Here is a 56,446-nt window from a genome sequence, read left to right as displayed (position 1 = left end):
TCGCCGGTGCCGGCTCGGGCAAGACCCGCGTGCTCACCCGCAGGATCGCGCACCTGCTGCGCACCGGTGAGGCGATGCCCGGGGAGATCCTCGCGATCACCTTCACCAACAAGGCGGCGGCCGAGATGCGCGAACGCGTGGGAGAGCTGGTGGGTCCGGTGGCCCGCAGCATGTGGGTCGCCACCTTCCACAGCGCCTGCGTGCGCATCCTGCGTCGGGACGCCCAGGCGGCTGGGCTCAAGAGCTCCTTCACCATCTACGACAGCGCGGACTCGCTGCGGCTGATCACCACGATCGCCAAGGACCTGCAGCTGGACACCAAGAAGCACGCGCCCCGGGCACTGGCCTCGCGCATCTCGAGCCTGAAGAACGACCTGGTCGAGCCGGCGGACTTCGCCGCCCAGGCGGAGAGTGCGAAGAATCCCTTCGAGCGGACCCTGGCCCGGATCTTCACGAACTACACCGAGCGGCTGCGCCAGGCCAATGCCGTGGACTTCGATGACCTGATCGGGCTGACGGTGACCCTGCTGCGGGACAACCCGGCGATCCGGGAGGGCTATCGCCGGCGTTTCCGACACCTGCTGGTGGACGAGTACCAGGACACCAACACCGCCCAGTACCAGCTGGTGCGAGAGCTCGTGGGGGAGGACCCTCGCGCTGACCTCACCGTCGTGGGCGACTCGGACCAGTCGATCTACGCCTTCCGCGGTGCGACGATCCGCAACATCGTCGAGTTCGAGCAGGACTTCCCCTCAGCCCGCACCATCGTGCTCGAGCAGAACTACCGCTCCACCCAGAACATCCTGTCCGCGGCGAACTCCGTGATCGAGGAGAACGCCGGGCGGCGCAAGAAGAACCTGTGGACCGATCAGGGGCAGGGCGAGAAGATCACCCTCTACGTCGCCGACGACGAGCGGGAGGAGGCCCGGTACATCGGCCGCCAGATCGACGCCCTGGTGGACGACGGCCGCCGTGCCGGCGAGATCGCGATCTTCTACCGTGCCAACGCCCAGTCCCGGGCGCTCGAGGATCAGCTGATCCGGGTCGGGCTGCCCTATCGGGTGGTCGGTGGCACGCGCTTCTACGAGCGCCGTGAGATCAAGGACGCGATCGCCTACCTGCAGGTGCTCGCCAACCCGGCCGACGAGATCAACCTGCGCCGCATCCTCAACGTCCCCAAACGCGGCATCGGCGACCGGGCCGAAGCAACGATTGCGATGCTCGCCGAACGAGACCGGATCGGGTTCGGCGAGGCACTGCGCCGTGCCGAGGAGGCGCCCGGAATCGCCACGCGCTCGCTGAACGCCGTGCGCGTCTTCGTGGCGATGCTCGAGGATCTGCAGGAGATGGCCGAGGTCGGGCACGGCCCCGCCGCGCTGCTCGAGGCGATCCTGCAGCGCTCGGGCTATTACGCCGAGCTGCAGGGCAGCGATGATCCGCAGGACGAGTCCCGTCTGGAGAACCTCGCCGAGCTGATCAGCGTCGCCGCCGAGTTCGAGGCGCAGACCGAAGAGGCCGACGCGGTGGCCAGCGAGTACGAGGACGAGATGGCGGAGGCAGGCGACGCTCCGGCAGCGGTCGATGTGAGCTCCGCCACCGTCACCACCACCACCACCGCCACTGACGCCACCCCCGCAGCGGATGCTCCCGGCGCCGACGTCGCGCCCGATGCCGCACTGACTGCTCCGGATGATCCCGAGGCGAGCCTTGTGGACCGCTTCCTGGAGAAGGTCTCCCTGGTCGCCGATGCGGACCAGATCCCCGGGGAGGAGGACCAGTTCGTCACCTTGATGACCCTCCACACCGCCAAGGGCCTCGAGTTCCCGGTCGTCTTCCTCACCGGGATGGAGGACGGCACCTTCCCCCACAACCGCACGCTCGGCGACCCGGAGGAGCTCGAGGAGGAGCGGCGCCTCGCGTATGTGGGCATCACTCGCGCCCGAGAGAAGCTCTACCTGACCCGCGCGCAGATGCGCTCCACCTGGGGGCAGTCGCAGTTCATGCCCGCCAGTCGCTTCCTCGACGAGGTCCCTGAAGAGGTGCTCGACGTCGCCCGTGCGGGGTCCACCCTCAGCGGTGCCGGATTCGGCGGGAGCTACAGCGGCTCGGGCGGCTACGGCGGAGGCCGCAGCACCGGCTCCCAGCGCGGGCCCTCCTTCAGCGGCGGCATCGGCGGCGGGCGCAGCGACATCAAGCGGCCCAGCCTCGGTTCGGGCCGAACGGCGATCCCTGCGGAGAAGCTGCCGCAGCTCGTGGCAGGTGATCGGATCACCCATGACTCCTTCGGGATGGGGACGGTCACCGAGGTCGCCGGGCAGGGGGACAAGACCCAGATCGAGGTGCAGTTCAAGCCTCCGCACGGCACCAAGCGCCTGGTGCTGCGCTACGCCGCGGTCACCAAGCTCTGAGCACACCAAGCTCTGAGCACACCTGGACCGCGAGGCCCCGCTCTTGCGGGACTCGCGGGGCCGGGCTCTGGCGGGGTCGAGGGCCTGACTCCGGCGGAGCCCAGGGGCCTGGCTCGTGCGTGGCCCGTCGGACCGAACTCCGGCGCGGCCTGCTCAGCCGGGCTCAGGGAGCGAGGACCAGCTCCACCTCGATGCCCTCGGCGTCCTCGCCGTACCAGGCTGTGTGGTCCTGCCCGCCGGCGTGTGGGTAGCGCTCGGCGAACAGCTCGCGCCAGCCGTGCTCCGGGGCGGCGCTCCTGATCGCGTCGAGGACGGCACGGTCGGTCACCCGCAGGGCGAGATGGTTCATGCCCGGGGAGCGACGCTCCGAGCGCGTGCCGAGCACGTCCGGGGACTGCTCGAGCACCAGGTAGCCGCCATCTGCCGAGCGCCAGATGCGGCCCCGCTCCCAGCCCTCCAACCGTTCGGCCGCCCAGCCGAGGGTCGTCATCAGCCAGTGCCAGGCTGGCTCTGCGGCGGCGAGATCTGCGGTCCACAGCTCAAGATGATGGAGGCCTGAACGAGGCGGCGGTGAGGTCATGGGCTGACGGTACCCCCGCAGCGGACTCTCAGCCGGTCACCCGGATCAGTGCTCGCGCCCCGCGCTCCATCTCCACGAAGGAGTGGTTCACCGCGGTATAGGTGCCCGGCTCGTCGAAGACCAGCTCGACGAACCCGCCCTGCGCGGCAGCGAGGTCCAGCGCCTGCGACCCGCCACGGTTCTCGTTGTCCGGGCGCAGCAGATACTCACCCTCCTTGAACACGGTGTCGAACACCCCGCCCACCACATGGAAGGAGATCCCCCGCGACGGGCCGGCGGCGAGCACCCACAGGCGCACCCGTTCACCCACTCGAGCCTCGAGCGGGGCGTGGACGTACTGGTTGGCATGCCCGTTGAACACGGTGGCGTCCGGCTGCTCGGCTGCGATCTTCGCAGGGCTGACGGGATGGGCGCCCTCGTGCATCGCCGCGTCATATCCGGCGGCACCCTCGGGCACCAGGTAGTGCTCGGACTGGACCAGCACGTACTCGCGGTCCACCTCCGCCAGGACCGCTGGCGGGACGATCAGCGCCCCGACCATCCCGGCCGCCAGGTGGACGCTCATCGGCATGGTCGAGCAGTGATAGAGCCAGATCCCGGCATAGTCGGTGGTGATCGAGTATTCGAGGCTCTCGCCGGGCGGGATGGTGCGCATCGACTGGTCCGGGGAGATGCGTCCGGCGTGCAGGTCCAGCGAGTGCCCCATCGAGCCGTGGTTCACCAGATCGACGGTGAGCCGTGCCCCGAGCTCAGAGCGCAGCACCGGGCCGACCACCGTGCCGCCGAAGGTCATGGCGTCCATCCGCACCCCCGGGGCGATCTCGGCGTCGACCTCCGTGATCTCGAGGGGGAGGCGCTGCTGCGGTCCTGCGCTCGGCGGCAGGAGCGCCGGGCGGGGGCGGTGGGCGGTGCCCGGAGCGGCCTGCAGATCCAGGGGGATCCGAGCGAGCTCCTGCCCGGTCGCACCAGCGGAAGGATGCTCGGGCCCGGGTGCGGCGCCTGCTCCGCCGGCAGTGATCTGGAGGGTCATCCCCATCGCGCGGTGGCCGACGATCGAGCACCAGCCTTCCAGGTCGTGGCCGATCACCCCGGCATCCACCGTGGTGCTCTCCCCGGGCTGCAGCCGACCGGAGGAGACACCGCTGGCCAGCACGAGGTCGTGCACGTCATAGGGGTCGTCATTGCTCAGCTCGATCACCAGCGCGTTCCCGGCGGGCACGTCGAGAGTGGAGGGGGAGAAGCGCATCTCCGCCATGCTCACCGCGATGGTGGTGGTCGCTCCGGTGGGGGCGACCGCGCTGCCGACGCCGGCCCCGTGCAGAGCGCCGTGGTCGGGGACCGAACCCTGTGCACGGTCCAGCGAGGTGCCCAGCGCTGTCGCTCCCAGCACCGAACCGATCCCCAGCAGCGCACCGGTCAGCGCCCGACGGTCCATCCCCTCGGAGCGGGACGCCGAAGCGGCCGCTGCCCGGGGCGGGGCCGACGGGGAGGGCGTTGCCTCCGCGCTGGCGGGGGCCGGAGCGGAAGGCGATGCCGCTGCGTCGGCGGTGGCTGGAACGGAGGCCGGTGCCGCCGCGCTGACGGGAGTCGACGGGACCGGCAGGGCCGAGGCGGTCCCGGTCGCGGCGCCGGGCGCCGTGTCAGGGGCCCGGACCGGCATCGGCAGGCCGACGCCTCGATTCCGCACGCTCGCCCTGATGGCCATGACCATCAGCACCAGGAACGTGAACAGCACCGCGAAGCCCAGCAGCGAGAGCACCACCCGCGACAACGACCCGAAGTCCGCGACGTCGGCCGTTCCGAGCGTGAGCGCAGCGAACACCGCCCCAGAGGCGGAGGTCCCGATCCCGGACAGCACGAACAGTGCGACCGCGAGGTTGTAGGTGACGATGCGCAGCACCGCGAAGCGGCTCATCACCTCGAGCGCGGCCTTCGTGGACCGTGGGCCGCCGCGCATCGTCACAGGCAGCAGGTAGCTCATCGCGCCCAGCAGCACCTGCAGCAGGAAGCCGGTCACGAACGGAACAGTCAGCTGCTGGATATCCGCGGCGACCAGCGAGCTGGCGAGCTGCTCGTCGGCCGATCGCCACCACATCGCCAGCAGCCCCACCACGGTCACCGCGAACCAGATCACCCCGGATGCGATCGAGAGCACGGGGAACAGCGGCAGCGGCACGGTGCGCTCCTGGCGGGCGGCGCGGAGCGTCACCTGGATCAGGGTCACCGCGACCCAGGCGAAGGAGCCCAGGTAGGCGAGCAGGAAGGCGCAGCCGAGGAGCGTCGAGCCCAGCAGGGCGCCTGCGGTCGCACCGAGCACCGCCAGCAGCATGCCCAGCAGGCCGCCCGCTGACCGCCGAGCAGCGGCCAGCTCGATCCGGGTGCGCAGCACCGTGGGCCACAGCGTCAGCAGGGTGCCGGTGACCGTGATCCCCACGAAGCCCAGGATGTTCACCAGCTGGTGGGCGAGCAGCAGACGTCCCTGCCACGGCTCGCCCGGGCTGAACGCCATCACTGCGCCGAGCGTCGCACCCACCGGGATCAGGCAGGCCGCGCCGATGTACGCCTTGACGGTGAACTCGAAGCGAGGCGCCAGAGCCGCTCGGATCTGGGCACCGAGCGCCACGGCGTACCAGACCAGCGCAGCGGAGACCATCAGAGCCCCGAGCACCACCACCCAGGGCCAGGTCGGCAGCATGCCGAGGATCGTGACCAGCACCCCGGCGCTCAGCAGACGGATGCGGCTGAGCTGTCGGGGCCGGGACTCCTCACCCAGGCGGGTCTTCAGCAGCGCCTCGGTGAAATGCTGCCCCCACACCATGATCGAGGTGGTGATCAGCCCCAGGGTCACCATGTGCACCAGCAGCCAGCGTGACTGCGGTATCCATTGATGGGTCAGCACCACCACGACCAGCGCGACCATCCACAACGAGACGGGGCGGGACGCGCGGCGATGCCAGGAGCCACGGCCCGACGAGCCCTCCGGGCGGGGACGACCGCGGAGCGGGGTGGCGGCGTGGGGGAGGGACGGCTCAGGCATGACCACCTCGGGGGGAGGCTCCGGCCGGGACGACGTTCATCCGGTCGAGCCACGGGCAGGGACCTATCCAGAGTAGATCCGTGGGCCGCACTACGGCGGTGGCGAAGGTCCTGGGTCGGTCAGGCCCGCGACTCTGCGGAGCCGGCCGGTCAGGCCCGCGGCTCGGCGGCGGGCGGCTGCGCCTCCCGGGCGCGCTTCCACTGCGCATACACGCCACCGGCGAAGCTGACCACCACGATCACCGCGACGATGATCAGCACCGTGGTGAAAGGGATCGGGATCCCGGCCGCAGCGAGCACGCCCCAGATGATGAAGAGGGACAGCCCGATCAGCAGGGCGTCCCGCAGAGAACGCAGGATCCGGGGGCCGATGTTCGCAGCCGTCACGCGGCGGCTGGCCACCGTGTAGTAGGCGACGGCGTCGCTGCGGAGCCTGTCGCCGTCGACCCGTGGCCGTTCTGAGGTCGTGGTCCGCGGCGAGGAGTGCTCGTCGCGCCCTTCGTCGATCGCCTTCCCGGCGGCGCGGACGTAACCGCCCGCTCGGTCGGAAGCGCGCCGGGCGGCGTCGCGCGCCTCCGGGGCCTGCTTGCGGGCCGTATTTCGAGCGGCCTTCGCGTACGTCTTCCAATCGGCCATGGCGACTCTTCCTCTCAGCGGTTCTCGTCGCGATGCTCGCGCACCGGGTGGCGGTCGCGGTCACGAGGGTCCATGCGGCGCTGATCTCGCGCATCGTCCTCACGGAAGCGGATGTCTCCGCCTCCGCGGTTCTCCCGCTGCGGCCGGGGATGCTTCGCGCGGTAGTCGGTGTAGTAGGACAGGCCCACGTTCAGGGCCAGCGTGATGGCCACGGACAGGACGAAGCCCGCGAACGTGGAGCGCACCCCGACCAGCCGCAGCACGATGAACAGCACGCCGATCGCGATCACGCTGAAGCCGATGTGGTCCCGTACTCGCCGGACCAGGCCGCGGGGTCGTCGATTCATCCCGTCATCGTAGTCGCGCCGGCTGGACATGCACCCAGGACGAGGTCGGGTCTCGTGGGCGGTGCGGGGGCAGGGCGGGCGCGGGGAGCGCAGGACGGGCGCGGGGGAGCCCCGCCAGGTCGTGACCGCATCGAGTGAGACTCCACGCACACCATTGCCAGTGGTGCGATCACGGTCGGGGGAAGCGATACCCTGGCGATGTTCCCAGGGGTGGCATCGAGGCCAGTGCGGCCGGCCGCCCACTGCCGACATCGAGAGGAAACCCACCCCGTGGACCTGTATGAATACCAGGCCCGCGATCTCTTCGAGAAGCACGGCGTGCCCGTGCTCGGAGGAGTCGTCGCGGAGGATCCGGCGGCCGCCAAGGCCGGCGCAGAGAAGCTCGGCACCCCGGTCGTCGTCGTCAAGGCCCAGGTGAAGACCGGTGGCCGCGGCAAGGCCGGCGGCGTCAAGATCGCCAAGTCCCCCGAGGAGGCGGAGCAGCAGGCCTCCGAGATCCTCGGTATGGACATCAAGGGCCACACCGTGCACCGCGTCATGATCGCGGCCGGTGCCGACATCGCCGAGGAGTACTACTTCTCGCTGCTGCTGGACCGGGCCAACCGCAACTACCTGGCCATGTGTTCGGTCGAGGGCGGCATGGAGATCGAGCAGCTCGCCGTCGAGCGCCCCGAGGCCCTCGCCCGCGTGGCCGTCGACCCCAACGTCGGGATCGACGCGGCCAAGGCGAAGGAGATCGTCGAGGCCGCGAAGTTCAACGCCGAGACCGGCGCGAAGGTCGCCCCCGTGCTGGAGAAGCTCTGGGATGTCTACAAGAACGAGGACGCCACCCTCGTCGAGGTGAACCCGCTGGTGAAGACCGGCGCCGGTGACATCGTCGCCCTGGATGGCAAGATCACCCTCGACGACAACGCGGAGTTCCGCCACGAGGACCACGCCGCTCTCGTCGACGTCACCTCCGAGGACCCGCTGGAGACCAAGGCCAAGGCGCTGGATCTCAACTACGTCAAGCTCGACGGCGAGGTCGGCATCATCGGCAACGGCGCGGGCCTGGTCATGTCCACCCTCGACGTGGTCGCCTACGCCGGTGAGTCCCACGGCGTGAAGCCCGCGAACTTCCTGGACATCGGCGGCGGCGCCTCCGCCGAGGTGATGGCCAACGGCCTCGACGTGATCCTCGGCGACGAGCAGGTCTCCGCGGTGTTCGTCAACGTCTTCGGCGGCATCACCGCCTGCGACGCGGTCGCCAACGGCATCGTCGGCGCCCTGAAGAAGCTTGGCGATGCAGCCACCAAGCAGCTCGTCGTCCGCCTCGACGGCAACAACGTCGAGGAGGGTCGCAAGATCCTCGCCGACTTCGCCCATCCCCTCGTCACCCAGGCCGACACCATGGACGGCGGCGCCGCGAAGGTTGCCGAGCTCGCCGCCGCAGGAAAGTGAGCAGCACCCGACATGTCTATCTTTCTCGATGAGAACAGCAAGGTCATCGTCCAGGGCATGACGGGCTCGGAGGGCATGAAGCACTCCCAGCGCATGCTCGACTCCGGCACGAACATCGTCGGCGGCGTGAACCCCCGCAAGGCCGGCCAGTCCGTCACCTTCGAGGGCGGCGCCGAGGTGCCGGTCTTCGGGACCGTCGCCGAGGCCATGGAGGCCACCGGTGCGAACGTCTCGGTGGTCTTCGTGCCGCCGAAGTTCGCCAAGAGCGCCGCGATCGAGGCTATTGATGCCGCGATCGAGCTGCTGGTGATCATCACCGAGGGCATCCCGGTCAAGGACTCCGCCGAGTTCTTCAACTACTCGCAGGAGAAGGGCTCGACCCGCATCATCGGGCCGAACTGCCCGGGACTGATCAGCCCCGGCAAGTCCAACGCGGGCATCACCCCCTCGAACATCACCGGTGCGGGGAAGCTGGGCCTGGTCTCCAAGTCCGGCACCCTGACCTACCAGATGATGTACGAGCTGGCCGACATCGGCTTCACCACCGCCATCGGCATCGGCGGCGACCCGGTCATCGGCACCACCCACATCGATGCGCTCGAGGCGTTCGAGAACGATCCGGAGACCGCCGGCATCGTGATGATCGGTGAGATCGGTGGCGACGCCGAGGAGCGTGCGGCCGAGTACATCAAGGCGCACGTGACCAAGCCGGTCGTCGGCTACGTCGCGGGCTTCACCGCCCCCGAGGGCAAGACCATGGGCCATGCCGGCGCCATCGTCTCCGGCTCCGCGGGCACCGCGCAGGCCAAGAAGGAGGCTCTCGAGGCCGCCGGCGTCAAGGTGGGCAAGACCCCCACCGAGACCGCTGACCTGATGCGCGAGATCATGAAGGGCCTGGCCTGAGAGCCGACCCACGCGGCATCGACGGCTGAGTCCGTCCCACCGCGACGCCAGCGCCCCGGAACCCCTGCGGATCCGGGGCGCTGCGCATTCGAGGTCGATCGCGGAGGATCGCTCGCGGAGGATGATGAGAGGATCTCCTCCGTCCGGCGGAGGCGCCGTCCCGCAGGCTGCGGGAAGGATGTCCTCATGACTGCTCAGCTCCCGGCTCCGGCACCGCCATCGTCCGCTGTGACGCCTCCGCTCGCCGACCGCGCCCGCGCCGACCATCCGGCGGTGATCGGGGTGTTGAGCGGGATCTTCGTGACCGCCATCGTGGTGACCGCGCTCCGCAGCCCTCAAGGGGTCGTCGTCTCCGCCGATCCCGGCTACGTGCCGATGGCTGTGCCGCTGCTGCTGGTCCCCGCCGGGCTCGCGATCGTGCTCGCGCTGCTGCTGCCGGCGGGCAGCGGAGACAGCTCGGCCATCGTGCGCAGACAGCCTCGTGCTGCCACGGAGTCCGCCGGACTGATCGGGCTGGCAGCTGGCTTTCTGCTGCTGGTGCCGGTGCTCCCGCTGCCCGAGGACTACGTGCTGCTGAAGTTCGCGATGTTCCTGCTGATCCCGGGGCTCGTGCTCGGCGTGGGGAAGAGGCGCCGGGGCTCCAGCGTGCGGATCCCGCGGCCGCAGGTTCCGCGGTGGGTCCTGATCCTCCCGGTGCTCGTGCTCGGAGTGCTCTCGAGCATCGGCCCGTTCTCCCCGGGCATGCCGAGCTCCTGGCCGCCGCTGCCGATGCTGATCATCGCGGCGACCGCCACAGCGGTCACCGCCGGGATCGGCGAGGAGGTCCTCTTCCGCCGGCTGCTGCAGACCCGTCTGGAGGCGCTGGCCGGCCCCTGGACCGGAATCCTGGCGGCGTCCCTTCTGTTCGGCCTGATGCACATCTTCTCCCATGGCGACGGACCGCTATGGGTCAATGCCGCACAGGTGATCGCGCTGCAGGGGACTACGGGGATCGCGCTCGGCGTGATCTGGAGCCGCTGGCGGCGGCTGTGGCCATGTGTGCTCGCCCATATCCTCCTCAACGGCTTCGCTGTGCTCCTGCACCTGCTGAGCCTGCTCGGCTGAGGCGACCGACGCCAGTGGCGAAATCGCCGGTGGCCTCCCGGAGCGCCGACTAAGCTGGACCGCGCCAGTCGTACAGCTACTGAGGAGGGCCCGTGTCCGGAGATCTCATCGACACCACAGAGATGTATCTGAAGACGGTGTTCGAGCTCCACGAGGCCGGCATCGCGCCCATGCGGGCCCGTATCGCTGAGCGTCTCGGCCACTCCGGTCCCACGGTCTCCCAGACTGTCGCCCGCATGGAGCGGGACGGCCTGCTCCATCTCGATGACCAGCGGCGGATCCGGCTGACCGAGGAGGGCACCTCGGTGGCCACCGACGTGATGCGCAAGCATCGCCTCGCCGAGAGGCATCTGCTGGACGTGATCGGGCTGGACTATGCGCACGTCCATGAGGAGGCGTGCCGGTGGGAGCACGTGATGAGCCTCGAGGTCGAGAAGCGGCTCGCGCAGCAGATGACGCCGCCCTATGTGGATCCCTACGGCAATCCGATCCCAGGCCTCGCCGCCCTCGGGATCGACGAGACCCACACCACCTCGGCAGGTAAAGACCCCTCCAATCCCAGCCGTGAGCTGAGCGAGGCGGTCGCCGATGGCGAGACCCGCCAGGTGCGCCTCGAGCGGATCGGGGAGCGGGCCCAGAGCGACGTCGCGCTGCTCGGAGAACTCGCACGTCAGGGCATTCTTCCGGGGGCCCAGATGGCGGTGGAGAGAGTGGCTGGCAGCTTCGTGCTGCGGGGCCCTGGAGGGGGAGAGGTCGCCGTGGGCGACGTGGTGGCGGACCAGCTCCATGTGACGACGTAGACCGCCGGGTAAAGGCTCCGTCAAGCTCTCCCCAGAAGCTTCCTGTCACCCTGACGTAGGCGGGTCCGGGCACCTAGTCTCGAGGGCGTGCCAAGGCGACAAGGATCTCGGCACTCCCCCCGGAAGCCCCACGCGCACCGGAACGGGATGCAGGACGTCGGAGCTGCGCGAGGGTTTCACCCGGGGCTGGGAGCCACAACGTGTCGAAGACTGCGAACAACACTCACCGCCGCGCCATGCGCACGGTGACCCCCGTCTCCAGGGCGGGACGCGCCGGTGCCGGTGCAGCGATGGCCGCCGCCATGCTGTTCGGAGGAGCGGCCGCCGCGACCGCCGACCCGCAGGCCGACGCACCCCAGGCAGACGCCGCCCCCGCGCTGCTGAGCCCCGCCATCGCCCCCGTGGGCATCCCGGCCGTCGAGGTCGCGACCGCTGAGGCTGAGCCCGCGCTCGCCCCGGTCGCCGGCGCCATCTCCATCGAGGTGGGCCCCACCGAGGAGGAGATCGCTGCGGCAGAGGCCGCTGAGCGTGAAGCCGCTGAGCTCGAGGCCGCTGAGCAGTCCGAGCAGGAGGAGTCCACCGAGCAGGACGACTCCTCCAGCGAGGGCACCGAGACCCGTGGGGACGACACCTCCTCGCGCTCCGAGGAGCGCTCCAGCCGCGACGGCGGCTCCGAGCAGGAGGAGTCCCGCTCGTCCGATTCCAGCTCTTCCTCGTCCTCCTCGCAGGAGAAGTCCGAGGAGAAGTCCGCTCCGGCTCCCTCCGCAGCCAAGGGCGGCTCGGTCCTGGCCACCGCGCGCTCCGGCATCGGCACCCCCTACGTCTACGGCGGCACCTCCCCCTCCGGCTGGGACTGCTCCGGCTTCGTCCAGTGGGTCTACGCCCAGCACGGTGTCAGCCTGCCGCGCGGCGCCGGCGACCAGGCCGCTGCTGGCACCGTCATCTCCCGCTCCGAGGCGCGCCCCGGCGACCTGGTCTACAAGCCCGGTCACATCGGCATCTACGCCGGCGGCAACCAGTTCGTCGACGCCGGCAACAGCCGCGTGGACACCTCCGAGCGCAACATCTACTCCGGCAGCTGGACCTTCATCCGCGTCGGCTGAGCTCCCTCGCTGCAACGGCCCCGTACCACTTCGTGGTGCGGGGCCGCTCCCATTCTCGAGGCACCCGGGACCGGTACCGTAGGCATGTGTCCTCCGCCCGTGATCTCCTCGCCGTCGTCCTGCTGATCCTCGCCGTCGTGCTCGGCGCGCTGTGGGCGCCGGCCACCTGGCTCCACCACAACGTGGTCGAGCGCGAGGGATTCCTCGCCATCACCGACCCGCTCGCCGAGGATCCCGGCTTCCAGCGCACCCTGAGCGACAGCGCTGTCGAGATGCTGCTGGGCGACGACCGGATCCCGGGATGGATCGAGGAGAGCCTGACGCCGCTGGCCGAGGAACAGGCCGCGGCGCTCACCGGAACCGGCGTGTACGCCACGATGTGGAAAGCCACCATGGTCGAGCTGCACGGGGCGCTCTTCTCCCCGGGCGCCTCGGACCTGGACGTCGACCTCGGCCCGGTGATCGACCGGATCCTCACCCCGGTGGAGGAGAAGCTGCCGATCGAGATCCCGCGACCTGAGGATGCGACCATCACCCTGGCCAGCATCCCCGACATCCCGCTGCTGACCCGAGTCTCCGCCGTGACCCCGTGGGCGTACTGGGCGGGGCCGGCGGCGCTCGTGCTGCTCGCCCTGGCCCTGCTGATCGCCTCTCACCGCCGCGCCATGCTGATCATGGCCGGTCTCGGCGGGATCCTGGCGGGGGCCGGCGTGTGGTGGCTCGGCGAGCAGGTGCAGGCCGTGGTGCCCGACTCGATCGATCAGGCACCCTTCGTCGGCCCGATCGTCCAGGTCTTCGAGGGCCACTTCCAGACGGCGATGATGCCGCAGGGAGTGATCATGCTCGGAGCCGGCGCCCTGGTGACCGCGATCGGCCTCGTGCTGGTGGGCCTGCGCCGTCGCAGCTGAACCGCGGGTCGGGCTCGGGGATCAGATCGGCCCCTGGGATCGGGTCCGACTTCCACCAGGTCCGGGGATCGGGCTCTGGGGGAGAGGCCCTCGGGGGAGAGCTCCTCGCCTCCTGACTCAGAGCATCCCGAGTCGCTCGAAGGCGGTGATGATGCCGTGCTCCATCGGTCCTGGCACCGTATTGCCACCGGCGGCGTCCAGGACCGGCGCGGGGGCGCCGTCGATCGCGATGGCGGTCCCGGCCACCTGCAGCATGCCCAGATCGTTCATCCCGTCTCCGATACCGACCGTCGAGGCAAGAGCCATGCCCAGGTGGTCGGCGACCCTCCGCACTCCGTCGGCCTTGTCGATCGAGACCAGATGCAGCTCCCCGGAGCTGACGTCCTCCGTCATCGAGTTGGGCAGTGCGCCCACCTCGGGCCCGATCTCCGCGGCCAGCTGCTCGATCTTCACCGGCGAACCCCACAGGGAGATCTTCGCGAAGGAGGCGGAGGCGAGGTCCTCGGGCATGTGTATCGCGTCGATCAGGTCCTGCAGACCGTTGCCCACGCCGCCCTGCGGCAGCTGCGGGCGCACCCGGGCACGCAGCTCGTGCGCGGAACGTGGCGTGCACAGCAGGGCCTCCGGGGTCTCCAGCGTGAACGGGATGTCGTGGCGCTGCAGCACGTGGACCGCGCGCCGCCCCAGCGCCTCGGGGAAGCGCTCATCGCGCAGCACCCGGCCGCCGACGCTGATCCAGCCACCGGCGGAGGCCACCACGCCGTCGAAGAGGGCAGCCACCTCCGAGGCGACGATGGAGTCGGGCCGGCCGGTGCACAGCAGGATCACGTGCCCGTTCGCCCGTGCCTGGCGGACGGCGTCAGCGTGCGACCGCGGAGCCACCCCCCGATGGGCGAACGTGCCGTCGAAATCGATGAATACGCAGCGGCGATCTGCCACGGATGCTCCTTCTTCCCTGGTGGTCTCGGTTCTCTCAGCCTAGGTGAGCACGCTGGGCGCGGCGGCCATCAGGTCCGGGATGTCACCTCTGAGCTGGGAGAGTCACCGCTGAGCGCCCGTGGGGCCTCAGTTCCGTGCACCGGCGAGGCCACAACGCTGTGTTCCCAGGGGCCCTCAGCGCCGACGGTGCAGGCTCGCCCGCACCGAGACGGTGACCTCGCGGGTGCCGGTCAGCAGCAGCCTCAGCTGTTCCTCGTCGACGTGCCGCGCGCTCGGCGTCATGGCCACCAGATCCCGGGCGATAGCGGCGTCGAGGGACACCTCGAAGCGCACAGGGACGGTCCGGACGGTGCTGAACAGCGGATCCAGAGCCTCATGCAGGCGTTCCTCCTTGCGGGGGTCCACCCCGACCATGCCCGGGACCTGCGCGCGCAGCTGGGAGAGGTGATCGGCGTCGGGCCGCACGACCAGGAGGTGGCCGCCAGGCTCCAGCACCCGCGCGAACTGCGCCGGATTGCGGGGCGCGAACACATCGAGCACCAGGTCTGCGGCGGCATCCTTCAGGGGGAAGCGGGTGAACACGTCCCAGCTCGCCGCCGCGGCCCGCGGATGGGCACGGGCGGCGAAGCGGAGCGCCCGCACCGAGGTGTCCACGCACAGACCCTGCGCTGCGGGGAGCTGCTCGAGCAGCCCCGCCAGGTAGTAGCCGGTGCCTCCGCCGATGTCGAGGATCCTGCGGGCGGAGCTCGGTGCGAGATCGGCGATCACGTCCCGCAGCGGGCCGTAGGCGCCGGTGGCCAGGAAGCTGTCCCGTGCCCGGGCCATATCGTCGTCATCGCCGCTGGTGGCTGGTGCCCCGGTGAGCAGCGAGACGTAGCCGGCACGCGCGACGTCGAAGGAATGGCGTTCGGTGCAGCGCAGCGTGCGGTCCGCGATCTCCAGCGGGCGGTGACAGCGCGGGCAGGCCAGGCTCTCGAGCCAGGAGGCGAGGGGCGCGGGGAGGGGGCGGGACACGAGGACCAGGGTACGTCCGGCCGGGAGGCTGCTGCTCAGGCGCCGACGTACTGCTTCAGATGCTTCCCGGTGAGGGTCGAGGCGTCGGCGACCAGCGCGGCGGGGGAGCCCTCGAAGACGATCCGCCCGCCCTCCTGGCCGGCTCCGGGCCCCAGATCGATGAGGTGGTCGGCATGGGCCATCACCGCCTGGTGATGCTCGATGACGATCACCGATTTGCCCGAGTCGACCAGGCGGTCCAGCAGGGTGAGCAGCTGGTCCACATCGGCCAGGTGCAGGCCGGTGGTCGGTTCGTCGAGCACGTAGATCCCGCCCTTGTCGCCCATATGGGTGGCGAGCTTGAGACGCTGGCGCTCACCGCCCGAGAGCGTCGTCAGCGGCTGGCCGATGGTGAGATAGCCGAGGCCCACCTCGTCCAGGTGGCCCAGCAGCTTCGCCGCGGCCGGAACCTTCGTCTCGGGGCCGGAGAACAGCTCCCGGGCCTGCGCCACGGAGAGGGCGAGCACCTCGGAGATGTCCTTCCCGCCGAAGCGATACTCGAGCACGTCGGTGCGGAACCGTCTGCCCTCGCATTCCTCGCACGGGGTCGCGACGGTCTCCATGAAGCCGAGCTCGGTGTAGATCACCCCGGCGCCCTTGCAGACGGGGCAGGCACCCTCGGAGTTGTTCGAGAACAAGGCGGGCTTCACCCCGTTCGCCTTCGCGAACGCCTTCCGGATCGGCTCCAGCAGCCCCGTGTAGGTCGCCGGGTTCGAGCGCCGGGAGCCGCGGATCGCGGTCTGGTCCACCACGACCACGCCGGCGCCCTTCGGCAACGAGCCGTGCACCAGCGAGCTCTTGCCCGAACCGGCGACCCCGGTGATCACGGTGAGCACCCCGAGCGGGATGTCCACATCCACGGAGCGCAGATTGTGCTGGTCCGCGCCGCGGATCTCGAGCACGCCGGAGCGGGTGCGGATCTCCTCCTTGAGGGAGACCTTCCGGTCCAGGTGCGTGCCGGTCAGGGTCCCTGAGGCGCGCAGCCCGGCCAGATCCCCTTCGTACTGCACGACGCCGCCCTCGGCACCTGCGCGCGGGCCGAGGTCGATCACGTGGTCGGCGATCGCGATGGCCTCGGGCTTGTGCTCGACCACCAGCACCGTGTTGCCCTTGTCCCGCAGATCCACCAGCAGCGAGTCCATGGTCGAGATGTCATGGGGGTGCAGCCCGATCGTCGGCTCGTCGAACACATAGGTGACGTCGGTGAGCGCCGAACCGAGGTGACGGATCATCCTGGTGCGCTGCGATTCACCACCCGAGAGGGTGCCCGAGGGACGGTCCAGGGAGAGATAGCCGAGGCCGATCTTCACGAAGGCGTCCAGCAGCGCGGACAGGTTCGTCAGCAGCGGGGCGACGCTCTCGCTGCCGTGCTGCGCCTGGAGCGTGGAGACCCAGGCGGCGAGGTCGGTGATCTGCAGGGCGGTCGCCTCAGCGATCGAGACTCCGTCGATCCGCGAGCTGCGGGCGTGCTCGGCCAGGCGCGTCCCCTCGCAGTCCGGGCAGACGATGAAGGTGACCGCCCGGTCCACGAAGGCGCGGATATGGGGCTGCATCGAGTCGCGGTCCTTGGACAGCATCGACTTCTGGATCTTCGGGATCAGGCCCTCGTAGGTCATGTTCGCCCCGTCGAGCTTGACCTTGGTGGGCTCCTTGTACAGGAAGTCGTGGAGCTGCCGCGTGGTGAAAGACCTGATCGGCTTGTCTGCGGGGAAGAAGCCGGAGGAGGCGAACAGCTTCTCGTACCAGCCGCCGGCGGAGTATCCGGGCACCAGGAACGGACCCTCCTGGAGCGACTTGTCCTCGTCGTACAGCTCGGTGAGATCGAGGTCGGTCACCTGCCCCATGCCCTCGCAGCGCGGGCACATCCCACCCACCCGGGAGAAGGTGGTCTTCTCCGCGATGGTCTTGGCACCCTTCTGCACCGTCAGCGCCCCGGCGGCGCTCACGCTGGGGACGTTGAAGGAGTACGCGCCGGGGCCGCCCACGTGGGGCTGCGCGAGCTTGGAGAACAGGGTGCGCAGGTAGGCGTTCGCATCGGTGACGGTGCCGACGGTCGAGCGCACGTTCGCGCCCATCCGCTCCTGGTCGACGATGATCGCGGTGGTCAATCCCTGCAGAGAGTCGACATCGGGCCGGGCCAGCTGCGGCATGAAACCCTGCACGAAGGAGCTGTAGGTCTCGTTGATCATCCGCTGCGACTCGGCGGCGATGGTGCCGAACACGAGTGAGCTCTTGCCCGATCCCGAGACGCCGGTGAAGACGGTCAGGCGGCGTTTGGGGATGTCGAGGGAGATGTTGCGGAGGTTGTTCGCCCGGGCGCCGCGCACTCGGATCAGATCGTGGGCATCGGCCGGGTGGTGGGAAGCAGACATCGAGCAGGCTCCTCGGGGCGCATCGGAGCGCGGACCATCCCACGCCGAGCCATTGTGTCACTCGGGCTGCTTGCCCCGGCTAGCCTGGGGAGGTGACTGACGTGACGCATTACGACATCGCCCTGATCGGCTCCGGCTCCGCGAACTCCTTCCCGGGTCCGGAGTTCGCTGGCCGCAGCATCGTGCAGATCGACCGCGGCGTGGGCCCCGATCAGGTGTTCGGGGGAACCTGCCTGAACCTCGGGTGCATCCCCACCAAGATGTTCGTGCACACCGCGGACCTCGCCCGCACGCCCGCAGAGTCCACCCGCTTCGGGCTCACCGAGCAGCTGCGCCATGTGGACTGGCCCGCGATCCGCGACCGCATCTTCGGGCGCATCGATCCGATCACCGCCGGTGGGGAGGAGTACCGCCGCGACCACGAGGACAATGCCAACCTCACGCTGCTGCGCGGCACCGCTCGCTTCACGGGTGCGAAGACGCTGCGTGTGACGCTGAACGACGGCGATGAGAGCTCAGTGCAGACGATCAGCGCCGAGACCATCGTGCTGGGGGCGGGATCGCGCCCGACGCTGCCTCCGATCGACGGTCTCGCCGAGGCGAAGCCCCACACCTCCGACACCATCATGCGGATCGACCAGCTGCCGGCCTCGCTCGCGATCCTGGGCTCCGGCGTGATCGCGGTGGAGATGGCACACATCTTCGCCTCCTTCGGCGTGGAGGTCACGCTGATCGCCCGCTCCTCGCAGGTGCTGCGCTCCGCGGACGCGGATGTCTCGGCACGGCTCACCGAGATCCTCGGAGAGCGGCTGCGGCTGGAGCGCGGGCTGTCCACCACCTCGGTGCGCCGTACTGCCGGCGGCGTCGAGCTGCGTGGCGAGCGGGATGGCGCCGAGGTGCTGATCCAGGCCGAGGAGCTGCTGGTCGCCGTCGGCCGCCGCCCGAACTCCGACCTGCTGGACGTCGATGCCGCCGGCATCGACACCGCAGAGGACGGCCGGGTGGAGGTGGATGAGCACCAGCGCGTGCTCGCCGGTGGGACGCCGGTGCCGGGCCTGTGGTCGTTCGGCGACCTCTCCAGCCCGTACCAGCTCAAGCACGTCGCCAACCATGAGCAGCGCATCGTGCGGCACAACATCCTGCATCCCGAGCAGCTGCGCCGCAGCGACACCATGCCGATCCCCAGCGGCGTGTTCACCCATCCCCAGGTCGCCTGGGTCGGGATGGACGAGGAACAGGCCCGGAGCAGCGGCCGGGCGGTGAAGGTCGCGGTCCAGGAGTACGCCTCGATCGCCTACGGTTGGGCGCTCGAGGACACCACCGGATTCGTGAAGATCATCGCCGATGCGGAGACGACGGAGATCCTCGGCGCGCACCTGATCGGTCCCGAAGCGACCACCCTGGTCCAGCTGCTGATCCAGGCGATGAGCACCGGGCAGACCGCCCGCGACATCGCCTCGACCCAGTACTGGATCCACCCGGCGATGCCGGAGCTGATCGAGAACGCGCTGCTGCAGCTCGTGGACTGAGTCAGCCCTGCGCGCAGCGGTGCATAGGACGCGGCCCCGCTCGCCGTGGGGTGAGCAGGGCCGCTGCCGGGTCCCGGCTCGTCACTCCTCGTAACCGGGCAGGCAGGACTTCAGCGGATCCTTCTCGATCTCGGGAGCCGGGGAGCTCTCCTCCCCGGCACCGGGGCTGGCGGACTCCTCCGAGGTCGGGGTCTCGGCGTCGCTGCTCGGCTCGTCGCTCGGAGTTTCCTCCGCGCTCGCGGAGCCCTCATCGACGCCGGGCTCCTGCTCCTCGTCCGCCGGCGCGGTGCCGGTCTCCGCAGGTGCGGTGGAGCCGGGCTCGGTCTCGCCGAGCACGGACTCCGGTGCCTCCCGGGTCATCGAATCCTCGATCGACGCGTCGACCCATTCCTCGAGGTACTCGAAGTCCGGGTTCCCGGAGAAGGTGACGTCCTGCGTGATCGGGTACGAGGTGAAGCCGCCGTCCTTGACCCGCAGGGCGAGGTCGACGAAGGCATCGAGGTTGCCCACCGGGATATCCGTGACGATGTTCTCCTCGGTGGCGTTGACCAGCCGGGGGATCGACAGGGCGAGTGTGGTCGGATCCGCCTCCTCCGTGACCGCCCGCACGATGCGCTGCTGGCGGCACATGCGGTTGAAGTCGTTGGATCCCTCGCGGGAGCGGGCGTACCACAGCGCATGGAAGCCGTCGAGCTTCTGCTGCCCGGGCTCGATGTAGCCGTCGATCTTGGCGGCGCCGCCACCGATCGGGATCCGGCGCTCGACGACCATATCCACGCCGCCCAGAGCATCCACGAGGTCTTCGAAACCTTGCAGGTTGACCATCGCGTAGTAGTCCATCTCGAGACCGAGGGTCTCCTCAACGGCCCAGCGAGTCGCGGTCAGGCCCGGCTCCGGATCATTCGGGAACAGATCGGGGCGATCCTCTGCCCAGGTCCACACGGCATTGATGAGGTTCTGGTTCTTGCCGAAGTAGTCGAAGCCGTCGGGGAACGTCTCGGCGGCCACCGTGCCTTCGGGGAACTCGACGTTCTCGAGGTTGCGGGGGATCGAGAACAGCGCCGTCTGCCCGGTCGCGGTGTCGATCGAGGCCACCATGATGGTGTCGGGGCGGGTGCCGGTGCGGTCCGCGCCCGCGTCCTGGCCCAGCAGCATGACGTTGAGCCGCCCGGTGTTGGCCCACGGGTCCTTGCCGGAGGTGAAGGGGTGATCGCCGCCGCCACCGCCGCCGAACACGGACTCGGAGCCGATCAAGCCTTGCAGCGCCCACAGCGACTGCACCCCGCGACCGAAGGGCAGTGCGACCGCCACAACCATCAGCGCGGCCAGTGCCAGGGCGAGATATCGCTTCGCCCCCTGGAGCCGCTCCCGGGTCGAGTGCGCGAGATTCGCGAGCACGATCTGAAGCGCCCAGACCAGGCCCACGACGCCCGCCGCGAGCATGGCCCCGATCAGCACGCTGCGATTGGTCACCAGCATCATCGCGTTGCGCAGAGGATCTCCGAGCAACAGGAAGGCCGCGACCGAGACCAGCGCGAGCAGCAACACCGCCAGCAGCACCCAGCCGAGCCGGCGCAGGCGGGTGGTCACCAGGCCCGCACCGGGCAGCACCGAGGTGAGCACGGTCCAGAACGCGACTCGCGGCAGTGAGCCGGAGACGGCGCCCTCCGCACGGTCCTTGTCCTGGTCGGCGCCGTCGGCAGCGTCGGCTGACCCGCCGGTGTGCTCGGCCGAGGTGCCGGAGAGCGGTGCGGCCCGTCCGGGAACGATCCTCGGACCGCTCGCCGCGGGAGAACCGGACGCAGATCCGGAGGGGGCTGCGGGCTCGGCGTCCATCGTCGCCGGCTCGACACCGACGGGCGGAGCCAGCGGGGAGGAGGAGGCCGGCTCCTGTGCGGAGTCATCCTCCGGTGCGGAGGCCTCGTCCGTGGTGGTCGACCAGAGGTCCTGCTCGGTGACGGGCCCTGCCGTGGCATGGCGGCCATGCGCTGACTCCCCGGGGCCTGCGGCGTCAGCGCCGACTGCCCCGGCCTCGACTGCGCCGGTCCCGACTGCGCCGGTGTCCACTGAGTCGGCGGCGGCCCCGGGGGATCCGGTGCCGTCGAGCTGGTGGAGCGGGAAAGCGGCCCGACGGCCCCGTGGCCGAGCAGGTGTCTGCGCTGCCGGTTGCTCTGCCGGCTGATCTGCGGGCCGAGCCGCGGACTGCTCTTCGGACTGCTCTGCGGATCGGGATGCGGACCGAGCGGAATCGTCGGGGCGTGCCGGGGATGCTGCTGCAGATCCGGCAGCGGCGGCGGGGGAGACCGATCCTCCGGGGAACGAGGTGCGTCGCGCCGAGGGCGGGTTCTGCTCAGCCGTCGGCGTGGGCGCCGAAGGCGGGACCGGCGCGCTGGATGCCGAGGACCTCGGGTTCGCCGAACTCGCCGAGGACGCCGAGGACGCCGAGTTCGCGGAGCTCGCTGATTCCGCCGAGCTCGCGGATCCGCCGAGCCAGGTGCGTTTGGGGTTCGGGGAACCGAAGGCGGCGTCGCGATTCCTCCGCGCCTCGTCTGCGGGGAGCGGGGTCGAAGGGGCGCGTCGGGTTGGTTGCTGGTGTCTGCCGGACCGACGACGTCTGCGCCGTGAGGCCGAGGATGGGTCCGTCATGCGCTACATCCTAGGAGCTTGACGCTGGTTGGTCATGCAACAGCCTGTGAGAACTTCGTGGAGGTGGGGCACATGGGGCCACCCGTATCCTGGCCGCATGCGCCTGATCCACACTCCGTCGACCGACCTCACGTACGACGACTGCTTCTTCCTGCCGGGTCGTTCCGCGATCACCTCGCGCTTCGACGTCGACCTCAGCAGCGATGACGGGACCGGCACCACGATCCCGCTGATCGCCGCGAACATGACCGCCGTGACCGGGCGGCGCATGGCCGAGGTGATGGCCCGACGTGGAGGTCTCGCGGTGCTGCCCCAGGACCTCTCCCCGGAGCGGATCGACTCGATCGTACGCTCGGTGAAGTCACGTGACCTGCTGGTGGACCACCCGCTCACCCTCACCGCCACCGGCACCCTCGGCCAGGCGGCGGACCTGCTGCCCAAGCGGCCCCACGGCATCGTCGTGGTGGTCGATGAGGAGCGCCGCCCACTGGGCACCATCTCCGCGGAGGAGATCGCCGGCCGGGACTCCTTCTCCGAGGTGGGGGAGGTGCTCAGCGAAGATGTGCCGGTGCTGCGCCCGAGCGATCTCGAGGTGAGCCCGGCGCAGCTGCACGGCAGGATCGCCGCGACTCACCATGACGCCGCGGTCGTGGTCGACGAGGACGGGATGCTGCGCGGTGTCCTCACCGCCAACGGCGTGCTGCGCTCGACCATCTATCGCCCGGCGGCCGACGCCGAGGGCAGGCTGCGGATCGCGGTCGCCGTCGGGGTCAACGCCGATGTCGCCACGCGGGTGCGTGAGCTGGTCGCTGTCGGCGTGGACGTCATCGTGCTGGACACCGCTCACGGGCACCAGGACAAGATGATCGACGCGCTCCGTCTCGCTCGCGAGGCGCTCGGCCCCCGGGAGGGGACAGCGGTGCGCCTGGCCGCGGGCAACATCGTCACCGCCGAGGGCACCCGGGAGCTGACCGAAGCCGGCGCCGACATCGTCAAGGTCGGAGTCGGGCCGGGAGCGATGTGCACCACCCGGATGATGACGGGCGTGGGCAGGCCCCAGTTCTCCGCTGTCCTGGAGTGCGCCGCAGAGGCCCGCCGGCTCGGCGGGAGCGTCTGGGCCGACGGCGGGGTGCGTCACCCGCGCGACGTCGCGCTCGCGCTGGCCGCCGGGGCGTCCAACGTGATGATCGGCTCCTGGTTCGCGGGGACCTATGAGTCTCCCGGCCAGATGCGCACCGACGAGGCCGGCGGACGCTACAAGGAGTCCTTCGGCATGGCTTCCAAGCGTGCGGTCTCCCACCGGACCGCGCATGAAGATGCCTTCGCTCGTGCCCGCAAGGGACTGTTCGAGGAGGGCATCTCCACCTCGCGCATGTATCTCACCGAGGGGAAGGGCGGCGTCGAGGACCTGCTCGACGAGATCACTGCCGGGGTGCGCTCTTCGTTCACCTATGCGGGAGCAGCGGGCACCGAGGAGTTCCGTGAGCGGGCGGTGATCGGGCTGCAGGGCGCCGCCGGCTACAACGAGGGCCGTCCGATCTCCAGCTCCTGGAGCTGACCGCGGCACCGGCCCTGGCGTCGGCCGGCCATTCCTGGATGACCGTTCCTGGGCGGCCGACGCCGGCGGGCCGGTAGGCTGGGCCCATGACGACTCTCGTGATCGGTGGCGCCGGATATATCGGATCGCATGTGGTGCGACTCCTGCTCGAACAGGGGCAGAAGGTGGTCGTGGTCGACAACCTCTCCACAGGTCTGCGACAGCGCACCGAGGGCGCTGAGCTGATTGAGCTCGACGTGACGCTCCCGGACGCGCGCGAGAAGCTCGCCTTCCAGATGCGGGCCAGCGGTGCGGACTCCGTGATCCACTTCGCCGCCCACAAGCAAGTCGGCGAATCCGTCGCCAATCCCGAGATGTACTGGCATGACAACATCGGCGGGCTCGCCAACGTGCTCTCCGCCTGTGCGAGCGCCGAGGTGCGCGACGTCGTGTTCTCCTCCTCCGCCGCGGTGTACGGGATGCCGGACGTGGACCTGGTCACCGAGGAGCTCGCCCCGCAGCCCATCAACCCCTACGGCGCGACCAAGTACGTGGGGGAGTGGATGCTCGCCGACGCCGAGCGGGCCCACGACATGCGCACCGTCGCCCTGCGGTACTTCAACGTGGCCGGCGCGGGCTGGCCCGAGCTGGCCGACACCGCGGTGATGAACCTGGTGCCGATCGTGCTGGACCGGCTCGAACAGGGGAAGACCCCGATCGTGTTCGGCGACGACTACGACACCCCCGACGGCACCTGCGTCCGCGACTACGTGCATGTGCTCGACCTGGCCCATGCACATATCGCCGCCCTGGACTACCTGCGCGGCGAAGAGCGCCCCCACCGCACCTTCAACGTCGGCACCGGCGAGGGATCGAGCGTGCTCGAGGTGATCGACGCGATCGCCCGGGCCAAGGGCATCGAGATCATCCCCGAGATCGGCGCACCACGAGCCGGGGACCCGGCTCGCCTGATCTGCTCCGGGGACCGCATCGCCCAGACCCTGGGCTGGAAGTCCGAGCACGGTCTGGATGACATCGTGCGCTCGGCCGTCGAGGCCCGTTCGGCGGCGATCACCCCGGATGTCGAGGCGTACTCCGAAGGCTGAGAGGCCTGCACCGAGGGCTGACCCTCACCGCAGCATGTGAAGAGCCGAGGCCAGGGGCGTTTCCAGGACTCGGCTCTTCGCGTATGTGCGGGGCGTCTGCCCCGCCGCCGACGCCTCTCAGGTGAGGTAGCGGTAGATCGGGTTCTCCGGATCGACCCGCTCGATCTCCATGTTCGAGGCGGCCATGCGCGCCATCAGCGGCTCGAGGTCCGAGCGGTTCCCGATCTCGAGGCCCACCAGGGCCGGCCCCGACTCGCGGTTGTTGCGCTTGATGTAGTCGAACAGCACGATGTCGTCGTTCGGCCCCAGCACGCGGTCCAGGAAGCGACGCAGAGCGCCCGGTTCCTGAGGGAAGGTCACCAGGAAGTAATGCTTGAGGCCCTCGTGCACGAGGGAGCGCTCGACGACCTCGTTGTACCGCGAGACGTCGTTGTTGCCGCCGGAGACGACGACCACGATGTCACCGGTCTCCTCCTCCGGATCATTCGCGCCAGCCCCCGCCCGGCCCAGGTGCGCGATCGCGCCAGAGGCCACCGCCGTCGCGGCGAGAGCCCCGGCGGGCTCGGCGATGATCCCCTCGACCTGGTAGAGCTCGAGCATCTCCGTGCATACGGCGCCCTCCTCGACCGCGACCAGCTCGGGGGTGATGGCCTGCACCATCTGCAGCGGGCCCGCACCGACCCGGCGCACCGCGGCGCCATCGACGAAGCGGTCCATCTCGTGCAGGGTGACCGGACGGCCGGCGCGGACCGCAGCGGCCATGGAGACCGCACCGGCTGGCTCCACACCGATGATCCGGGTGGAGGGGCTCCGCTCCCGCAGCCAGGCGCCGCAGCCGCCGAGCAGCCCGCCCCCGCCCACGGGAAGGACCATGGTGCCGAGCTCGCGACCGTGCTCTGAGCGCAGCTGATCGGCGGCTTCGAGCGCCACGGTCCCCTGCGCGGCCATGATCACCGGATGGTCGAAAGGGGGCACCTGGGTGGCACCGGTGCGCTCCGCGTCATCCGCGGCGGCCTCGGCAGCATCGTCGAAGGTGTCCCCGATCAGCACCAGCTCCACCAGTTCCCCGCCGATCGCAGTGATCCGCTCGCGCTTCTGACGGGGGGTGGTACCGGGCACGTAGATGCGGCCGTGGATGCCCAGGGCCTGGCAGGCGTATGCGACTCCCTGGGCATGGTTGCCTGCGCTCGCGGCCACCACCCCGGCGGCCCGGAGCTCCGGGCTCAACGAGTCCAGGAAGAGATAGGCGCCGCGCAGCTTGTAGGAGCGCACGGACTGGAGGTCCTCACGTTTGAGCCAGACCGGCACTCCGGTCAGCCTGCTCAGCCGTTCGCTGAGCTCGAGCGGCGTGCGCCGCAGGACCGGGGCCAGGCGTGCTGCGGCGCTCTCGACCTCCGGGGCGCGCACCGGTAATGGCGTCGTCTCGCTCATGCTGTTCTCTCCTCGTCGGAGGTTCTCTCGTCGTCGGAGGTACTCTTCCCGACGGCGACGACCAGCGCCGTCGCCATCGCTGCCACACCCTCGCCGCGGCCGGTCAGCCCGAGACCGTCCGTGGTGCTGCCGGAGACGGATACCGGTGCACCGGCCGCCTCGCTCATCACCGAGACCGCTTCGTCGCGGCGCCCGGAGAGGCGTGGACGATTGCCGATGATCTGCACGGAGATGTTGCCGATCGTGAAGCCGGCCGCACGCACCAGTCGCGCCGCCTCTTCCAGCAGACGGACTCCTGAGGCGCCTTCCCATTCGGGCCGGTCGACACCGAAGTGCGTGCCCAGGTCACCGATCCCCGCGGCTGAGAACAGCGCATCGCAGGCTGCATGGCAGGCGACGTCCGCGTCGGAGTGGCCGGCCAGGCCTCTTTCCCCGTCCCAGCGCAGTCCCGCGACCCACAGCTCGCGCCCGGACTCGGCCGAGGCGAAGGCATGGACATCCACTCCGGTCCCGACACGGGGCAGGGGGGAGGGGTGCGAGGTCATCGGGAGCCGTCCTCCCCGCCCGCGCTGCGGGGAGCGATGCGCTCGAGCAGGCGATCGATGTCGTCGTAGGTCACCTGAGGGTTGGTCCCCAGCAGCAGCGGCATCCCGGACACCCGGGGAATGCCCAGGGCGTCCGGCAGATCCACCGTGCTGACCACGAGGTCCGCCCGGAAGTCGGGGGAGAGCAGGTCCATGACGGTGGCCTGGACGACCTGGATCTGTCGGCCGCCGGAGGTGAGATGCTCCCGCACCTGCTCCGCGATCAGTGCGGAGGTAGCGATTCCTGCGCCGCACACGATGGCGATGGTGAGCATACGAACTCCTGAGCTGTGGGTCGGGTGACGACCAGCGTCCCGACGATCTGAGGAGGCTGTCGGGTGAGGACCGGAAGACACCGGCGAGGGTCGATTCTGTCACGTCCTCGCTGGGTGATCCACGAGAGGTCCGCGGCCGTCTACGATGCCAGCGTGACTCAGCCCCGACGCCTCCGCACTCCCCGTCCGCCCGGGCGGGCGGCCGGAGTCGTGCTCGCCGGCGGCTCGGGCACCCGCGTGGGCGCCGGCATCAACAAGGCGTTCCTGCCCCTGGCTGGTCGCAGCATCGCAGGCTGGGGCCTGAACACGCTCGCCGCGGTCGAGGGGATAGGCATCTTGGTCTTCGTAGTGCGACCGGACGATCTCGAACACGCCCGCTTCGTGGATTCGCGCGAGACCGAGCATCCGCTGGAGATCATCACCGGCGGCGAGACCCGCCAGGAGTCCGAGCTGCTGGCACTGCGCCATCTGGCGGACCGCATCGACTCCGGCGCGGTGGACACTGTGCTGATCCACGACGCCGCCCGCCCGCTGGTCTCCCACGGCCTGGTCTCAGCAGTGCTGCATGCGGCCAGGGAGAGCGGCGGGGCGGTTCCGGGCATCCCCGCCCTGGACATCGCCTCAGCGGGGCCGGGGCACACCTTGGCTCCCGGCGCCGATCTGCGAGAGGACGCCCTGGTGAGGGTGCAGACCCCGCAGGGATTCCACGCCGCCACGATCCTGGACGCCTATGAGGCCGCGGCCCGGGACGGATTCGTCGGCACTGACACCGCCTCCTGCGCCGAGGAGTACACCCACATCCCGGTGACCTGGGTGCGCGGCGAGGAGACGAACTTCAAGATCACCTACGCCCAGGATCTGCTGCTGGCCCAGGACGTGGTCAGCGCGCTAGGTTTGAGGACAGGGTGAGGAGGAGCCGATGAACGTCGAGGAGAGCTACCTGCGCTGCACCGCCTGCGATCAGGAGGCGGAGCACGTGGTCGTCTACGCCGGCAGGTTCGTGTCCCAGATCCAGTGCACCGGCTGCGGAGCCGTGACCAGACTGGATGTGTCCGACGACTATCTGCCGGATCTCCGCCAGCGGATCTCCAGCAAGCCACGGCGCCTGATGCGACGGCTGCGCCGTGACCCCGGGGAGCTCGCCACGAGCCTGCCGGTGCGCACGCTGTCCAAACCGGGCCGGATGGCCGCGGAGTTCCGGACCGTCTGGCGCAGCCGCAGCGGCCGCTGAGCTGCGGGGTGCTGCGCGACCTATCTGCGCGACTTTGCCGGGCGATTTGGCCGCCGGGCGGACTGTCTGCGCGACCTGCCCGGGCGACGGCCCTGATTTCCCGGGGAACCTCCCTGCGTGGCCTCTCAGCCGCGTCGTGAGATGCCGTACCGGTGCGAGGTGTCCCGGGCCAGGCCCAGGGAGATCTGCGCCTGCCACAGGGTGAGTCGGTCCAGTACCGCGAAACCGGAATGAGAGCCCTGCACGGTGCGTACCTCGGCCCCGCCTTCGAGGGCCACGAGGATCTCGTCGAAGCGTCCGCGATCGATCCCTGCGCGGGGCATGCTCTCCGGAGCAGCAGGCTCCAGCACCCTCTCCAGCAGCTCGCGCCGCAGCAGCCGGGGGCTCTGCAAGCCGGCCAGGGTGGTGCGGTCGATGTTCCGCAGGCCGTCGGGCCGGACCTCCTTGACCGAATCGGTCAGGGCGATCACGGGCACCACGGCATCGATGCTGGCTTCGAGAGCGGAGAGCACCTCGGTGATGACAGAGGCCGGGGTGAGCGCGCGCTCCGCATCATGCAGCAGCAGCAGCTCCTCGTCGGTGCGCTCGAGGACCGTCTGCAAAGCGTTGCGGCGATCGCCGGCGACAGAGACGACGGGGATGCGGGGATCGAGGGCCGCACGCAGCTGCGATGCGGCGACGTCGGCGGTGACCACCAGCGGCATCGGGAGCCCGAGGCCGTGGAGGGTACCGAGCAGCCGGTTGATCAGTCGCGAACCGCCGAGCAGCTCGAGACATGGTGTCGCCGCACCGCGGGAGAGACCTGGCGCGGGGGGAGCCAGGGCGAGGACGACGGGCCGCACTGTCGCGGCGGTCGGGAGGGGTGACACGGGGGGCAGGGGGCTCAGGAGGCGAGGACCTCGTCGAGGATCGACTCGGCGCTGGCCTCGTCGGTCTTCTCCGCGAGTGCGAGCTCGGAGACCAGGATCTGACGGGCCTTGGACAGCATCCGCTTCTCACCGGCGGAGAGCCCGCGATCCTGATCGCGGCGCCACAGATCACGAACGACCTCGGCCACCTTCTTGACGTCTCCGGAGGCCAGCTTCTCGACATTCGCCTTGTAGCGGCGCGACCAGTTGGTGGGTTCCTCCGTATAGGGCTGACGCAGCACCTCGAAGACCTCCTCGAGGCCCTCCTTGTCCACCACGTCGCGCACTCCCACGAGATCGACGTTGTCGGCGGGGACCTCGATGGTCAGATCTCCCTGGGCAACCTTCAGCTTGAGGTAGGTGCGATCCTCCCCCTTGATGGTGCGGGTCTTGACCTCTTCGATGAGCGCGGCACCGTGGTGCGGGTAGACGACGGTCTCGCCGACAGCAAAATTCATGTGGTGGGTCCCCTTTCCGCCGACCAGTCTAGCACCGGGGGGTCATGCTAAAATGCGCACCGACCTGCCCGCTGACCTGCCGGAGCGCTCGCCCAACAGCTCGGGCTGATCGCCGTTGGGGCACAGTGCGGCGCTCCTGCCTCACCAGCCGTACGCCCTCGGGAACGGCGGTCGCGAACCTCAGGAGAGCCCCTCCGGCTTCTCCTGCATCGACCCGGTCACGCCGTGCCGCCCCGGGGCCGCGCGGGGCTTGTGGTGGGGTAACCTGTCAGAGCTGTCCCTAGAACGTCTGTGCCGCGATCCGGCATCGAAGAGGAGTCCTCCGTGCGCCGTCCCCGCCGTCTCGTGCTCTCCGCCGCCGCCATGGGCCTGGCGCTCGCGGCCACCGGCTGCACGTACTTCAGCCCGGTGCAGACCCATGAGTTCTATCAGGCCGCCGACGGCACCAACGCCAATCTCGAGCAGAACGGCACCCTCTTCGCCGGCGTGCGCAATGCCGTGCTGGTCCTTGGTGAAGATGGCACCCCGGTGTTCTCCTCGACGGTTGTGAACTACTCCGATGAGGAGATCACGGTAGAGGTCGAGGGCAGCGCCGAGGGCAGTGCCATCTTCTCCGCCCAGGTGCAGGTCCCCGCGCACGGTGTCGTCGAGCTCGGCCCCAGCGAGGGCCAGCAGCTGGTCCCGGTCGGTGCGCTCGACGTGGGGACCGGCACGATCCTCAACCTCGATGTGACCGCTGGCGACGAGACCACCACGATCTCCCTGCCCACGCTCGACACCAGCCTGGGCTACTACGACTTCGAACAGCCGGCCGGGGGCTGAGACCCGCCGCTGTCACCATCCAGCATGCAGAACGCCCCGCAGCCTCGGCTGCGGGGCGTTCTGCATGCTGTCGTCCCGGTGAGGGTCAGCTGCCGGACTCGAACTTGTAGCCCAGTCCTCGCACGGTCACCAGGTGCACGGGGTTCTTGGGGTCATCCTCGATCTTGGCCCGCAGCCGCTTGACATGCACATCGAGGGTCTTCGTGTCGCCGACGTAATTGGCACCCCACACCCGGTCGATGAGCTGCCCGCGGGTGAGCACCCGGTCCACATTCCGCAGCAGCATCTCCAGCAGCTCGAACTCCTTGAGCGGCAGTGCGACCTCGGTGCCGTGCACCTCCACCACGTGACGCTCGACGTCCATCATGATGCCGCCGGCGTTCAGGGTGGTGTACTCCTCCGTCTCGGCTGAGTCCTGGCCGCGGCGCAGCACCGCCTTGATCCGGGCCAGCAGCTCTCGCGAGGAGTACGGCTTGGTGACGTAGTCGTCGGCGCCCAGCTCGAGGCCGAGGACCTTGTCGAACTCGTCGTCCTTGGCGGTGAGCATGATGACCGGCACCGTCGAGGTGCGGCGGATCTCCCGGCACACCTCGGTGCCGCTCATCCCCGGGAGCATCAGGTCCAGGAGAACCAGGTCGGCACCGTGGGCGGTGAAGATCCGCAGCCCGTCGGTGCCGGTGTCGGCGACGGCGACCTCGTAGCCCTCCTTCCGCAGCGAGTACGAGAGGGGATCGGAGAAGGACTCCTCGTCCTCCACGATCAGGATGCGCGTCATATCAATGTCCCTTTCCCGACCCATGACGGGTCATCGAGGCGGATGGGCTGCTGTGGGGGTCATCGACCGCGCGGGCGCCGACGGTGATGGTCTCGGTCCGACCCATCTCCGGCAGTCGGAGCGTGAACGTCGATCCCTGGCCCGGCATCGACCAGGCGGGGACTTCACCTCCGTGGTCGCTCGCGATGTGCTTGACGATCGCGAGGCCCAGCCCGGAGCCGCCGGTGGCCCGCGACCGGGCGCGGTCGACGCGGAAGAAGCGTTCGAAGACCCGCTCGAGGTTCTCTTTGGAGATGCCGATGCCCTGATCCTTGACGGAGATCTCGACCATGCCGTGATCACGGCGCACGGACACCCCGACCCGGGTGTGCGGATCGGAGTAGGAGATCGCGTTGGAGATCAGGTTCGACAGCGCGGTGGTGAGCATGGCGGGGGAGCCGAAGACGGTCAGCCCCTGTGTCCCGCCCACACTGACCTCGATCTTCGAGCCCAGTCCGAAGTTCCGGTTCAGCGCCACCGCCTCCTCGATCACCTCGTCGATCTCGACAGGCTCGGCGTCGGGCAGTGCGGAGCCGCCCTGGACCCGGGAGAGCTCGATGATCTCTTTGACCAGGTGCGACAGCCTGCGGGACTCCGTCTGCATCCGTTCGGCGAAGCGGCGCACCGCGTCCGGGTCCTCGGCGGCGTCCTCCATCGTCTCGGCCAGCAGGGTGATGGCGCCGACGGGGGTCTTCAGCTCGTGGGACACATTGGCCACGAAGTCGCGACGGGTCTCCTCGACCCGCACCGCACGGGTGAGATCGTCGGCCAGCAGCAGCGCCCCATGCTCGCCGAGGGCCCCGATGCGCACATCGATCACGGCATCGGAATCGCCCTGGGACGAGCGGCGCAGGCTGAGACGCTCATCGCGGAACCCGCCGTTGCGGCCCACATCGGCCGCGAGCGCCATCAGCTCGGCGCTGGCCAGGCGCGGGTAGTCCCCCTCGGAGGCGCGCACGATGCCGTAGGAGTAGGCCAGGGGAGAGGCGCGCAGCACGTCACCGCTGGAGTCGAGCACGACGTAGGCGGAGGAGAGGATCGCGAGGACCTCGGCCGCGGCCTCGGGGACGTTCTGGCCGGGGGCTGTCGACGGCTCTGCACGGCGGCGCTGCGGGGAGGCGAGCGCGAGCATCGCGGCGACGCCGATCACCAGACCGATCGCGCCGGCGAGCACGAGGAGCGCAGACAGGGGCACCCGTACAGCCTAGGCCCCCGGCCACGCTCTCCCGAACTGCCCAGCCAGCATGAAGGACAATGAGGTCAGGAGTTCATGGGGACTACGCTTCACGTTCACCGGCCGCCGCAGTCCGTTCACCCGAGATTGCGATCATCGGTGGCGAAGGTCCCTTCAGACAGAGGAGTAGTAACCATGCGCGAGGCGTACCAGAGCGACCTGCGGCATATCGTCGATGACCTGGTCGACATGGCCGAGCTGGTCGGGACGGCCCTCGAGGACGCGACCACCGCCCTGCTCGAGGGCGATCTCGCCCTCGCGGAGCGGGTCGTCACCGCCGACCCCCATATCGATGCCCGCCAGCTGGAGCTGGATGCGAAGGCGGTCGAGCTGCTGGCTCGGCAGTCCCCGGTGGCCACCGACCTGCGACTGCTGGTCGCGTCCCTGCGCATGAGCTCATCGCTCGAGCGGATGGGCGACCTGGCCGCGCATGTCGCGCTGGTCGCGCGCCGCACGCATCCGGACCCGGCCGTCCCGGAGCAGCACCGCGAGCAGATCGCGAAGATGTCTCAGCTCGGGCTGACTGCTCTCAAGGGGGCGACCGAGGTCATCCAGAGCCGTGATCTGGCGCTCGGGGCGCAGGTGGAGAAGCAGGACGATCAGCTCGACGATCTGATGATCGAGATCTCGCGCCAGATCTCCAGCAGCGGCGAGGACATCTACACCAACGCCGAGGTCATCGACCTCACGCTGCTCATCCGGTTCTACGAGCGCATCGGCGACCACGCGGTCTCCCTGGTGCGACGCATCGGCTTCCTGGTGACCGGAGACGCGCTCGACACGCTCAGCGAAGGTGTCGACGTCCCGGAGTTCTGAGCCGGCAGTCACGACGACGAAGGGCGCCCCGCCGGTTCCTGCGGGGCGCCCTTCGTCGTCGAGGTCGCGGTGGGATGAACCCGGTGGGATGAACCCGGTGGGTTGAACCCGGTGGGTTGAACCCGGTGGGCTGACCCGGTGGGCTGGGCCTGGCGGGCGAGCAGGTGTTGTCGGGCTCGCGCTGGGGCTCAGCCGCGGTTGGGGCGGGGACGGCGGGAGGTCAGGCGCTCCGTGCCGCTCTTGGCTCCGCGCTTGGCAGCCACGCGCAGTCCCTGCAGGATGACCCCGGAGACGGTCGCCCAGAGCAGGATCTTCCAGAGCGGCTGGTCGTCCTCGGGATCCTTGATCGCCGCGATCTCAGCTTTCGAGAGGCCGTCCTTCTTCGCCTGCTTGCGACGCTTCGCGACGTCCTTCTTCGCAGACTTCTGTGCCTTGACGGTGGGGGCGTCCTCCCCGAAGACGGCGCCCCAGCCAGCGGCTGCGGCCTTGTTGCCGACGGTGGCCGCGACGATTCCTGCCACGGGGACGACGATGCTCACGAGCGGATTGGCCACTGTTTCCTCCAGGCGTCGAATGGTCTGTGTACGGGACGCTGCTCCCGGCGGATCAGTACGTCCCTGCGTGCTGAGCGTAATAGGTTCCCATGTCATCCGTGCGCAGGGCCTCGCGCAGCACCTCCATCGCCTCGTCATCCGTGCCGACGACGCTGGCTCCGCCGCTGGTGGTGATCGGCCCGGCGTGGGGGACGGAGAGGAAGTACATGTCCCCGCTGCGGACCGATCGCAAGGAGAGTCCGAGCTCGACCATCGCGCCGGCGCTCAGGCCGTCGTCGGTGGTGAGATACGGGGAGATGCTCTCGATGGTGTCGGCGAGCTTGCCGGGATCGCTCAGCGTGTCAGCGCTGATCAGCTTGTCGGCGATGCCCTTGAGGACCGCCTGCTGATTGCGGTTGCGCTGGAAGTCGCCTTCGGCGAACTGCTTGCGCTCGCGGACGAAGGCCAGGGCCTCCTCGCCGTTGAGGGTCTGGGTGCCCTCGGTGAACTGGTGGCCCTGCGCCTCGAAGGTCTGGGGAATCTTCACGTCGACTCCGCCGAGGGTGTCGACCAGGCCCTCGATGCCGTCGAAGTCGATCAGTGCGACATGGTCGATCGGGACCCCGGTGTAGTTCTCGACCGTGGTCACCGCCAGGCCCACGCCGCCGAAGGCGAGTGCCGCGTTGATGCGGTCCTTGCCATGGCCGGGGATGTCGACATAGAGGTCGCGCGGGAAGGAGGTGATGTACACGCTCTGGTTGTCATCGCTGATGTGCACCAGCATCATCACGTCCGAGCGCTGCCCGCTCACGCCCTCGGAGGCGGCGTCCTCGGGGGATCGCTTGTCCGAGCCCAGCAGCAGGAAGTTACGACCGCTGCCCTCGATCGCCTCCGGGCGGTCTCCGTCGGAGGCGCCGCGCGTGATCTGCACCACGGTGCGCTTCTCGTAGGAGTCCTTGAGCCCGTTGAGGTAGTTGCCGATCACCAGGCCCACGCCGAGCACGAGCACGGCGACCAGCCCGAGGGCGATCAGCGCCGCCCGTCGGCTGCGGCGCCGATCGGTGCGCGGATTCTCGTCATCATCCCAGTCAGCGGGAAGATCGACGTCGGCGGGGTCATTCATTCGGTGTCCCTCTCAGACGGTGCCGCCGAGGCGGACACGCTGCCGACGACGCCCCGATGCCCGGGGCGCCGTACTATCCCGGGTACCGAGGCACCCGGGTATACGCGAGATCCCATATTAGGCGTCCCGCGGTCCGGCCCTTGCTCTCGAAGCCGGTCTTCACACGACCCTCGAAACGTGGCGCCCATCCGGTGGTCGGGATGTTCGCCGGGATCGCGTCCGAGGAGCTCCCTTCGGGGCGGAGCCCCTCGGGATGCAGCAGGGCGAGCTCGGGACGCGGATCCAGCTGGGTCCTCATGTGGTGGGCGTACTGCGCCCAGTCGGTGGCCAGGCGGAATGTCGCACCGTCGGCCAGCAGCGGCAGCACCGCGTCCAGGAACGGCGGGTTGATCAGCCTGCGCTTGTGGTGACGCTGTTTGGGCCAGGGATCGGCGAAGTACACCCAGAGCTGGTCGATCGAGCCCTCGGGCAGCATCGCGGGCAGCGCCCGCTGCGCATCCAGCGGCAGCATCCGCAGGTTCTGGGGACTTCCCGAACGCTCCACCCGGCTCAGCGTCTGGGCGAGCCCGGGCAGGTACACCTCGGCTCCGAGGTGATCACGTTCGGGATGGGCGAGGGCGGCGGCGACGATGTTCTCGCCGGTGCCGCTGCCGACCTCGACCACGAGCTCGGCCTTCCGGCCGAAGACCGCTGCGGGATCCAGGCGGGTCCCCTCGGCGGGCAGGGTGTCGCGATGTCCGCGCGGCGGGTCGATGACGTAGAAGGGGGAGAGGCGGTCCCAGGCGTTCTGGCGACCCTGGGTCAGTCGTTCCCCGCGCCGCACGAAGGAGACGACATCGCGATGCGTCTTCTCCTGGCTCGCTGTCATCGACGGATCACTGCTCACGTCACTGCTCACGGCGGATCTGACCGTCCTCGACCACCACGGCGACCTCGGGGAGGTGGCGGGTGGCGGGGCCCACCAGCACGTCACCGGTCGTGGCATCGAAGCGGGAGCCGTGGCAGGGGCAGTCGAGCTCCTTCTCCTCCTGGCGCAGCGCGCAGCCGTTGTGGGTGCAGTAGCCGGAGTAGCCAGCGATGTCCTCGCCGGCGCCGCGCACCAGCAGCACGAACGGCTCCTTGCCACCGAAGTTCACCAGGGTGCTGGCGTTCTCGGGCACGTCCTCGAGCGAGATCGTGCCGTCCTCCGCGCGCAGCGGCGCGGCGGTGCCGAAGCCCTCATCCTCGGGCCCGCAGGCCGCGAGCCCTCCCAGCCCGGCCGCAGTGGCAGGGAGCAGCAGGGCATGACGACGGGAGAGGCACGGGCGTTCCATGGCGCCAGGATAGCGAGCCGAGCTGGGCGACGGCACTGCACGGAGGGTCGGTGTGACCGCGGTGACGGTGCTGCGCCGTGCGAGATCAGACGTCAGCGGCCTCGAGCTCACGCGGGTCCCAGGTGAGGATGCCGTGGGTGCGCCAGCCTCGCTCCCGCACCGCGTCCAGCGCCTCCCGCTTGCGGGCAGGAGAGAGGCGGTCCAGGTACAGCGATCCTTCGAGGTGGTCGACCTCGTGCTGGAGGGCGCGGGCGAGCACCCCGCCCTCGTCCTCCACCACGACCTCGGCACCCTCCAGATCGATGCCGGTCACGCGTGCCCCGCGGTGGCGGGCGGTGGGGAAGCCCTCGCCGGGGACTGAGAGGCAGCCCTCGAGGGTCTCCTCGTCGAGCTCGATCCCGCCGAAGCGTTCCAGCACGGGATTGATGACCACCCCGCGCCGCAGGGTTCCGCCGGCATCCGGGCACGAGTACACGAACAGGCGCCAGCGCGAGCCGACCTGCGGCGCGGCGAGCCCGGCACCGCTGGCTGCATCGTTGGTCTCGAACATGTCAGCGACCAGGGCGCGAAGCTCGGAGGTGACCTCGCGGACCCGCCGGGTGCGCTGCGAGAGGGCGCGGTGGCCGACGATGGTGATCGGGCGGACGGTCATGCGGAGAGTTCTCCTGTGTGCGGGGGATCAGTGGGCCCGCCCTGTGCGGGAGGGAGGGGGGTGCTGGTGATGCGGTGGCGCGCGGGCGGGTTGACGGCCAGCGGATTGCGGGCGTCGACGATCCACGGTCCTCGCTCCCGGCGCAGCGGCTCTCCGTCACGGGCCGCCTCGGCGACCACGCGGCCGAGCTCCTCCGCCCGCACCGCGTCCGCGGCGAGGAAGTCGAGGGTGTGCGTGGCGTGGGGGTCGAGCACGATGCGGTGCCAGGCATCCAGGCCGCTGGCGATCTGGCGTGCTCGCAGGAATTCGGCGTCCAGCGCCGCTCCGGAGATCACCACGATGTTCGAGATCCACATCAGCAGCAGGATCGCGATCAGCCCGTTCAGGGCGGTGAGGATCTCCGCGAAGCGGGTGGCGTAGACCATCAGCTGGCCGGCGATCAGCGCGGTGCCGAACAGCACCAGCACGCTCACGGTCGAACCGAGCGTCATCAGCCGGTAGCGGGGAAGGCGCACGTTGGGGAACAGGTAGTACGCCATGGACACCCCGATGATGAGGATGACCAGCAAGATCGGCCACTTCACGAGGTTCCAGGCTGCGAAGGCGATCCGCGGGATGCCCACGAACTCGCCGATGCGCTGCGAGGCCTCGCCGCCCACGATGATCATGCCGATGGCCAGCAGCACCACGGACACGATCAGCATGGTCTCGCCGAACACGATGGTGCGGAACAGGAGGAAGGGACGCCCTTCGCGGGTGTCATACACGCGATGCAGGGCGCGGTGGAAGGCCGCGACCCCGTTCGAGGCGGAGACCAGCGAGCCGGCCGTGCCCAGCAGCAGGCCCAGCAGACCGCCGCTGGTGGAGGACACCGCCTGGATCGCGCTCAGGAAGGGGCGGGGGTCCAGGGTCGGGAAGATCTCGGTGATCATTCCGGACAGCGCAGTGAGCGTCTCCGCCTCGATCCCGATCAGCGACATCATCGAGACCACTGCGACCGCGCCCGGGAACAGCGAGAGCACCAGATAGAACGTCATCGTGCCCGCGACGTCCCAGACCTGGATGTCGAGCATCCGCATCCGCACCCGGTTCAGGACGTGCAGGACGCTCAGCCGGGGTCGGGACAGCTCGACCACCGGCTTGATGCGTCGCGGTCGTGAAGAGGTCACCGTGCTGCTCCGGGCTCAGGGTCTGTGCGCCGAGGATGGGCGCTGATCGAGCCTATTCCACCAGGTTCTCCGCGGCCCGGCCGGTCAGCTCGCCGATCAGCTCTCGTCGATGATGTCGTCAGGGTCACTGGCGACCGGGTACTCCCAGGGATCGTCGGGATCGCCGGGGACGTGAGAGGTCATGATCGAGCCGTCGGCGCGCTCATCGCCCAGCCCGACGGGCCTGGCCAGCACGGAATCATCGAGCAACGGCCCCTGATCCACGAGCGGCACCGTGACGCCCCCCGCATCGACCGTGACCCGTTCGCCGCGCACCGTGACCTCGACCTCATCGCCGCTCTCGAGCGTGAAGGAGATCTCCTCGCGCACCAGGCGGACCCGGAACCGGGAGCCCCGCACCGTGAGCGGGTACGACAGCTCCGGCCAGTCGGTGGGCAGCCGCGGGTCGAAGGACACCTGGCCGTCGTCGTGCCGCATCCCGCCGAAGCCGTGCACGAGCGCGTTCCAGACCCCGCCCGCGGAGGCGATGTGCACCCCGTCGGCCGTGTTGTGGTGGAGGTTGGCGAGATCCACGAAGAGTCCGGCACGGAAGTAGTCCAGTGCGGCCTTCTGATGGCCGACCTCTGCCGCCATGATCGATTGCACCACCGCCGAGAGCGAGGAGTCCCCGGTGGTGATCGGATCGTAGTACTCGAAGTCCGCGCGCTTCTCCTCGGCGGTGAACTCGCTCCCGCGCAGGAACAGCGCCAGCACGACATCTGCCTGCTTGAGCACCTGGAAGCGGTAGATCACCAGCGGGTGGTAGTTCAGCAGCAGCGGGAAGGCCTCGTCCGAGGTGCTCGAGAGGTCCCAGATCTCCCGCTCGAGGAAGCGGTCCTCCTGCAGATGGATCCCCAGCGACTCGTCCTTGGCGACATGCATGCCGTCCGCGCAGGCCTCCCACTGCTCGAGCTCCATCTCGTCCAGCTCGAGCTCGACGCGCATGCTCTCGTAGGCGCTGTCGTCCGCAGCGCGCAGCTCGCGCACCGCCCGCGCGGCACGCCGGAGGTTGAAGCGGGCCATGACGTTGGTGAACATGTTGTTGTTCACCACAGTGGTGTACTCGTCGGGGCCGGTCACGCCGTTGATGTGGAAGCTCGCTGCGCCATCGGCGGTCATCCGCCAGAACCCGAGATCAGCCCACATCCGCGCGGTCTCCACCAGCACCGGGACCCCGTCGCGATGCTGGAAGTCGAGATCGCCGGTCACATCGGCGTACTGGGCGAAGGCATACGCGACGTCGGCATCGATGTGGTACTGCGCGGTGCCGGCGGCGTAATAGGCCGAGGCCTCATCGCCGTTGATCGTGCGCCAGGGATACAGCGCTCCGCGCTGGTTCAGCTCCCGAGCACGTTCGCGGGCCTTGGGCAGCAGGTTGGTGCGGAAGCGCAGGGCATTGCGCGCCCACCGGGGCTGGGTGAAGGTCAGGAACGGGACCACATAGATCTCGCTGTCCCAGAAGTAATGCCCCTCGTACCCCGAGCCGGTGACGCCCTTGGCCGGGATGCCCCACTGATCGGAGCGGGCGGCGGCCTGGGCCAGCTGGAACAGGCACCAGCGGGTCGCCTGCTGCGCCGCGGGCTGCCCGGGCAGCTGCACGTCAGAGCGCAGCCAGAAGTCGTCGAGGTATGCCTGCTGCTCAGCGAACTGCACCTCGAAGCCGCTCTCGCGGACCCGATCCAGAGTGCGCCGGCAGCGGTCGAACAGCTCGCGGTGGGGGACGGAGCGCGAGGAATGGTAGGTGACTGCTTTGCGGACGGTCAGCGACTGTCCCTCCTCCAGATGGGCGCGCACGACCTGGCGGCCGAGATCCGCGGAGGTGTCCACGAGCTGGGTCACCTCCGCATCGGACTCCACCTGGTGGTCCGCGCCGACGGCCATCGTCATCCCCGAGTTGGCGACCCGGTACCCCATCAGCATCCGGCGCTCGCTGTGCCAGTCCTGCAGCGGCTCGAGCACCCGATGGGTGAAGTCGGTGGTGCGCCGTGGGTCGGCCTTGTCCGTGACCGCTCCGCCCACGAGACCCTTGCCGAAGTCGTCCCGGAAGTCCTCGCGGTTGATGATCTGTGACGAGATCGCGATCGGGGCCGAGCCCTCGAGCATCTCCACCTTCAACGTCATCACCGCCAGGTGCCGCTGCGCGAAGGAGACCATCCGGGCGCTGCTGACCCGGACCCGCTTCCCGGCCGGGGTTCGCCAGATCAGCTCCCGGCGCAGCACCCCCTCGCAGAAATCGATCCAGCGCTCGTACTCCTCGAGATCGGCGATCGACAGCAGCAGCGGCTCATCGTCGACGTAGAGCTTGAGCACTGACGAATCGGGCACCGAGATCATGGTCTGACCGGTGCGCGCGAAGCCGAAGGCGGATTCGGCGTGGTTGATCTGCCAGGTCTCGTGGAATCCGTTGAGGAAGGTGCCGTGGGTCTTTGCGTCCCGGCCCTCCTCCGGGGTCCCGCGCATCCCCATGTACCCGTTGGCGGTCGCGAAGAGGGTCTCGGCGAGGCCCAGGTCCTGAGGGGGCCTGGACTCGACCAGGCGCCATTCATCGAGTGGGAGCTGGGTGCGGTCGACGGGGTCGGCGGGCAGCGAGCGCAGGCGGGTCATGCGAGCTCCTCCAGGTCTGCGACGGCGAAGGTGGCACCGGCTGCGGCGAGCTCGGCAGCGCCGGCGCCGCGATCGACACCGATCACTGCGCCGAAGTCACCCGAGGCACCTGCCTGCACGCCGGAGACGGCGTCCTCGTAGACGACGGAGTCCGCGGGCTCGACTCCGAGCAGCCGGGCGGCGTAGAGGAAGGTGTCCGGTGCCGGCTTGCCGGGCAGTCCCTCGCGGGTCGCGACGTTGCCATCGACGATGTGCTCGAAGCGGTCCAGCAGTCCCGCTCCGCTCAGCACCTCCTCCGCGTTGCGGGAGGAGGAGACGATCGCCAGCCGCGCGGTCGGGGGCAGGGCATCGAGGTAGGTGACGGTCCCGGGATAGGGCGCCACGCCGTCGGCCCGCAGCAGCGAGAGCACCAGGTCGTTCTTGCGGTTGCCGAGCCCGCGCACGGTCTCCGCACCGGGATCCTGGACGCCGGGATCATCGTCGATGCCCTCTTCCAGGGTGATCCCCCGGGAGCTGAGGAAGGTGCGCACGCCGTCGTAGCGGGGGCGCCCGTCGACATGGGCGAAGTAGTCGGCGTCGGTGTACGGCTCGTCGATGCCGCGAGAGGTGAGGAATCGACTGAACATGTCTGCCCAGGCGCGCATGTGCACCTCGGCCGTCGGGGTGATGACCCCGTCGAGATCGAAGAGATGTGCCGTGTAGTCGGCCGGTCGGAAGGTACGCGCAGCAGTCACGCCGAACATGCTACGGCGGTCCCTGTGGACCTGGGTGCGGACCGGGCTCGGTATGAGGCTATCGCCAGGGCGTGGCATGGGAGCCGGGGCGTGGGCTACCCTGCGAGAGTCCGCTCCCGCGCTTCGGCGCCGGTGCGGAGCGGCTTGAGACCCTTCGAGGAGAAGATGACTGTCACGGAGTCGCTGTCCGTGGTCGGCGCAGTGCGCCGCGCGCTCGAGATCGATGAGCGGACCAGCCACCAGGGCCACCCTCTGGTCCGCGCTGTGCTCACCCTGACCACGAATCTCGACCGTGCCCCCGCCCAGCTGTGGCCGCTGCTCACCAGACCCGGAGAGCTCGCGCGATGGTTCGGGCCGGTCGCCGGCGAGCTGCATGAGGGTGGGAGCTTCACTGCGCCGGGCGGAGTGCATGGACGGATCCTCGAGGTCGAGGCGCCCCACCGGCTCACCTTGTCCTGGACATCGTCCAGCGGCGAGGACCCGCTGCTGATCAGGCTCGATCCGGAAGACGACGGCACCACGCTGCTGCATCTGCGCCACACCGCGCTGGTCGACGTCGAGGAGTTCGAACGGACCGGCCCCGGCGCCCTCGCCATCGGCTGGGAGCTCGCGCTGCTCGCGCTCGCCGCCGAGACCGACGGCTGGCGCTCCAGCTGCCTGGGCTCGGTGCCCACCCCCACCCCGGAGTGGCGGCGAGGTCCTCAGGCAGCTGCGTATCTGCGGGCCTGGTCGGTGCGCTGGGCTGCCGAAGCCGTCGCGGCCGGAGTCGACGAGGGCGTCGCACGTCGCGGCGAGGCGGCGACCACCGGCACTTCTTTGGGCACCTGAGCTCCCTGCTGGAAGTCTGAGCCCCTCCTGGAACTCTGAGCCCTTGCTGGGTTCCTGAGGCCCTGCGGCTGCCCACTCCCGGGGTGCTCGCGCTGTCCGTGACGTCCGCACCCCGGAGCTCTTTGCCCAGGCTCACTATCGGGTGACAGACTCGGCCGGTGACCACACCTGCGCCGAGCTCCCGCCCTCGGGACCCGCGCACCCCGGCGCAGGTGCTCCGCTCGCTCACCCCGTCGGTGTACGCGCCGAGCCTGCTGGAGTTCACGGGTCTCGCGGCGCTGATGCCCGTGGTGCCGCTGATCGCCCGCGACCTCGGGTTCAGCATCCCGCAGGCGGCCGCGCTGTCGATGATCTTCGGGCTCACCTCCTTCTTCGGCCCCATCCCGGCAGGTCGACTGATCTCGCGGATCGGGGCTCGTCGCGCACTGGTGATCACCGGTGTCGTGCTGGTGGCCGCGAACCTGGCCGCGTATCTGATGCTCGACCCCGCACTGGGCGGGGGCGGCGACCTCACGCATCGCCTGCTGCTGATCGGGGTCCTGCTGGTGATGGCGGCGAGCACGCAGGTCTGGCAGTTCGGGCGCCAGTTCTATCTCGGCACCGCGCTGCCGCCGGCGATGCGTGCTCGCGGGATGACCCTGTTCGGCGGGGTGATCCGCCTGGGAGAGGTGATCGGCCCTCTGCTCGGTGCGGTGGTGATGGCAGTGGGCTCGATGGCCTGGGTCTTCCTGCTGTTCGCCGTCACCGCCGCAGCCGGCACCGTGATGATCGCGCTCTTCCTCCCTCCGGGGGAGGCGGGACCGGCCCCCGCGCGCGGCCGCCGCAGCGAGCGACGGCCGCGCAGCCAGGCACGCGGCCGGCTGGATCGTGCCGTGCTGCGCCGCATGATCGCCGTGGGTCTCGGCATCTCCCCGGTGATGATGGCGCGCGTGAACCGGCCGGTGATCGTGCCGCTGCTCGGCGATTCGCTCGGGCTGGACCCGGTGTGGATCTCGATCGTCTTCGGGGTCAGCGCGGCGCTCGAGATCCTGCTGGTGATCCCCGCAGGCAGCCTCATGGATCGTTTCGGCCGCGCTGCGGTCGCCGTCCCCTGCGCGCTGCTGATGGGTGCCGGCTTCCTGCTGCTGGCCGTGCTCGGCATCGTCCTGCAGGGGCAGGGTCCAGGGCTCGCACTGGTGGCGCTCCTCGTGCCCAGCCTGCTGATCGGTCTGGGAAACGGCCTGGGCTCGGGGCTCGTGATGACCCTCGGCATCGACGTCTCCCCGGTGTATGACCGTGCGACCTACCTCGCCTGGTGGAACACGATGCTGGGGGCGGGACGCCTGGCGGCGCCGCTGATCGTCACCGGCGTCACGCTGGTCGCCCCGGTGGCCATCGCCGGAGCGGCGACCGGAGCGATCTGCGTCGCAGGGGGAATCTGGCTGACACGAATACTGCCCCGCGTCACACCCTCCGGGGGGACCCGGAGGAGGTGAGGCGGGGCAGCGTGGACACCGACGAAGCCGGAGCCAGGAGATCAGCTGGAGCCAGGAGCTCAGGCGGCGGCGGGCACCAGGGCGTTCTCGGCCGTGCTGTGCAGCAGCACCTGGGCATCCTCACGAGGGATCGAGCGGGCGATCGCGATCTCGGAGGCCAGCGGGTCGATGGCCTGCTTGAGCAGGTTGCGCTCCGCGAGGCTCGAGGGGACGCCGCCCGAGTCACGGACGATGTTGCGGATGACCTCGATGCGGTCGGTGAGACGACCGGTCTGGAGCTGCATCTGGAGCGACTTGATGCGGTGAGCCCAGGACGCCTTCTTCTCCGGCGGCTCGATGGGCTCGCCGAGCTGCTTGATCATCGTGACGATCTCCTTCTCGACCAGGAGCGCACGCAGTCCGATGACGTCCTTGCCGCCGGAGGGCACGGAGATGCGCATCTCGTCACCGATGACCACGAGATCGACATATTCACGCTCGACGCCGCGGACGGCGCGGGTGGAGGTGGAGACGACGCGCACCGGTCCGTGGACGGGATGTGTGAGCACTTCTCCGGCGTTCGGGGCGGCGGTGACGTCAGACGCTTCGGCAACGGACAAGGGGTTCCTCCTCTGTGGACCTGCGCACCGGCGGTACCGCGGCCCTGGTGGGGTCGAGGCGGCCACGTCCGGCATCGTGCGGTCCCGGACAGGGCCCGGGACGCGGGGGTGACGAAGTGGCTCGAGTGCCGCTCGACCTGCAGGAACAGGGTGACGGCACCTACGACGGAGCAGTTCATTCTCTCACGGATCTGACAAAATATCCAGAGCGTGACGTCTCCACCTACATCACATCGGCAGATCATCGGTAGACCATCGGCATCGCGTCGACAGCGTGTCGGAGCCGCATCAGCGTCACGTCGGAGCTGGGTCATCGCGACGGTCTGTTCGAGACGGAAGTCGGAGGCTCCTGCGGGTCGTGATGCGGTTCGATAGGGATATGGTCCCCGGCTCCGCAGCATCCTCCACCGAGCGCGAGCTCGTCCGCTTCGAGGACATCGGGGTGGTGCTCGACGGCAACGTGCTCCTGCTCGAGGCCACCGGGAGCGTGCAGGCCGGAGAGGTGCTGGCACTGACCGGTGCCAACGGCTCCGGCAAGACCACGCTGCTGCGGGTGCTCGCCGGCCTGCTCGAGCCCACTGCGGGCACGGTGCAGATCGCCGGGCGGACACCGGATGATCGCGACCGCACCTTCCGCACCGCTCTCGGCGCACTGATCGGCCCGCCGCAGACGGCCCGGGACCTCACCGTCGCCGAACACCTCCAGTTCATCGCCGCCACCTGGGGGACGCCCGCGGCCGCCGGGGCCGAGCAGGCCCAGGCGCTGCTCGAGGAGCTGGCGATCACGCCGCTGGGACGCCGATTCCCGCATGAGCTCTCCAGCGGGCAGACGCAGCTGGTGTCCCTCGCGCTGACCTTCGCGCGGCCGGCCCAGGTGCTGCTGCTGGATGAGCCCGAGCAGCGACTGGATGCCGACCGGCTGGAGCTGGTGATCGATGCGATCCGTGCCCGCGTCGACGCGGGAACGGCCGTGGTGATGGCCACTCACCATCCCCGGATGCTCGAGGCGCTCGCCGATCACCGCCTCCACCTGGAGGACGCTCCGTGACCGGGGATCTCAGCGCCGTCCGCGAGGTCTGGGCGCAGCGCAGCCAGGCCCGGACCCGCGCCGATCTGCTGTACCTGCTCTACGTGGTGGCACTGAGCGTGCTGGTGTTCGCCGCACCCGTCCTGCAGATGTCGGGAACGTTCCTGGCCCGGCCCGATGTGCTCCCCGCGCTGCTGCACCCCCTCGCCCCGCAGGTCACCACGACCGTGTCGCTCGCCGCGGCGAGCGTGATGGTGATGCTCGGCGCCGTGCGCGGTCCGGCGCTGATCGCGCCCTTCTTCACCGCGACCCTCGCCGCCAGTGGGATCCGCCGACGAGACGTCCTCTGGCGGCCGCTCGCTCGGGCGCTGCTGGTGCCAGCTCTCGGCATCGTCATCGTGACCTCCCTGATCGCGGCGACCCTGGTGACCGACGGCGCCGCCACGGGAGCAGGTGGCGCATGGTTCGTGGTCGCTGGAGTCGGCACCGGCCTGCTGCTCGGTGCGGCCTGGCTCGGCGGCGAGCTGCTCGGGACAATGCATCGACGGCTCCTGGCAGGCGTGCTGCTGGTAGCGGCCGCGCTCTGCACGGCGCTGCCCCACGCGCCGGGGCTCGGCGGCGCCTACCCGGTGACGGAGACCCGGCCGAAGATCTGGGCGCTGCTCCTGCTGGGAGCGGGGGTCATCGCCACCGCGGCGGGCTTCTCGCAGCTGGACAGGCTGCGGGGAAGCGTGCTGCGAGAGCAGAGCCAGCGGTGGGCATCGACCACCACGATCGTCACCACCGGGGACGTGGCTGGTGCCGCCGGGATGCTCCAGCTCCCGCCGTCGGCCGGACGGCGCCTGCCTGCGATCGGATCGCGGCCGCTGGTGCTGCTGTACGCCAGACGAGATGTGGTGACGTGGCTGCGCAGCCCGGAACGGCTTGTCGCGGGAGTGGTGGTGGCGTTGCTGGCGGCCGCAGCGCTCGCCGGCTCCACCCTGCTCACCGGCCCGCTCGCCTGGGGTGCGGTGGTGCTGGGAAGTGCGGCGCTCTGGGGCGCCGGTGGCACCCTGGTCGACGGGATCCGTCACGGTGTCCATACCCTCGGGGCGCCCACGCTGTTCGGCCAGTCGGCCGCCGTCCAGGTGCTCCTGCATTCCGTCGCGCCGGCACTGCTGCTGAGCGTGCTCGCGACACTCGGCGGAGCCACCACGATGCTGGCGGCCGGCGAGGGGCTCACAGCAGTCGAGATGGTCATCCTGCCCGCGGCCCTGGCGCCGGTGATGATCGTCGGCCGGGCGCGGGACGCTGCGAAGGGCCCGATGCCGCTGGGCCTGATCACCCCGATGCCCACGCCGCAGGGGGACATGGCGGTGATCCCGATGCTGGCCTGGCAGTCCGATGCGATACTGCTCGCCGTGCTCTCCGGTGCGGTGCTCGCCGGTCTCGGACTGCTCGGCCCGCCCTGGCTGCTGGGCGGCGCGGCGATCCTCACCGCCGCGATGGCGCTCATGGCCTGGACTCGCATGCGGGCACTGCGACGCTGAGATGCTGAGGCGCTGAGGCGCTGAGACGCTTGTGAACTTGAGACTCTGAGGAGCTGCGGCGATGACGAGCACCCCGTGGAATGTGCGGACCACCGAGAATCCGCTGATCCGCTGGCTGGGTCGGCGGCTGACGGTGCTGAACGCACGCCACCCCTGGAACCACAACGCGCACTTCCACCGCTGGATCCTGCGTTCCGTGCCTGCCGCCGCCACCACGGCGCTGGACGTCGGCTGCGGGCGCGGGGATCTGATCACGGCGCTCGCCGGCGTGATCGGGCCCGGTGGTCGGGTGGACGGGATCGACCCCGATCCGGAGATGGCGCGCCTCGCCGCGTCCGAGGTCGCGCCGATCCCGCAGGCGCGGATCCATCGTCGCACCCTCGCCGAGCATGCCGCCTGGCCTGAGCACGCGGGGTGCTACGACGCGATCACGATGGTCGCGTCGCTGCATCACATGGATCTCGACCAGGCGCTGAACCAGGCGAAGATCCTGCTGCGCCCCGGGGGCAGGCTGCTCGTGGTCACCCTGACGATGCCGGTGACCACGCTCGACCAGCTGTGGGACCTCGGGAGCGCCGTCACCAATCCACTGATCGGCCTGGTGAAGCACCCGCGCCCGGCGCGCGGTCCGGATCCCGCGGCCGCGGTCCCGGTGGCCGATCCGGCCTGGTCGCTCGACGAGCTGAGGGAGCGCGCCGGCCGGGTGCTCCCCGGAGTCCGGATCCGCAGGCGTGAGGGCTTCCGGGTGACGCTGCTCTGGCAGAAGCCTGCAGTCCCGATCAGCCGCGGGTGTGCTTCGCGATGACCTCGCCGAGGCGGCCGATGGCCTCCTCGATGACTGCGGGGGAGTGGGTGACGAAGCTCAGCCGCATCGTGGAGCGGTCGGCGTTGTCGGCGAAGAAGGACCAGCCGGGCAGATAGGCGACGCCTGCCGCGACCGCCTCGGCGAGCATGCGCTGGGCGTCGTATCCCTCGCCGAGCGCGGCCCACAGGAACATCCCGCCCTCGGGTCGGGTCAGGTGCGCGCCGTCCGGGAGCACCGGGGTGATCGCCGCCGTCATCGCGTCGCGACGCTCGCGGTAGACCGCGCTGACCGTCGCGACATGGGCGTCGAGATCGGCGGTCTCGAGATATCGCGCCACCGTCAGCTGGTCCACCACGGAGGACTGCATGGAGATCGCGGCCTTGGCGACCGCGAGGGTGTCCAGGATCGGGCCCTCCGCACGCATCCACCCGATCCGCACGCCGGGGCTCATCAGCTTGCTCATCGAGTTCAGCAGGATCGTGCGCTCGCTCATCCCGGGCAGGGACGCGATCGGCGCCCAGGTGCTGCCGGTGAAGCTCAGCGCGCCGTAGGGGTCGTCCTCGATCAGCGGCACGTCGGTGCGCAGCAGCACGTCGGCCACCGCCTGCCGACGCGCCACCGGCATGGTGCGCCCGGTGGGGTTCTGGAAGGACGGGATCAGGTAGACCATCCGCGGATGGTGGGTGCGGATGGCCTCCTCGAGCGCTTCCGGGATCACCCCGTCATCGTCGGTGTCGACCCCGATCATGCGTGCGCCATGAACAGCGAAGGCCTGCACCGCCGCGAGATAGGTGGGGGACTCGACCAGCACCACGTCACCGGGCTCGAGCAGGGCCTGGGCGATGACGAACAATCCCTCCTGGGAGCCCGAGGTGACCCGGATCTGGGAGGCGTCGGTCGGGAGATCACGGGAGAGACGGCGTGCGGCCTGCTCGCGCAGCTCGACCTCTCCCTCGCTCACCCCGTACTGCAGCGCCCGGTGGCCCTGGTGGGAGAGCACCCAGTCGTAGCAGGCGGTGACGTCCTCGAGCGCGAACAGCGCCGGATCCGGGATCCCGCCGGCGAAGGAGACGATGTCCTTGCGGGCGGCGAGGGCGAAGATGTCCTTCAGCGGAGAGGACTCCATGCCCGCGTAGCGCGCGGCGACGGGGAAGCGGAACGGCTGTCGGGTGGGCTCGAACGGAGCAGACGCGGTCATCGGCCCATGGTGTCACGCGAGCAGTGCGCCCTCGAGGAGCAGCAGTGCCTGTTTGGTCTCTATCCCGCCTGCGTATCCGGTCATCGCCCCGGTGCTGCCCACCACCCGATGGCACGGCACCACGATCGACAGCGGATTGGAGCCGACGGCGGCACCGACGGCCTGGGCCGCACGCGGCCGTTCCAGGGCGCGGGCGATCTGCCCATAGGTCGCGGTGGTGCCACGGGGGATCGAGGCCAGGTGCGCCCAGACGGCCCGTTGGAACTCGGTGCCCTCGGGGGCCAGCGGCAGCGTGAACTCCTCCCGGTCCCCGGCGAGGTAGGCGAGGAGCTGGGCCTCCGCCTCGTCGAGCACGGGGTGGGGGGCCTCGGCGACCGCGCCGAGCCGAGCCGCTGCAGGGAAGTGCTTCTGGTCCTGACGCCAGACGCCGACGAGTCCGTCGGCGTCTGCCGCCAGCAGGTAGGTGCCGAGTCGGGTCCCGACGAGGCGATGGGAGCGGCCGGGGCGGAGCGGGGTGGTGGTCATGAGCGGTCCTTCCGAAGGGTTCGGAGTTCTGCAGGGAGGTCGTCACGGTGATGCCACAGGTGCATCACCGCATAGCTGCGCCAGGGGGAGGCGGCGAGCAGAGCGGCATCGAGCGCGGGGAAGTCCTCGGCCAGCTCGAGGGCACGGGCGACGGCGAGCAGGGCGACGTCCCGCTGCGGTGCCACATCGATCGCGCGGGCTCCGCGCAGCAGGGCGTAATCGGCGGTCCAGGGACCGATCCCGGGCATGGCCAGCAGCCTGTTGCGCAGCTCGGGCAGGGGGAGGTGCGGATCCGGTGGGTCGGTGAGCGCGCCGGCCAGGGTGCGGCGGCGTGCGCCGGGCCCCCGGAACCATTCCTCGGCGCGGGCACCGGCCTCGCCCGGTGACACCGAGAGCCGGTGGACGTGCCCGGTGTGCAGCGACGCGGGCAGCTCGGCTCCGGCGAGATCGGTGGCGCTCTCGATCAGAGCCCGGGCGCGGGCAGTGCTGATCTGCTGACCGACGATCGCCCACATCAGCGCCTCGGAGAGGCTCGGCGTGCCGGGGATCCGCACTCCCGGGCGCGCGTCGAGGAGAGGGGCCAGAGCAGGCATCGCGGCCCGCAGGCCGGCATCGATGCCATGCGGGTCCGCATCCAGGTCCAGCATCCGCCGAGCCAGGGCGACGGCGGCGGCATAGTCGCGCAGGTCCGTCAGCCGTGCAGTCAGCGGCAGTAGTCCCTCTTCCGCTCCGAGGTCGACCTGCAGGACTGCGGGCCCATGGGGGAGGGCCACGGCACGCGTCCAGACGAGGTCCTCGACGTGCTCGACCCCGGGGATCGCCCGGGTTGCGAACCAGCTCGCCAGTCCGGCTCCATGGAAGGGGCGGCGCACGGCCAGGTCGGCGTGGACCACGGCGATGCTGTCCGCGCGACCCTCGTCTCCGACGCCGTCTGCGCGAGCGGCGCCCATCGCGCCCCCGGTTCCGCGCCGAGGTGCGGCGAGCTCACGGATCGCCGACGGGGCCCGGCCGAAGATCCGGCGGACGGTCTCGTGCAGCTGGCGCTCGCTGCCGAAACCGGCCGCTGTCGCGATATCGCCCATCGGCCAGCTGGTCGAGCGCAGCAGCGCATGGGCGCGGCGGGCCCGGGCCATGCGGGCATGCGCGACCGCCCCGGTGCCGGTGCGGGCCACCAACGCCCGGTGCAGGGTCCGCTCGGTGACGTGCAGCTGGTCGGCGAGCTCGCTCACGGTCGTGCTCCCGTCCAGTCCGGCGTCCAGCGCGCCGGCGTGGATGAGCGCGAGCGCCCGGTGCGCGAGCTCACCCGCAGGATCGTCGGAGTCGGCGCCCGGAGGGGTGAGCGGCCCACAGCGCTTGCACGCCCGGTAGCCACGCTCGACCGCCGCGGCGGCGCTGGGGGTGAACTCCACCCGGTCCCGGCGCGGTGTGCGCGAGGGGCACGAGGGACGGCAGAAGATCCCGGTGGAGCGCACGCAGGTGAAGAACACACCGTCGAACCGCGCATCGCGCGCGGCGATCGCCGCATAGCGCTGGTCGTCCGTGAGCATCTCCATACCTCCAGTGAACCCCTCTGCAGCCTGCCGCGCCAGCGGGATCCGGACAGAGTGATGGACCCCGATCCTTTTCCAGCAACCCCTGCGCCCGGCCGCACGGCGCTCGCAGGTTCGCAGTTCGTCGATCACTCCCTGCGTGATCGGTCGCTCTCCTTCCCTCGCAGGCTCGCAGTTCGTCGATCACTCCCAGCGGAAGAGCAGTGCGGAGACCACCACCCCAGCCACCACTGCGGCGAGCAGGGATGACAGCGAAGCCATCTCCATCGGCGCTCCCACCCATGCCCGCTGGAGCGCCTGCACCCCGGCGCCGAACGGCAGATGGTCCCCGACCACGGCGAGCCGCTCGGGAAGCGCCTCGCGCCCACCGAACATCCCTCCCAGGGCGCCCAGCCCCAGGAAGCCGACCAGACCGATCGCCACCGCGGAGTTGGGAGTGGGGGAGACCGCCGCGACGATCATCCCCAGCGCGTACATCGCGGCCGCAGACAGCGCCAGGATCCCCAGGGCCGCGACGAGGTTCGAGGGCAGATTGAGGCCGAACACGACGGCGGTGAACCCCAGCGCCAGCCCGATGCCGAGCGCGGACTGCAGGACGGAGACGAGCACCTGGGCGGCCAGCACCATCACGGGACTCACCGGGGTGACCGACATGCGCTTCAGGATGCCGGAGTGTCGGTAGTGAGCCAGGAAGCTGGGCATGTTGACCACCCCGATCATCGACAGCACCATGATCAGCACGATGGGCAGGACGCCCACGTCCAGAGCAGTGAAACCGCCGCCGACCTCGACGTCGGCCGTGCCACCGGCGGTGGTCAGCAGGATCAGCAGGGGCATCCCGATCGGCACGATCATCCCGGCCGTGTCGCGCAGCACCATCTTCGACTCGGAGATCACCATGACGACGAAGGATCGAGGCCCGGGATGGTGACCACGCAGCTCGGACGGGGCGGGGGCAGCGGGGGTTCCAGCAGTCATTCGGCAGTCTCCATCTCGTGTCCGGTGAGCTGGACGAAGGCCTCGTCCAGAGTGGTGGTTCCGGCACCCTCGATGAACTCGACCGGGGTGCCGGCGGCGAGCACCCGGCCCGCATCCAACAGCACGATGCGGTCGCAGAGTCGCTCGACCTCCTCCATCGTGTGACTGACCAGGAGGATCGTGACTCCGTCGGCCTTCAGATGCTCGATGGTGCGCCACATGCGACGTCGCGCCGCCGGATCCAGCCCAGTGGTCAGCTCGTCGAGGATCACCACTCGGGGCCTGCCCACGAGCGCGAGCGCCACGGACAGGCGCTGCTGCTGGCCGCCCGAGAGCTTCGCGAAGCGGGTGGTGCGCTGGGCATCGAGTTCCACCAGATCCAGCAGCTCCCGGGTCGGTCTGGGATCCGGGTAGAAGCTGCGGTAGAGCGCGAGCAGCTCGTTCACGGTCAGCGCATCGTGCAGCTCCGCGTCCTGCAGCTGGACCCCCAGCACCTGCCGCAGCACCCTGCGGTCGCGGAACGGGTCCAGGCCCATCACCGTGATGCGACCTCCGTCGGGCCGTCGCAGCCCGGCGATCATCTCGACCGTCGTGGTCTTGCCGGCCCCGTTGATGCCCAGCACCCCGAGGGTCTCACCCTGAGCGATGGTCAGACTGATGCCGTCGACGACGGTGCGGCGTCCATAGTTCTTGGTGAGCTGCTGGACCTGGACAGCGGGGTTCTTCGTGCTCAGAGGTGTCATGGTCTCGACGCTACGGAGGCAGAGCCCGGAGCACCTGTGCCCACCGTCATCGGTCCCTACCCGGCGCACCATGGCCATCGGCACGGGTGCGCGCAGAGGGAGCGGCCTAGCATGGTGCCATGCGCAGACTGGGCACCGAGAGCTGGGCCGGCATCGCGAGCGGCTTCTACCTGATGATCCAGCTGGCGACCGTCTTCAGCACCCTCACCCTGCTGCGGGAGAAGCGGATGCGCACCGAACTGGCCCAGGCACACGTGGACCTCAAAGCCGCCGGGATCCTGCTGGCCGAATCCACCCGCACCGCGGAGCGGCTGCGGATCTCCCGCGAGCTGCACGACCTGATCGGCCACCAGCTCACGGTGCTGACTCTGAACCTGGAGGCCGCCCGGCACGTCGGCCCCGACCGGGCGCGCGAGCACGTGGCTCGTGCCGATGCCGTCGCCCGAGGGCTGCTGCGCGACGTCCGCTCGACGGTGGGGGAGCTGCGGACGCAGCCCGTGGACCTGCAGGAGGCGCTGCGCAGCATGGTCGAGGGAATTCCCGGGCTCCAGGTCGACATCGCCGTGGACCCGGATCTGAACCTGGGGGAGGAGCAGTAGGTCGCCTTCATCCGCCTCGCCCAGGAGGCGGTGACCAACACGATCCGCCACTCCGAGGCCTCGCGGCTGCAGATCGACCTCGCCCAGGACGGCAGTCAGGTGTCGCTGGTGGCGCGAGACGACGGGATCGGCGCCCGGGCTCCCGAGCTCGGCAACGGTCTGTGCGGTCTGCGCGAACGGTTCGAGTCCCTGGGGGGCGAGCTCACGGTCGACGGCACCGCGGGCTTCGCGGTGACGGGGCGGGTGGCGGCGTGACCCGAGTGATCGTGGTCGATGACCAGGCGCTGGTGCGTGACGGGATTCGTGCTCTCCTGCAGGTGGCGGGGATCGATGTGGTGGCCGAGGCGGACGACGGGAAGACGGCGCTGGCCGCAATCGCCGAGCATCCCGTGGACGTGGTCCTGATGGACCTGCGGATGCCGCGCTTCGACGGCCTCTGGGCGCTCGAGCAGCTGCATGCGCAGGGCTCACAGGTGCCGGTCCTCGTGCTCACCACCTTCGATGACGATGAGCTGGTGCTCCAGGCTCTGCGCAGCGGTGCCCGCGGATACCTGCTCAAGGACGTCACCGTCGACCAGCTCGCCCGGGCCGTGCGTGCCCTCGAAGGCGGGGGCACCCTGATCTCGCCGTCCATCACGGAGGGCCTGCTGCGCGCGATTCGCTCGGACCGGGTGCCGGCTCGGGAACGGGCCGCCCCGATCCAGGCGCTGACCGACCGGGAGACCGACGTGCTCCGCATGCTCGCCGAGGGCTACAGCACCCGCGAGATCGCTGAGCTCCTGCACCTGGCTGAGGGCACCGTGAAGAACCACATCTCGATGATTCTGCAGAAGCTGGGGGCGAGGGATCGCACCAGCGCGGTGCTGCGAGCCCTGCGCGAAGGCGTTCTCGGATAGAGCGAAGGCACTCTCGGAGAGAAGGGCATCCGAGCGGTGACCAGCGTAGAAGCGACGAGGCCGCGACATCCGGTGGATGCCGCGGCCTCGTGCCATGGAGCGGGCGACGGGAATCGAACCCGCGTAATCAGTTTGGAAGTCACCGCCCCGAGAGGGTATTTGCGCAGGCCAGGGGCCATATCGGCTCTAGCTTGCGGGGCCTACGATACCCCAGAAATGGGCACGGTGCCCCATGCGCAGACACCGGAAGCCCCGCAATGCCCCGCGATTCTGGACAGGTCCAGCCGGTCGGATCCGGCGAGGGGAACCGGGTCCGGCGGCCTCGGCGGCAGGGCACGGTCGGCAGCGGGCACCAGCACCTCCCGGGCGGTGAGGATCCGGGCGGCGGACATAGAACGGCCCCGCACCGTGGGGCGCGGGGCCGGGCAGTGGCAGGCACTGCGCGCAACAGCGCTCAGGCGGTGCGGACCAGGGACAGACGGGGCGGCGCAGCCGGGGCGACGGGATCCGGCACCCTCGGCGGCGTAGTCGAAGGGGCGGCGAGGGCGTCGAGTTGGTCTGCGATCCAGCGGTCGCGGTCGGCGCGGGCGTGCTGGTAGATCGCGGCGGCTCGGGGTGTGCTGTGGCCGATCCGGGCCTGTAGTTCGGCCTGGGTGGCCCCGGCGATCGCGGCGAGGGTGGCGCCGGTGTGACGGAGGTGGTGCCAGGTCGCATCGGGCCGCCCGACCGCCTCGCGGGCCGGTGCCAGTGCTCGGGAGCGGGCGCCGGATCCCATCGGGGACCCGTCCGGCTTGCCGAACACCAGCGCCTCGGCGTCGGGGCCGGTGTGCTCGGCCAGGTGGTCGGCCAGGGCGGCGGCGACGGATCCGGGCAGGGCCACGGTGCGGCACCCGGCAGCGGACTTCGGCGGCCCGTAGGTGATCGGGGACCCCGGCAGCTCATGCAAGGATCGGCGCACTGTCACGGTGCCCGCCTCGGCGTCCACATCGGCACGGCGCAGGGCGAACAGCTCACCGGGGCGCAGCCCGGACCAGGCGGCCACCAGCACCGCAGCCCGCAGGCGAGGCGGCATCGCGGCGGCGAGGGCGGTCACTTCCTCGGCGCTCAGCGGCAGCCGTTCGGGGTGGTCGACCTGCCCGGCGCCCTTCACCCTCGCGGGGTTGTGCGGGATCAGCCCGTCGGCGGTCGCCTGGTTCAGCACGGCCCGCAGCAGCCGGTACGCCTGCGCGGCGGCTGTACGGCCCGCTGCGGGGTCGACAGGGGCCGACGGGGCTACGGGGGCGCCTGCGGCCTGCCAGCCGCTCAGCACGGCGGCGGGCACCCGACCGGTGCGTGCTACGTCGATCCCTCGGCTGCGTGCCCAGGCGCGGGCGCTCTGAGCCTGTGACGGTACGCGGTGCCCCGGCGAGGTCGTGGCCTCGGCGTGGGCGTGCTCGCACAGGGAGGTGTGCCACTCGCGCAGCAACGGCGTGGTCAGCGTCGACAGCGGCAGCGGTCCAAGGTCGATCCTCGCGGCGCCGGTGCCGATAAGCCGCAGGATCCAGCGCTCAGCGGTGCGCCGGTACAGGTCCAGGGTGCGGGGCCGCAGCCGCGTGCTGTTCGTGCGCAGGTACGTGTCGACGGCCTCGGCCACGGTGACGCGGGTCGGGATCACAGCGGCGGTGTTCCCGGCCAGCAGCTCACCACGCACCCGGGCGAGGTAGTCGGCAGCCTCGCGGCGACGGGCGAACGTGCGAGGGGCCGACACCAGGCGCCCGTCGGGGCCGGTGAACCGGGCGCGGTAGCGACCTGAGCGCTGACGGTCGATCTGACCGAACTCTCGGCGGCTCATCGGGTCCTCCAGTCCCGCAGCAGCCGCCCCTGAGCGTCCACGTGCGTGCTGACGCCTGACCAGTCGATCCCGGCAAGCACCACGGCGCCCTCGGGCGGCCGCGCGGAGTCCAGGCGTCCGTGGCACCGGCGGCACATCGGGGCGTAGTCGTGGAGATCGGCTGCGCGCTTGCCGTCGACGGTGCGGCGGATCGTCTCGGCGTCGGGGAGCATCGCCCAGTCGACAGCCTCGGCGCCGCAGCGGGCGCAGGGCCAGGCTCCAGGCTCACCCAGGGCTGCGCGCACGCGGTAGTGCTTCGCGGTGTAGGTGACGGGGCGCTCGGGGTCCGTGCTCGGCTCGCGGTGGTCGGATCCCGGGGCGCGGCCCAGGCTCAGGCACGCGGAGCGGTAGCAGCGCCAGCACAGCCGCTGTACCCGGTGCCAGGATCCATCGGTGCAACCGGGGGCGCGGCACGGCACGGTCGCCGGGTCGATCTCGGCAGGGATCGCCGGGGCGTCGACAGGCAGCCAGTACGCCCAGGAGGTCGAGCGGCGACGACGGCCCCGGACCCGTCGGGGTGCGTCGGCGCTCTTTGACCTGCGCTCGGGCATATCCGCTGCGATCAGCAGCGGTCCGTCAATATGGCTCTTCGCGGTTCGTGGTGAATGACCCTGCTGTGGCGGGTATTCACGCTACG

General features: G+C 70.1%; 53 protein-coding genes (1 of these 53 cut by a window edge). 22 read left to right on the top strand and 31 right to left on the bottom strand.

All coding sequences use genetic code 11. The features are described from left to right. Positions 1-2,408: the 3' portion of a UvrD-helicase domain-containing protein gene (locus ACTH43_RS10045; RefSeq protein WP_441444763.1), read on the top strand. Its footprint begins 412 nt before the window's first position; the window shows 2,408 of its 2,820 coding nt (coding positions 413-2,820); the start codon falls outside the window, past its left edge; its stop codon occupies positions 2,406-2,408. A gap of 163 nt (positions 2,409-2,571) precedes the next feature. Here the strand turns inward: ACTH43_RS10045 and ACTH43_RS10040 are convergent, their stop codons facing one another. The 4 genes from ACTH43_RS10040 to ACTH43_RS10025 form a co-directional block, all read right to left on the bottom strand. Next, on the bottom strand, positions 2,572-2,988 hold the full coding sequence (locus ACTH43_RS10040; RefSeq protein WP_441444762.1) for a VOC family protein: 417 nt from the start codon (positions 2,986-2,988) through the stop codon (positions 2,572-2,574). A 28-nt stretch (positions 2,989-3,016) separates the two neighbouring features. Next, entirely contained in the window at positions 3,017-6,025 is a 3,009-nt protein-coding gene (locus ACTH43_RS10035; RefSeq protein WP_441444761.1) for a multicopper oxidase domain-containing protein, read from the bottom strand. A 149-nt stretch (positions 6,026-6,174) separates the two neighbouring features. Beyond that, positions 6,175-6,660, bottom strand: coding sequence for a hypothetical protein (locus tag ACTH43_RS10030; protein ID WP_441444760.1), 486 nt, complete (start codon positions 6,658-6,660; stop codon positions 6,175-6,177). Positions 6,661-6,674: 14 nt separating this feature from the next. Then, positions 6,675-7,007: a hypothetical protein gene (locus tag ACTH43_RS10025; RefSeq protein ID WP_441444759.1), complete on the bottom strand. Its 333-nt coding sequence runs from the start codon at positions 7,005-7,007 to the stop codon at positions 6,675-6,677. A 270-nt stretch (positions 7,008-7,277) separates the two neighbouring features. Here ACTH43_RS10025 and sucC point away from each other — a divergent pair, with 270 nt between their 5' ends. From sucC to ACTH43_RS09995, 6 genes are all read left to right on the top strand, one after another. After that, positions 7,278-8,447, top strand: coding sequence for an ADP-forming succinate--CoA ligase subunit beta (gene sucC, locus ACTH43_RS10020; RefSeq protein WP_441444758.1), 1,170 nt, complete (start codon positions 7,278-7,280; stop codon positions 8,445-8,447). Between the two features lie 12 nt (positions 8,448-8,459). Then, positions 8,460-9,350, top strand: a complete 891-nt coding sequence (gene sucD, locus ACTH43_RS10015; RefSeq protein WP_441444757.1) for a succinate--CoA ligase subunit alpha — start codon at positions 8,460-8,462, stop codon at positions 9,348-9,350. Positions 9,351-9,536: 186 nt separating this feature from the next. Beyond that, entirely contained in the window at positions 9,537-10,454 is a 918-nt protein-coding gene (locus ACTH43_RS10010) for a CPBP family intramembrane glutamic endopeptidase (protein ID WP_441444756.1), read from the top strand. A 92-nt stretch (positions 10,455-10,546) separates the two neighbouring features. Then, entirely contained in the window at positions 10,547-11,254 is a 708-nt protein-coding gene (locus tag ACTH43_RS10005) for a metal-dependent transcriptional regulator (protein WP_441444755.1), read from the top strand. A gap of 200 nt (positions 11,255-11,454) precedes the next feature. After that, positions 11,455-12,357: a C40 family peptidase gene (locus tag ACTH43_RS10000; RefSeq protein WP_441444754.1), complete on the top strand. Its 903-nt coding sequence runs from the start codon at positions 11,455-11,457 to the stop codon at positions 12,355-12,357. A gap of 86 nt (positions 12,358-12,443) precedes the next feature. Next, entirely contained in the window at positions 12,444-13,265 is an 822-nt protein-coding gene (locus ACTH43_RS09995; RefSeq protein ID WP_441444753.1) for a hypothetical protein, read from the top strand. A gap of 117 nt (positions 13,266-13,382) precedes the next feature. Here ACTH43_RS09995 and ACTH43_RS09990 read toward each other — a convergent pair whose 3' ends face one another. The 3 genes from ACTH43_RS09990 to ACTH43_RS09980 form a co-directional block, all read right to left on the bottom strand. Next, positions 13,383-14,204 (bottom strand): HAD hydrolase family protein, encoded by an 822-nt coding sequence (locus ACTH43_RS09990; protein WP_441444752.1) that lies wholly within the window; start codon positions 14,202-14,204, stop codon positions 13,383-13,385. A gap of 174 nt (positions 14,205-14,378) precedes the next feature. Beyond that, complete coding sequence (locus tag ACTH43_RS09985; RefSeq protein ID WP_441444751.1) at positions 14,379-15,218, bottom strand: putative RNA methyltransferase; 840 nt, start codon at positions 15,216-15,218, stop codon at positions 14,379-14,381. A 35-nt stretch (positions 15,219-15,253) separates the two neighbouring features. After that, on the bottom strand, positions 15,254-17,629 hold the full coding sequence (locus tag ACTH43_RS09980; protein ID WP_441444750.1) for an ATP-binding cassette domain-containing protein: 2,376 nt from the start codon (positions 17,627-17,629) through the stop codon (positions 15,254-15,256). A gap of 92 nt (positions 17,630-17,721) precedes the next feature. On the opposite strand from ACTH43_RS09980, the gene ACTH43_RS09975 reads away from it, so the two are divergent. Further along, positions 17,722-19,158 carry a mycothione reductase gene (locus ACTH43_RS09975; RefSeq protein ID WP_441444749.1) on the top strand — a complete coding sequence of 479 codons (1,437 nt, stop codon included), beginning with the start codon at positions 17,722-17,724 and terminating at the stop codon, positions 19,156-19,158. An 81-nt stretch (positions 19,159-19,239) separates the two neighbouring features. Here ACTH43_RS09975 and ACTH43_RS09970 read toward each other — a convergent pair whose 3' ends face one another. After that, positions 19,240-21,225, bottom strand: coding sequence for an LCP family glycopolymer transferase (locus tag ACTH43_RS09970; RefSeq protein ID WP_441444748.1), 1,986 nt, complete (start codon positions 21,223-21,225; stop codon positions 19,240-19,242). 676 nt (positions 21,226-21,901) lie between these two features. Here ACTH43_RS09970 and ACTH43_RS09965 point away from each other — a divergent pair. Both ACTH43_RS09965 and galE read left to right on the top strand, forming a co-directional pair. Next, positions 21,902-23,362: a GuaB1 family IMP dehydrogenase-related protein gene (locus ACTH43_RS09965; RefSeq protein WP_441444747.1), complete on the top strand. Its 1,461-nt coding sequence runs from the start codon at positions 21,902-21,904 to the stop codon at positions 23,360-23,362. A gap of 86 nt (positions 23,363-23,448) precedes the next feature. Then, positions 23,449-24,447 (top strand): UDP-glucose 4-epimerase GalE, encoded by a 999-nt coding sequence (gene galE, locus ACTH43_RS09960; protein ID WP_441444746.1) that lies wholly within the window; start codon positions 23,449-23,451, stop codon positions 24,445-24,447. Between the two features lie 117 nt (positions 24,448-24,564). Here the strand turns inward: galE and ilvA are convergent, their stop codons facing one another. Genes ilvA through ACTH43_RS09945 form a run of 3 tightly spaced genes read right to left on the bottom strand, consistent with a single transcriptional unit; the run spans position 24,565 to position 26,737 of the window. Next, entirely contained in the window at positions 24,565-25,878 is a 1,314-nt protein-coding gene (ilvA, locus tag ACTH43_RS09955) for a threonine ammonia-lyase IlvA (protein ID WP_441444745.1), read from the bottom strand. Further along, positions 25,875-26,423 carry a 2-C-methyl-D-erythritol 2,4-cyclodiphosphate synthase gene (ispF, locus tag ACTH43_RS09950; RefSeq protein WP_441444744.1) on the bottom strand — a complete coding sequence of 183 codons (549 nt, stop codon included), beginning with the start codon at positions 26,421-26,423 and terminating at the stop codon, positions 25,875-25,877. The genes ilvA and ispF overlap by 4 nt, the downstream gene beginning before the upstream one ends. Next, positions 26,420-26,737, bottom strand: coding sequence for a PTS sugar transporter subunit IIB (locus ACTH43_RS09945; protein WP_441444743.1), 318 nt, complete (start codon positions 26,735-26,737; stop codon positions 26,420-26,422). The genes ispF and ACTH43_RS09945 overlap by 4 nt, the downstream gene beginning before the upstream one ends. Positions 26,738-26,890: 153 nt before the next feature. On the opposite strand from ACTH43_RS09945, the gene ACTH43_RS09940 reads away from it, so the two are divergent. Together ACTH43_RS09940 and ACTH43_RS09935 are read left to right on the top strand one after the other, a co-directional pair. Then, the gene (locus ACTH43_RS09940; RefSeq protein ID WP_441444742.1) at positions 26,891-27,646 is read left to right on the top strand and encodes an IspD/TarI family cytidylyltransferase; all 756 of its coding nucleotides are present in this window, start codon (positions 26,891-26,893) and stop codon (positions 27,644-27,646) included. Between the two features lie 10 nt (positions 27,647-27,656). Then, complete coding sequence (locus ACTH43_RS09935; protein WP_441444741.1) at positions 27,657-27,968, top strand: hypothetical protein; 312 nt, start codon at positions 27,657-27,659, stop codon at positions 27,966-27,968. Between the two features lie 125 nt (positions 27,969-28,093). Here the strand turns inward: ACTH43_RS09935 and ACTH43_RS09930 are convergent, their stop codons facing one another. Next, positions 28,094-28,837, bottom strand: coding sequence for a 2-C-methyl-D-erythritol 4-phosphate cytidylyltransferase (locus tag ACTH43_RS09930; protein ID WP_441444740.1), 744 nt, complete (start codon positions 28,835-28,837; stop codon positions 28,094-28,096). Positions 28,838-28,851: 14 nt separating this feature from the next. Then, complete coding sequence (locus ACTH43_RS09925) at positions 28,852-29,334, bottom strand: CarD family transcriptional regulator (RefSeq protein ID WP_441444739.1); 483 nt, start codon at positions 29,332-29,334, stop codon at positions 28,852-28,854. Positions 29,335-29,658: 324 nt separating this feature from the next. On the opposite strand from ACTH43_RS09925, the gene ACTH43_RS09920 reads away from it, so the two are divergent. After that, positions 29,659-30,156: a hypothetical protein gene (locus tag ACTH43_RS09920; RefSeq protein WP_441444738.1), complete on the top strand. Its 498-nt coding sequence runs from the start codon at positions 29,659-29,661 to the stop codon at positions 30,154-30,156. A gap of 85 nt (positions 30,157-30,241) precedes the next feature. On the opposite strand, the gene ACTH43_RS09915 is transcribed toward ACTH43_RS09920, so the two are convergent. Beyond that, positions 30,242-30,931 carry a response regulator gene (locus ACTH43_RS09915; protein ID WP_441444737.1) on the bottom strand — a complete coding sequence of 230 codons (690 nt, stop codon included), beginning with the start codon at positions 30,929-30,931 and terminating at the stop codon, positions 30,242-30,244. A 1-nt stretch (position 30,932) separates the two neighbouring features. Next, a complete protein-coding gene (locus ACTH43_RS09910) occupies positions 30,933-32,165 on the bottom strand; it encodes a sensor histidine kinase (RefSeq protein ID WP_441444736.1) in 1,233 nt (410 codons plus the stop codon). A gap of 174 nt (positions 32,166-32,339) precedes the next feature. Between ACTH43_RS09910 and phoU the strand changes: the two genes are divergently transcribed. Next, positions 32,340-33,020, top strand: coding sequence for a phosphate signaling complex protein PhoU (phoU, locus tag ACTH43_RS09905; RefSeq protein WP_441444735.1), 681 nt, complete (start codon positions 32,340-32,342; stop codon positions 33,018-33,020). Positions 33,021-33,208: 188 nt separating this feature from the next. On the opposite strand, the gene ACTH43_RS09900 is transcribed toward phoU, so the two are convergent. From ACTH43_RS09900 to ACTH43_RS09865, 8 genes are all read right to left on the bottom strand, one after another. Beyond that, entirely contained in the window at positions 33,209-33,559 is a 351-nt protein-coding gene (locus tag ACTH43_RS09900) for a DUF4235 domain-containing protein (RefSeq protein WP_441444734.1), read from the bottom strand. Between the two features lie 67 nt (positions 33,560-33,626). Then, positions 33,627-34,676 (bottom strand): LCP family protein, encoded by a 1,050-nt coding sequence (locus ACTH43_RS09895; protein ID WP_441444733.1) that lies wholly within the window; start codon positions 34,674-34,676, stop codon positions 33,627-33,629. Between the two features lie 73 nt (positions 34,677-34,749). Beyond that, positions 34,750-35,574, bottom strand: coding sequence for a tRNA (guanosine(46)-N7)-methyltransferase TrmB (trmB, locus tag ACTH43_RS09890; RefSeq protein WP_441444732.1), 825 nt, complete (start codon positions 35,572-35,574; stop codon positions 34,750-34,752). Next, positions 35,564-35,989, bottom strand: a complete 426-nt coding sequence (locus ACTH43_RS09885) for a ubiquinol-cytochrome c reductase iron-sulfur subunit (protein ID WP_441444731.1) — start codon at positions 35,987-35,989, stop codon at positions 35,564-35,566. The genes trmB and ACTH43_RS09885 overlap by 11 nt, the downstream gene beginning before the upstream one ends. An 85-nt stretch (positions 35,990-36,074) precedes the next feature. Then, positions 36,075-36,641, bottom strand: coding sequence for a peptide deformylase (gene def, locus ACTH43_RS09880; protein ID WP_441444730.1), 567 nt, complete (start codon positions 36,639-36,641; stop codon positions 36,075-36,077). Then, entirely contained in the window at positions 36,638-37,810 is a 1,173-nt protein-coding gene (locus ACTH43_RS09875) for a YihY/virulence factor BrkB family protein (RefSeq protein WP_441444729.1), read from the bottom strand. The genes def and ACTH43_RS09875 overlap by 4 nt, the downstream gene beginning before the upstream one ends. A gap of 96 nt (positions 37,811-37,906) precedes the next feature. Then, a complete protein-coding gene (locus ACTH43_RS09870) occupies positions 37,907-40,453 on the bottom strand; it encodes a glycoside hydrolase family 65 protein (RefSeq protein WP_441444728.1) in 2,547 nt (848 codons plus the stop codon). After that, a complete protein-coding gene (locus ACTH43_RS09865) occupies positions 40,450-41,196 on the bottom strand; it encodes an HAD family hydrolase (RefSeq protein WP_441444727.1) in 747 nt (248 codons plus the stop codon). The genes ACTH43_RS09870 and ACTH43_RS09865 overlap by 4 nt, the downstream gene beginning before the upstream one ends. Before the next feature lie 156 nt (positions 41,197-41,352). Here ACTH43_RS09865 and ACTH43_RS09860 point away from each other — a divergent pair, with 156 nt between their 5' ends. Then, positions 41,353-42,015: an SRPBCC domain-containing protein gene (locus ACTH43_RS09860; RefSeq protein ID WP_441444726.1), complete on the top strand. Its 663-nt coding sequence runs from the start codon at positions 41,353-41,355 to the stop codon at positions 42,013-42,015. A 158-nt stretch (positions 42,016-42,173) separates the two neighbouring features. Further along, positions 42,174-43,490: an MFS transporter gene (locus ACTH43_RS09855; protein WP_441444725.1), complete on the top strand. Its 1,317-nt coding sequence runs from the start codon at positions 42,174-42,176 to the stop codon at positions 43,488-43,490. A 59-nt stretch (positions 43,491-43,549) separates the two neighbouring features. Here ACTH43_RS09855 and ACTH43_RS09850 read toward each other — a convergent pair whose 3' ends face one another. Beyond that, positions 43,550-44,089 (bottom strand): CarD family transcriptional regulator, encoded by a 540-nt coding sequence (locus ACTH43_RS09850; RefSeq protein WP_441444724.1) that lies wholly within the window; start codon positions 44,087-44,089, stop codon positions 43,550-43,552. A 379-nt stretch (positions 44,090-44,468) separates the two neighbouring features. On the opposite strand from ACTH43_RS09850, the gene ACTH43_RS09845 reads away from it, so the two are divergent. The 3 genes from ACTH43_RS09845 (at position 44,469) to ACTH43_RS09835 (ending at position 47,450) form a co-directional block, all read left to right on the top strand. After that, entirely contained in the window at positions 44,469-45,137 is a 669-nt protein-coding gene (locus tag ACTH43_RS09845) for an ABC transporter ATP-binding protein (RefSeq protein WP_441444723.1), read from the top strand. Next, positions 45,134-46,645 (top strand): hypothetical protein, encoded by a 1,512-nt coding sequence (locus tag ACTH43_RS09840; RefSeq protein ID WP_441444722.1) that lies wholly within the window; start codon positions 45,134-45,136, stop codon positions 46,643-46,645. Before ACTH43_RS09845 ends, ACTH43_RS09840 begins: the two co-directional genes overlap by 4 nt. 61 nt (positions 46,646-46,706) lie before the next feature. Further along, a complete protein-coding gene (locus ACTH43_RS09835; RefSeq protein ID WP_441444721.1) occupies positions 46,707-47,450 on the top strand; it encodes a class I SAM-dependent methyltransferase in 744 nt (247 codons plus the stop codon). On the opposite strand, the gene ACTH43_RS09830 is transcribed toward ACTH43_RS09835, so the two are convergent. The 5 genes from ACTH43_RS09830 to ACTH43_RS09810 form a co-directional block, all read right to left on the bottom strand. Further along, positions 47,425-48,648, bottom strand: a complete 1,224-nt coding sequence (locus ACTH43_RS09830; RefSeq protein WP_441444720.1) for an aminotransferase-like domain-containing protein — start codon at positions 48,646-48,648, stop codon at positions 47,425-47,427. The genes ACTH43_RS09835 and ACTH43_RS09830 overlap by 26 nt on opposite strands. A 12-nt stretch (positions 48,649-48,660) precedes the next feature. Beyond that, complete coding sequence (locus ACTH43_RS09825) at positions 48,661-49,173, bottom strand: methylated-DNA--[protein]-cysteine S-methyltransferase (protein ID WP_441444719.1); 513 nt, start codon at positions 49,171-49,173, stop codon at positions 48,661-48,663. After that, complete coding sequence (locus tag ACTH43_RS09820; RefSeq protein ID WP_441444718.1) at positions 49,170-50,726, bottom strand: Ada metal-binding domain-containing protein; 1,557 nt, start codon at positions 50,724-50,726, stop codon at positions 49,170-49,172. The genes ACTH43_RS09825 and ACTH43_RS09820 overlap by 4 nt, the downstream gene beginning before the upstream one ends. Positions 50,727-50,906: 180 nt before the next feature. Continuing rightward, complete coding sequence (locus ACTH43_RS09815) at positions 50,907-51,701, bottom strand: ABC transporter permease (protein ID WP_441444717.1); 795 nt, start codon at positions 51,699-51,701, stop codon at positions 50,907-50,909. Further along, entirely contained in the window at positions 51,698-52,444 is a 747-nt protein-coding gene (locus tag ACTH43_RS09810) for an ABC transporter ATP-binding protein (protein WP_441444716.1), read from the bottom strand. Before ACTH43_RS09810 ends, ACTH43_RS09815 begins: the two co-directional genes overlap by 4 nt. A 119-nt stretch (positions 52,445-52,563) precedes the next feature. Here ACTH43_RS09810 and ACTH43_RS09805 point away from each other — a divergent pair, with 119 nt between their 5' ends. From ACTH43_RS09805 to ACTH43_RS09795, 3 genes are read left to right on the top strand one after another with little or no spacing between them, the layout of a single operon-like run. After that, positions 52,564-53,043 (top strand): sensor histidine kinase, encoded by a 480-nt coding sequence (locus tag ACTH43_RS09805; RefSeq protein ID WP_441444715.1) that lies wholly within the window; start codon positions 52,564-52,566, stop codon positions 53,041-53,043. 30 nt (positions 53,044-53,073) lie between these two features. Continuing rightward, positions 53,074-53,298 (top strand): ATP-binding protein, encoded by a 225-nt coding sequence (locus ACTH43_RS09800; protein ID WP_441444714.1) that lies wholly within the window; start codon positions 53,074-53,076, stop codon positions 53,296-53,298. Beyond that, positions 53,295-53,939 (top strand): response regulator, encoded by a 645-nt coding sequence (locus ACTH43_RS09795; protein ID WP_441444713.1) that lies wholly within the window; start codon positions 53,295-53,297, stop codon positions 53,937-53,939. The genes ACTH43_RS09800 and ACTH43_RS09795 overlap by 4 nt, the downstream gene beginning before the upstream one ends. Positions 53,940-54,393: 454 nt before the next feature. Here ACTH43_RS09795 and ACTH43_RS09790 read toward each other — a convergent pair whose 3' ends face one another. Both ACTH43_RS09790 and ACTH43_RS09785 read right to left on the bottom strand, forming a co-directional pair. Beyond that, a complete protein-coding gene (locus tag ACTH43_RS09790; RefSeq protein ID WP_441444712.1) occupies positions 54,394-55,770 on the bottom strand; it encodes a tyrosine-type recombinase/integrase in 1,377 nt (458 codons plus the stop codon). Beyond that, positions 55,767-56,360, bottom strand: a complete 594-nt coding sequence (locus ACTH43_RS09785; RefSeq protein ID WP_441444711.1) for a hypothetical protein — start codon at positions 56,358-56,360, stop codon at positions 55,767-55,769. The genes ACTH43_RS09790 and ACTH43_RS09785 overlap by 4 nt, the downstream gene beginning before the upstream one ends. Between the last annotated feature and the right edge of the window lie 86 nt (positions 56,361-56,446).

The organism is Brachybacterium sp. (assembly GCF_052095815.1).
In the GTDB taxonomy this organism is placed as follows: Bacteria; Actinomycetota; Actinomycetes; order Actinomycetales; family Dermabacteraceae; genus Brachybacterium.
Note: the sequence above shows the minus strand (reverse complement) of the source record. Positions and strands in the feature narration are given on the sequence as shown.

Excerpts from the sequence above, each read along its gene's own strand:
- ACTH43_RS10040 (WP_441444762.1), bottom strand. The coding sequence starts at position 2,988 with ATGACCTCACCGCCGCCTCGTTCAGGCCTCCATCATCTTGAGCTGTGG.
- ACTH43_RS10035 (WP_441444761.1), bottom strand. The coding sequence starts at position 6,025 with ATGCCTGAGCCGTCCCTCCCCCACGCCGCCACCCCGCTCCGCGGTCGT.
- ACTH43_RS10030 (WP_441444760.1), bottom strand. The coding sequence starts at position 6,660 with ATGGCCGATTGGAAGACGTACGCGAAGGCCGCTCGAAATACGGCCCGC.
- ACTH43_RS10025 (WP_441444759.1), bottom strand. The coding sequence starts at position 7,007 with ATGAATCGACGACCCCGCGGCCTGGTCCGGCGAGTACGGGACCACATC.
- sucD (WP_441444757.1), top strand. The coding sequence starts at position 8,460 with ATGTCTATCTTTCTCGATGAGAACAGCAAGGTCATCGTCCAGGGCATG.
- ACTH43_RS10010 (WP_441444756.1), top strand. The coding sequence starts at position 9,537 with ATGACTGCTCAGCTCCCGGCTCCGGCACCGCCATCGTCCGCTGTGACG.
- ACTH43_RS09980 (WP_441444750.1), bottom strand. The coding sequence starts at position 17,629 with ATGTCTGCTTCCCACCACCCGGCCGATGCCCACGATCTGATCCGAGTG.
- ACTH43_RS09965 (WP_441444747.1), top strand. The coding sequence starts at position 21,902 with ATGCGCCTGATCCACACTCCGTCGACCGACCTCACGTACGACGACTGC.
- galE (WP_441444746.1), top strand. The coding sequence starts at position 23,449 with ATGACGACTCTCGTGATCGGTGGCGCCGGATATATCGGATCGCATGTG.
- ilvA (WP_441444745.1), bottom strand. The coding sequence starts at position 25,878 with ATGAGCGAGACGACGCCATTACCGGTGCGCGCCCCGGAGGTCGAGAGC.
- ispF (WP_441444744.1), bottom strand. The coding sequence starts at position 26,423 with ATGACCTCGCACCCCTCCCCCCTGCCCCGTGTCGGGACCGGAGTGGAT.
- ACTH43_RS09945 (WP_441444743.1), bottom strand. The coding sequence starts at position 26,737 with ATGCTCACCATCGCCATCGTGTGCGGCGCAGGAATCGCTACCTCCGCA.
- ACTH43_RS09935 (WP_441444741.1), top strand. The coding sequence starts at position 27,657 with ATGAACGTCGAGGAGAGCTACCTGCGCTGCACCGCCTGCGATCAGGAG.
- ACTH43_RS09925 (WP_441444739.1), bottom strand. The coding sequence starts at position 29,334 with ATGAATTTTGCTGTCGGCGAGACCGTCGTCTACCCGCACCACGGTGCC.
- ACTH43_RS09915 (WP_441444737.1), bottom strand. The coding sequence starts at position 30,931 with ATGACGCGCATCCTGATCGTGGAGGACGAGGAGTCCTTCTCCGATCCC.
- phoU (WP_441444735.1), top strand. The coding sequence starts at position 32,340 with ATGCGCGAGGCGTACCAGAGCGACCTGCGGCATATCGTCGATGACCTG.
- ACTH43_RS09895 (WP_441444733.1), bottom strand. The coding sequence starts at position 34,676 with ATGAATGACCCCGCCGACGTCGATCTTCCCGCTGACTGGGATGATGAC.
- ACTH43_RS09885 (WP_441444731.1), bottom strand. The coding sequence starts at position 35,989 with ATGGAACGCCCGTGCCTCTCCCGTCGTCATGCCCTGCTGCTCCCTGCC.
- def (WP_441444730.1), bottom strand. The coding sequence starts at position 36,641 with ATGACCGTCCGCCCGATCACCATCGTCGGCCACCGCGCCCTCTCGCAG.
- ACTH43_RS09870 (WP_441444728.1), bottom strand. The coding sequence starts at position 40,453 with ATGACCCGCCTGCGCTCGCTGCCCGCCGACCCCGTCGACCGCACCCAG.
- ACTH43_RS09865 (WP_441444727.1), bottom strand. The coding sequence starts at position 41,196 with ATGTTCGGCGTGACTGCTGCGCGTACCTTCCGACCGGCCGACTACACG.
- ACTH43_RS09860 (WP_441444726.1), top strand. The coding sequence starts at position 41,353 with ATGACTGTCACGGAGTCGCTGTCCGTGGTCGGCGCAGTGCGCCGCGCG.
- ACTH43_RS09845 (WP_441444723.1), top strand. The coding sequence starts at position 44,469 with ATGGTCCCCGGCTCCGCAGCATCCTCCACCGAGCGCGAGCTCGTCCGC.
- ACTH43_RS09835 (WP_441444721.1), top strand. The coding sequence starts at position 46,707 with ATGACGAGCACCCCGTGGAATGTGCGGACCACCGAGAATCCGCTGATC.
- ACTH43_RS09830 (WP_441444720.1), bottom strand. The coding sequence starts at position 48,648 with ATGACCGCGTCTGCTCCGTTCGAGCCCACCCGACAGCCGTTCCGCTTC.
- ACTH43_RS09825 (WP_441444719.1), bottom strand. The coding sequence starts at position 49,173 with ATGACCACCACCCCGCTCCGCCCCGGCCGCTCCCATCGCCTCGTCGGG.
- ACTH43_RS09820 (WP_441444718.1), bottom strand. The coding sequence starts at position 50,726 with ATGGAGATGCTCACGGACGACCAGCGCTATGCGGCGATCGCCGCGCGC.
- ACTH43_RS09815 (WP_441444717.1), bottom strand. The coding sequence starts at position 51,701 with ATGACTGCTGGAACCCCCGCTGCCCCCGCCCCGTCCGAGCTGCGTGGT.
- ACTH43_RS09810 (WP_441444716.1), bottom strand. The coding sequence starts at position 52,444 with ATGACACCTCTGAGCACGAAGAACCCCGCTGTCCAGGTCCAGCAGCTC.
- ACTH43_RS09805 (WP_441444715.1), top strand. The coding sequence starts at position 52,564 with ATGCGCAGACTGGGCACCGAGAGCTGGGCCGGCATCGCGAGCGGCTTC.
- ACTH43_RS09790 (WP_441444712.1), bottom strand. The coding sequence starts at position 55,770 with ATGAGCCGCCGAGAGTTCGGTCAGATCGACCGTCAGCGCTCAGGTCGC.
- ACTH43_RS09785 (WP_441444711.1), bottom strand. The coding sequence starts at position 56,360 with ATGCCCGAGCGCAGGTCAAAGAGCGCCGACGCACCCCGACGGGTCCGG.